The organism is Agarilytica rhodophyticola, from assembly GCF_002157225.2.
GTDB classification, from domain to species: Bacteria; Pseudomonadota; Gammaproteobacteria; order Pseudomonadales; family Cellvibrionaceae; genus Agarilytica; species Agarilytica rhodophyticola.
In genome coordinates this window covers 2,687,843-2,745,513 of record NZ_CP020038.1, presented here as the reverse complement: position 1 = coordinate 2,745,513, position 57,671 = coordinate 2,687,843, and the positions used below count along the sequence as shown (strand labels likewise).

Here is a 57,671-nt window from a genome sequence, read left to right as displayed (position 1 = left end):
TAGCATCATCGCTTATGCTGCCACATTAAAAGGTATTGGCAAGTTAGAGTTGAACCACCAAGTACTTGCTGAAGACCTAGACAATGCCTGGGAAGTATTAGCAGAGCCCATACAGACGGTGATGCGTCGTTACGGTGTAGACGAGCCTTATGAAAAGCTGAAAAACTTAACACGTGGCCAAGCAATAACTAAAGATGTGATGGTGAAGTTTATTGCCACTCTCGACATCCCTGCAGAAGCCAAAGAAGCGTTAACCGCGCTAACACCCTCTAATTATATCGGAAACGCCCAGCAACAAGCAGATGACATCGATAATGCTTTAAAATAGCAATAAAAATAAATACGAGGCCTAGATGAGTCCAACACATACACCCTGTTTTGCTCCATTGACTCATTTAGGCGATCTGCCTATTGAGATATTTTTAAAAGATTACTGGCAAAAAAAACCGCTGCTTGTGCGCCAAGCCTTTGCCAACTTCCAATCCATAGTCAGCGCCGATGAATTAGCCGGATTTGCGATTGATGATGATGTAGTTTCACGCTTAGTAGTAGAAAACACCTCTGATAGCTCTTGGTCGCTACAACATGGGCCTATTCCTGAAGAGGTATTTTCAGAACTCCCGGATAACAATTGGAGTCTATTAATCCAACATGCCGACAGTTTAGACCCTCACATAAATGCCTTATTAAATGCCTTTAGATTTATTCCCAATTGGCGCTTAGATGACATCATGGTGAGCTATGCTCCAGACGGTGGCGGCGTCGGTCCTCACTTTGACTTTTTCGACGTATTTCTGCTACAAGGAGAAGGTAAAAGGCGCTGGCGTGTTGGCCAAAAGTGCGATCATACTTCGCCCTTGATGCCCAATAACCCGATGAAGATTTTGCAAGAGTTTTACACCGAAGAAGAGTGGATTGTAGAACCTGGAGACCTGCTCTATATTCCGGCACAAGTAGCACACTGGGGAGAAGCCATAGAAGAATCTATTACCTACTCTATAGGCTTTCGTGCTCCAAGCTACGGCGATATTTTACTCGACTATTCCCAAGAAGTCGCCTCCCACTACGAGCAAAGTCAACGCTATCAAGATGCCGATCTTACCAAGCAAGAAAACCCGGGAGAAATCACACATCAGACTTTGGAGAAATTTAAAAACATTTTACTTGAGGCGAGCAACAACAAGGATTATCTAAGTCAGTGGCTGGGAGAATATACAACCCAGTTAAAACAAAATATCGATGGTATGTTTGAGCCTATACCAGAGACACAAATAGTCGATAATAAGCCGTATCAACTCAGTCGCTACTGTAGGGCAGCATTTCATACACAAGCAGATAAAACACTATGTTTCATTAACGGCAATACTGTGCAATGTTCCAGAGCGCTTGCAGTGGCATTAACAGAATATCGCGCCATACATTATGACCAATACGGCGCCCATGACCAGCAGGTTATTCTGCAGCTGGCGCATCATCAGTTAATGGAAGCTTACGAGGGTTAACACTATGAATGTCCATGGAGAGATAACGATACGAGAGGCGAGCTGGATAGCAGATCAACACGATATCATCGCCATACGCGATAGTGTTTTTATTAAAGAGCAAGGGGTTGACCCTGAAATAGAAATGGACGGTCTAGACACACTATCATCTACTCAACACTTTTTAGTGTTTGTGGAGCAACAAGCTATTGCCACCGCCAGGATGCTAGAAACCGGAAAGATTGGCAGAATTAGTGTGATGGCCGGATACCGTGGTCGAGGCATTGCTACGGCCCTACTGCGTTACATCCTTCGTCACTGTCTACAAAATACACCGCTCGATAATGTCTACTTGCATGCTCAAATCGGTGCTCTACCTCTTTATACAAAATGTGGCTTTAATAGTGAGGGCGAGGTATTTACTGAAGCAGATATAGAACATATTAAAATGAATATGGCCCTATCAACCCAAGACAGCTTGGCACATATTTACAGAGACAGTGTTATCCGACTTGAGAATGCAAAAGGTTTTGCCCGTCACATTGAGCTGATAACTCGAGCCGCTACTCGTCATGTTGATATATTGAGCCACCACTTATCGACTCAGCTTTATACGCCAGAGTTTGTCAGCGCCCTCTCCTATTTTGCGCGCACGTCTCGACAATCAGCTATTCGTATATTACTGCACGACAGTAAACCCCTAGCATCCAGTTCCGCTCCTATAGTCAGTTTGGCACAGCGCTTACCTTCATCAATCAAAATTAAAGTCCTCAACGAGCAACCTCAAAAAGCCAATCAAGGCTATACCATCGCCGATAGCAAGCAAATTGTATTTTTCAATAATGAAACACAGATGCAAGGCTTTGCTAATTATCGAGCGAAGCTGGAAGCAGAACATCAACTAGAAGAGTTTGAGCACTTGTGGCAACACTATAGTGAGGAAGATCCCAATTTGTCGCTTTTAACTTTATAGATGTGATGACAAAAAACTAGAGGTGATCCGTATCAACACCTATCTGAGTTCCTTCGTATACGGCGTGAATCTTTTTCAAACAAGGCAAGGTATCGGCAAGAGGGCCATCGGCCCTACCCGTATTCAAGTTGAACTCTATCCCATGCGCACGACAGCGCAGACGCTGATCTGGGAGCTGCACGGCATGAGTCAGAGGCACGTCCATATGTGGACAACGGTTTTCAACAATATAAACACTGCCATCAAGTTGGCATAGCAGCAAGTTGTTGCCAGCAATATTAAACTCACGCTGATAGCCATCATGCAGTCGGTTTAACTGTTCTAACGGGTAGAATGGCATTATGACACCTCTATTTAGAATGTAGATACGATCATAAATACAACACACGTAAATTTTGCTCTATATATTACTGTGACTAATCAGATAAGCAAGTCTGCGAATTTCAATGAAGCTCATAAAATGATAAGGGATAGTAAATGACGCCCCAAAACAGTACACTTAGTGCCTTTTCGCGAACTTCATATCGGTGTCGGAAACTTATCATATAAATAGTAATGTCTAGTATTGCTCTTATTACCCCTATTGATTATTTAGAAAATGCGGAATCTTACTTCTTGCGCATAATGCCTTTAGGTAAACGTGTTTGGTTAGACAGTGGCAAACCTGCTTGCCACTACGGCAATAGTGATATTCTATCAGCTGCCCCATTAAAAGAATTAATTAATCCAAGCACAGACGATATTGAATACGAGGTTGCACAATTGTGCGATCAACAAACACTGGCACAATTACAAAGACAAAACATTCCTTTTTGGGGGGGCGCCATAGGTTTTTTCAACTACGAACACAACGCCTTAGAATATAATATTTCACCTAGCGAAGAAGGCTTACGACCAAGTATCTTTGGTATATTTGATTGGGCGTTAATTCAGGATCACAACCAGCAACGCTCATTTGTCGTTTTTCTACCACAATGTAGCCAAGAAAAACGCGAGAGAATACTTACGCTAGTGAATACACCTTTGGATGTATCTCACCCTACATTTACAGTGTCTAACCTTGCCTCTAACCTGGACAAAACTAGTTACTGCAAAATATTAGAAAAAATCCAACACTATATTTTGGCGGGTGATACGTACCAGATAAATTTTTCCCAGCGATTTAGCGGTAATTTTAAAGGCGATGCCAGCGCTGCATACTTAGCATTAAGAAGAGCTTTGCCGAGCCCTTTTTCTGCCTACTTAGAGTTAGGCGATGACCAGATTCTAAGCTTTTCGCCAGAACGTTTTATCAGTATTGATAACAAGCTTGCCACTACCCAACCTATTAAGGGCACCGCACCACGCCATGAGAATAAACGTGAAGATAAAAATCTGGCAGAAAGCTTAATAAATAGCGAAAAAAATCGTGCTGAAAATCTTATGATTGTGGACCTACTGCGCAATGATTTCAGCAAGTCTTGCGAGCCCCACAGTGTAAAAGTCCCGTCGTTATTTGCACTGGAAAGCTACAAAAACGTCCATCACCTAGTCAGCACTGTGGTTGGCACTATAGAAAAAGAGACTTCGCCACTAACGTTCTTTCGCCGCTGTTTCCCTGGGGGCTCAATTACCGGAGCACCGAAAAAAAGAGCCATGGAAATTATCCGCGAGTTAGAAGAAACACCTCGTAATATTTATTGTGGCTCTATTTGTTATTTAAGTTGCTTCGGGAATTTCGACTCAAGTATTACTATAAGAACAGTGCTGGTAAGTGAAGAAAAAATTTATTGCTGGGGTGGAGGCGGCATCGTTGCCGACTCCGAACCCGAAGAAGAATATCAAGAATCTCTTCAGAAAATTGCAGTATTAATACAAACATTAAAAGAATACTCTGCAATATCTTAAGAGGCTTAAGCGAGAGATTTTTATAAGGTCAGCTCTCTCTCGCTAGCATTGATAAATGCCTGTTTTAAATCTTGATAACTATGCACAGCAGGAAACTGAGGGAATTCATCTATCACATTTTGTGGTGCACTAAATAATATACCTGCATCAGCTTCTGCCAACATGGTGGTATCATTGTATGAATCCCCAGCAGCAATAGTGCGATAGTACAGAGTTTTGAACGCGGCAATAGACTGACGTTTAGGGTTAGCTTGACGCAGATTATAATGAGTAACTTTGCCTGATCCATCAACGGTCAATTTATGACAAAAGAGTGTTGGATAACCTAACTGTTTCATCAATGGGCCTGCAAATTCATAAAAAGTGTCCGATAAAATAATTACCTGAAAACGCTCACGCAGCCAATCGAGAAACTCAGCAGCCCCCTCTAAAGGACTTAAAGTGGCAATGACTTCTTGGATTTCATTTAACCCCAAACCAGCTTTTGCCAATTCATTAAGACGCATCGTCATTAACTCATCGTAATCCGGAATATCTCGAGTTGTCGCTTGTAAAGCATCAATGCCAGTTTTTTCAGCAAATTTAATCCAAATTTCGGGGATTAAAACCCCTTCCAAATCTAAACAGGCTAACTCCACTCCTACCTCCTATCGTTTTACACTCATTACATTTTTAGGGTTGAACCTGAAGAACAACTATTTTAATTAATAATTCTCCAGTGGTTAAAAAGCAGGCGGCTATATCTATGGTTTAGATATATAACTATAAGCCTTGGCTATTTCTCATCCCTCCCGCGCTCTGGTATTCTTCGCCACCGAAATAACTTTGAGCCTGTTCACTCTAATTCGCAAGCAAAACAGATGCAACAGAGTGATATCATCCATATGCAGTTCTACGACTACAACTGTATAAGAATAGGAAACCTCTAACGATGAGTGAAATGATCAATTTTGTTGATATTGATAGCCAGTTACAGACCAGTACTCCACAAAAAATTTTGGCACATGCCATTGAAGAGTACGACAATATCGCGATCTCATTTTCTGGTGCAGAGGATGTCGTATTGGTTGATATGGCGAGTAAGATAAAACCCGGTATTTCAGTATTTAGTCTCGACACCGGTCGCCTACATACACAAACCTACGAATTTATAGAAACTGTACGCAAGCACTATGACATCACGCTTGAGCTACTTTTTCCCGAATCTAAAGCGGTACAAGAGTTAGTCGCAAACAAGGGTTTATTTAGTTTCTACGAGGATAACCATCAGGAATGCTGCGGGATAAGAAAAGTAGGACCGCTGCGCAATAAATTATTGACATTGGACGCGTGGGTTACCGGACAACGCAAAGATCAAAGTCCGGGAACTCGTGCACAGATACCGGTTCTACAAAATGACAAGGTATTTGCCAGACCACAGCAAACACTAGCCAAATACAATCCTCTAGTGAATTGGACCTCTGAGCAAGTATGGCGCTACATTCGTGAAAATGACGTTCCATATAACCCTTTGCATGATCAAGGTTTTGTTTCTATTGGCTGCGCGCCATGCACAAAGCCCATAGGCCCTGGACAACATGAGCGTGAAGGCCGATGGTGGTGGGAGGAAGCTACAAAGAAAGAATGTGGTTTACACGGCAGCAATATAAAAAAGTAGCCTAGGGTTACTAGACTAACTGAAGGCATAACTAAGTAAAGAATTGGACAAGCAGATGAAAATAACACTAGTTAAAAAGATATTAAAAAATGGAGAGCCTTGCAAAAAATGCGGCGATGTTCTCGATAAGTTAGAAAGCTCTGGCTATATGTCACACATTAATCATATTGCTGTGGCCGATGAGCGCGATCCAGAAAGTGAAGGTATCGCCTTGGCGAGAAAATACGAAGTCAATCGAGCACCGTTCTTCGTCGTCGAACGCGATGGCGAAGCGCCCGAAATTCATACCATCTATATGAAATTCGTCAAGGATGTGCTGGAACAGAAAACGAATGAAGCTGACGAACTCAAGGAAATTATGAACGATAACCAAGATCTAGACTTTTTGTAAAAGCCTAGATCTTAGGGCCTGTTGACACTAAAACTTATCAGTATTAACCACAACAAAGTGTCAAAGTGGGCAGCCTCCCACTTTGACACTTACGCTTTAATACACAAGAGTTCTGCCTAGTATTCAGGCAACTCTACATGAGCAAACAATTCATCTAGCTCAAGTTTAGAGTGACGATTAAACGCTTCGCTAACAATATCCTTATTTAGATGCGGCGCGAATTGCTCGATAAACTCATACATAAAGCCACGTAAGAACGTACCGCGCCTGAAGCCAATTTTTGTGGTACTCGCACCAAACAAATGACTAGCATCGAGCGCCACCAAATCTTCATCTTCCGTGGGGTCGTAGGCCATTTTGGCTACAATACCAATACCTAGCCCTAGGCGAACATAGGTTTTGATAACGTCAGCGTCAGCAGCAGTAAATACTACTTTCGGCGCCAGACCTCTTTCCATGAAAGCTTCATCCAGTTTAGAACGTCCCGTAAAGCCAAATACATAGGTCACGATAGCGTACTTAGCCACATCTTCTAAAGTCAAACTGGAAAGCTGACAAAGAGGATGGTTTTTGGGCACTAGCACACAGCGATTCCAGCGGTAACAGGGCAGCATAATCAAATCACTAAATAGCTCCAGAGCCTCTGTTGCTATTGCAAAGTCAACGCTGCCATCGGCCGCCATCTCAGAGATCTGCATAGGCGTACCTTGGTGCATATGCAGAGCAACATCAGGATACTTTTTAATGAAGTCCCCAATAATCCTCGGCAGAGCATAGCGTGCTTGCGTATGCGTAGTAGCAATCGACAAGCTGCCTTTTTTCTCGTTGCTAAATTCCTGTGCAACTTGTTTAATACTTTCCACCTTACGCAATATTTCACCGGCAGTGCGGAGAATCGCTTCCCCTGCCGGAGTAATTCGCGTGAGATGTTTCCCACTTCGCGAAAAAATTTCCACGCCTAACTCGTCTTCAAGTAAACGAATCTGTTTACTGATTCCTGGTTGTGACGTGTATAAACTTTGAGCAGTAGCTGACACATTCAGTTCATGATGTGCCACCTCCCAGATATAACGCAGTTGCTGCAGTTTCATATGCCCTCCAAGTGGCGGCAGTTCGTACAGAAGAGCCGAATACTGATTATTGCCATGAGTCTTAGTTTTTTCATTATAAAAATATAATCAAATATTCTTTTGAAGAATAGTTATAGATCGTTATATTTGCCAGTCGTTTTTGTCCTTTATGGCAATTTTCTACAAAAAGTTAGCAAAAAATGATGGATTTCCTCTTTTATATCCTCGCTGGAGCCGGTGTTGGGCTTGCGGTAGGACTCACAGGTGTCGGCGGCGGCTCATTAATGACGCCCCTACTTATCCTGTCTGGTATTCCTGAAAAGATCGCCATAGGCACTGATCTGCTTTACGCAGCTGTGACAAAAACAGGGGCAATGGCAACCCATAAACGGCAAGGTACTATACGATGGCAACTCGTATTTTGGTTAGCCGCCGGCAGCATACCCGCATCTATTGCAACCAATTATGTGCTCAGATACATCGTTCCCCCGGATATGGATTATACATCACAGTTAAGTCAAGCCTTAGGCTTCATGCTGATCCTCACAGCCTTAGTGGTATTTTTTAGAAAAAGGATCCAAGGAGAAATGGATCATCAGGAGTTAAAGATCTCATGGGTGCACCGTAATGCTAATATCATCACCTTATCCTCGGGTGTGTTTCTGGGAGTTTTTGTAACCCTATCGTCTGTTGGCGCAGGAGCATTTTGCGCTGCCTTACTAATGTGGCTATACCCCAGACTTCCCGCGTTGCATATCGTCGGCACAGATGTCGCTCATGCGGTGCCCCTTACTTTGATCGCCGGCCTCGGCCACCTATGGAACAGCAATGTGGATTTTTATCTACTCGCAGGTTTACTGTTGGGATCGCTGCCGGCCGTCCATTTCGGCTCGAAAGCTGCTGCTAAGGTGCCCAACACCATTTTACAGCCGGTACTCGCTGTTTTATTGCTGATTATAGGTATCAAGTTTGCTGTTTTTGGTGGCGGCTCACATTAAGCACCGAGTACCTTCACACATTGCGGATATCCATGGGGTTGGGATTAATCATAGGAACTAGTAAAACTGGAACACGAGACAATTGTAGAATTTTGGTAGCCACAGAACCCAAAACATTCCTCTGGGCACCATCCACACCATAACTACCAATAACGATAATGTCTGCCTCCAAGCGATCGGCTTCAAACAGAATAATAGGCACAGGCTTGCCTGGAACAATCACAATGTCTTTTAGGCGATTAAGAATGTTTTCTTCAACTTCGCTTTGAGAGGCTATCATCTCAAATACTTCGTCTTTAACAGATTCAATAATACCTTGGACATTACCCGCTTTTAGCACTTCACGCTTTATATCATCTGAGCAATAACTCTTAACTACTGCATTGGTAAATTCCGATAGCGGCGGTACTGCATGGACAAGGCTAATTTGTGCATCAAAGTGCTGAGCCAAAGATTCTACATAAGCGAGAGAAAGCGAAGTTAGTGGGCCTAAATCTGTGGCAAATAGGATCTTTCTGAACATCTAGCACTCTTTTTACAAAACTTAATACCATAGTGCCAAACTGTGAGATACAAGCTATTACACTATCTATATTAAGCCTAGCAGCGACAGACCTATATGTGTGGAGTGTTTGCTCTTAAAGCTAGAAGGAATATGTCTTAATTGTTACTTTCTTATATTGGGGCCTATTAAAAAGCCCTAACAAAAAAGAAGTTTTATTCTTTTTCAATATTTGCGACACCGTGAGGGACGTGTCCCGCCGTGGGTACATGTTCACGGGCCGATTCACAATGCACCTGTTGGTCATCAAAGAAAACATCCGCACCGTAAGCCTTGAGAAATTCACCCTTAGATAGACCACCGAGGAATAAGGACTCATCAATACGGATATCCCAAGACCGCAAAGTTCGTATCACACGTTCATGAGCGGGTGCTGAGCGTGCAGTTACCAGGGCAGTGCGTATAGGACAGTTGCCCTCACTAAACTCTGCCTGCAAGCGCTGCAAAGCGAAGAGAAAAGATTTAAAAGGACCGCCACTTAAAGGAGTTTTCGCAGCTTCAGTTTCGCTTTTTGCAAAAGCTGCGAGCCCTTGGGATTTATAAATTCGTTCAGCTTCGTCAGAAAATAATACAGCGTCACCATCGAAGGCGAAACGCAACTCCGGCGCGCGCTGCTTATCTTTGCTAGAGGCAATTAGGGTAGCGGCTGCAACACCGTATTCCAGAGCACCGCGCACATCCTCTGCGTCCATCGAGAGAAATAAGTGGGCATTAAATGGACTAATGTAGCGATAGGGACTTTCACCACCGCTGAAGGCCGCCCGCGTGATCTTTAAGCCATAGTGGTTGATGGAATTAAATACCCGCAAGCCAGTATCAGCACTATTGCGAGACAATAGAATAACTTCAACCCTTGGGGCTCCACCGAGAAGATCGTTAATCTGCAACAAACGCTCTACCATGTGAAAGGCATCACCGGGCTCTAAGATAGTATCTTCATGATCGATCTGATACTGAGAATAGGCTTTAAGCCCTTTCTCTTCATAAACCTGGTGACTTTCATCCAAATTGAATAATGCACGAGATGATATAGCGATAACTAAAGTATTTCCGAATGCTGCAGGCATAATTTAGAACCTATTATACAAAGCTGGCTTTATAGCACAATAAACCCTTAGGGCAAGTTATTGCACAAAACCTTTCAACTCCTCATTAAAGGGGAAGATACCGTAAATACCACCTGTATGAACGAACACAACATCACTTTGACCATCAAAGCGGCCACGTTTAATTTCTTGAGTAAGTCCGTAAAAGGCTTTACCAGTATATACGGGATCAAGCACCACACCTTCATTCTTAGCTAGCCAGCGGATACATTCAAATAGTTCTGGGTAACCCATCGCATAGCCTGGACCAATATAACGATCTAGCGTATGTATATTCATGGTTGCCGCCACATCCGGTTCGTTAGGCATATATAGCGTTTGCCATTCCTTCACATCTTCACGAATTTTACTATCAAAATACTCTACTGAATCACAAACGGCCATGCCAATTACATTCATCGGATGATCAAGCAACTGAAAGCCCAGACTTAAACCTCCTTGAGTACCGGCAGAACCAGTTGCGCACACCACAGAAGACGGTGATACCGCACTGCGAGAGAAATCATCTACAAGCTCCCTGGCTGCTTCAATATACCCCCATAATCCAACACCATTGCTACCACCTGTGGGAATCGTATAGCAGGTATGGCCAGAGGCCTGATAACGTTTCACATGCTCATCAAATATTTCGTTCATACGAGCAAAATAATATGTAGGCGGATAAACTGAAACTTCAGCCCCACACAAATCGTCGAGTAAAAGGTTTCCCTGATATTGCTTAGCAGTGCAACTTTGCACATCATGCACAGCTTGGCTGTCAGACTGGCTTTTAGGGCCACGCAAAATTAAATGGCATTTGAGCCCCAGACGCGCCGCTACCGCCGCCGTTGCTCGACAATGATTAGACTGCATACCGCCACAAGTAAGCACCGTATCGCAGCCTTTGGCTTTTGCATCAGCCATTAAAAATTCAAGTTTTCGAATTTTATTACCAGAAACGAGAGAACCGGTCTGGTCGTCACACTTGAGCCATATTCTCGGCCCCGCCAGTAGTTCAGAAACTCGATCGAGTGGGCGAAATTCAGTCGGCAGATTGGCGAGGCTTAGCTTAGGAGGATAATTGGGCAACATAGCAATAAGTTACTGTGTTAATTGAATGATTAAACAGCGGATACAAGTTGAGGTAAGGCCCCTAGTTAAAGGGACTTAAGCGTGCCTTTGAGTAACACTGCGTGAACAGCCTGCTTTTGAAACTTAAGCTCAACATTATCGCCAGCTTTAACCGTGATATATTTTTCATCAACATCAACGATTTTACCCAGCATACCACTACTGAGCACAACTTCATCGCCTTTAGATAGAGATTCGCATAATTCAGTGTGCTCCTTCTGACGCTTGCGCTGAGGTCTTATGATCATGAAATACATGAACAAAAAGAGACCGCCTAACAAAGCGAAGTTGAGAAAGCCCGCACCTTGTGGTGCTGCTGCAGGTTCAGCTTGTGCGACCGCTTCGGCAATAAAAAAACTCATTTACATACTCCCATAATTCTATATGTGAACTCGACCCGTCTGTTATTTAAGCAGCAGTTGCTCGGCCAAAAACTATTATAATAAGTGGCAGGAATCAGGCAGCTGGTGCAGCTACAAAAAGCAATGGCCGAACAAAAAACAGCCAAACAGACGAGTGCTAGCAAGGGTCGCTAACTTTACAAGAGTTGACTTATCGAAGCAACGGGGTAGCGCATTGAAGCGCTTATGGTTGAATAACCACACCCGTTATTTGATATTAAACGTAGTCGCGGAATAGCTTGCGGAAAGTACTAGGAGAAAGGTTCGTCCAACGCTTAAAGGCGTTAGTAAAACTCGTTCGATCAGAAAAATCTAAAGCAGCAGAGATATTATCAATACTCATATGCTGTCGAATCAAATAATCAATTGAGTAGTGGAACCGAACTTTATCCCTCAGCTCAGCAAAGCTTACGCTCTGCTTCTGCAAGCGACGTTGTAGCGTTCGTTTTGAAAAATTAAGCTCATCAGCAACATGACTAATACTCAAAGGAGCATGACCTATTCTACGAGTAAGAACCTCAACAACCCGAGATGGAACACCAACTACATCGGGTAATCTTGCTTTCTCAAGATAGGCATCAAGTGCTTCGGCACCGTGTAATACTTCTGGTTCGGCAACATTATGCTGCGCGTTTAACTTTGTTATCATCAGGTAGATTCCCTGCTAATAATTAATTAAAACGCTTATCTGATTTGCAGTTAAAAACCAGTGCAAAAAATTAAAGCGAAGTGTTAGGAGAAACCCATTATACGCCAATCGCTCTTTTTTAAAATACCCCAAGCGCAGGCAAACCCAACTTGATTCGCATTTTCTAAGAACAATCTGCCACATTCAGCGAAAAAATATCGCAAAAAAATATATGTCAATTTAAATACAGAGATGAACAGAAGTAATTCAGCTGATTAATATGTTAACAAAAACTTCGATCGATTGATCAGCAAATCAAAAAGCGTCGCGTTAAAAAGCAAATCATCATATAAACCGCACAAAAAAGATAATTTAAGCGCCCACCACTTACTTTTGACGCAACACTGTCGCCATTATCAATACCATTCATTAATAAATATAATCAGTTCTATAAATGTAATAGGTATTGAATAGATTTAGCGAAGAGAAATGAAAATTTTTCCCTAGAAATTAAATTCCTTTTTCTGATCTTTCGAATAATAGATATCGATTTTCTATTACTTATTTTTTTAAAATAAAAAAATATATTAATTATAAATACCATCTAAAAACCAATTTATTTTTTTATTTTGCAAGATCAAATGCAGTTACATTTTTTTACATTAAAGTAAGAATAATATGTAGTTTTATCAGAGGTAATATTTAAAAACGAGTTACCTGAACAATGAATAGAGTTATAGGCTTATTAATGCTCGATGCAAAAAAAGTGCTTAAGAAAAGAAGATGCAATGTATTTTTCTACTTTGCTTTATCGAGAAAGGCTAAATTGAGAATAACAAACACGTAATAGAATTAAGGCCCATAACACGCATAAAAACGCACTACGAGCCTACAGTTAAACGCAAGGATTAAAGCTAAACAAAATCTCTAAACAGCTTTCTAAAAGTACTGGGAGACATTCCCGTCCATCTTTTAAAAGCATTGGTAAAGCTTGTGCGGTCAGAAAAGTCTAACGCAGTAGAAATGCTATCAATACTTTTACGGTTTTTAACTAGATAGTCAATGGAGTAATGATATCGAACCTGATCACGCAACTCTGCAAAGTTAACATTTTGCTGTTGTAAACGTCGTTGCAATGTTCGCTTAGAAAGTGTGAGTTCATCGGAAATGTGACCGATACTAAGTGCAGATTCGCCTATACGTTTTTTAAGCACTTCAACAACACGTCCAGGGATACCATAAAGTTCAGGTAACTTAGCCTGTTCTAAATATTCATCCAACGTATTTAAAGAACCATTAGCGAACATGGTTGAGTCAATATTTTTTCGCTGGGCTTGTGTTTTTTGCTGATCTACCAAGTAGGCAACACCCTGAGCCAGCATTTCCAGTAGATTCTCGTCTTCTGCATCAATACTTTGCTGTTTTGGCGCGCTTGAGAAAAAGCATAGAATGCTGGAAGCAGCAAAATGCGTTTTAACTTGAGCGCCGACATAGGAGCCTACGTTTACACCAGCGTATGCCAATTGCGATATTGTTCCCTCTGTTTTAGCAACATCTGAAACAGAGCAGACGTCACCTGAGCCTCTAACCCTATGACACAGAGAACTTGCTGTAGAGATATGCTGCCCTACATAAAAGCGTCCATCTTCCTCGCACGAAAATGCTTGAACTTCATATACACTTTCAGACACAGGGCGAGTCACTAGCGCATAATCCATACCAAAACGTTGCTTACCAGCATCAAGCAATAAATTAATCGCTTGATTATATGATTCCATAGCGTGACTTTTGACAATAACATTATAAAAATATGCTAGGCACTGCTCCGCATCATCTATTTTCCAATTCCCTATGAGAGAGGCAACCGGGTTAGAGTCTGGATACCTATTGCTACTTTCGGTTAGTTCCAAAATAATCACCACCTTTGTTAATCATTTATGTTCTTAAATGCAGGGCATCGACCCCACATACTGCCACTCAGATTATGCGGCTTAATACCTACACGCCTAGGCTTTATCGCGCCAACAAGAAAAATAAGACGACAATAATTTAACTCCAAGTATAAGAATTGTCTTATTTTCGCCGTGACTTACACTTTGTCATCAAAGCCAACCTGAGCATTTTGAACCCATATAGAGCACAAAACCAACTAAAAATACGATTAAGTTATCGATTAGATCGTCTATGATGCGAGTTTACTCGGTGTTTGTCTATAGCGATTTGCGGCTTTCAAAGCTTGTGATAGGTTTGGGCGCCAGTAATACTCATCAAAGAGACCCCTACCTTTCGATCTATGGATATCGGCAAGGCAGAGAATGATGAATTTAACGTCACCGCCGGGGTCACCAATTCATTGAGAATAACGACTTAGGCTTCTGTTATTGTGATCATCTAGGGGAAATTGCCGGAACGTTTTTTTAGAAATATCACGCAAGAGCGTTCAAAAACTTCTTAGTCAAGCACAGAGGCTCTTCGATATCGATGGCAAAACGATTTTTACGCATCAGTGTCTTGCTTACGACACCTCTGCAAGTGCTAGAGGTGTTGATAACATTAAAAAGTACTTTATAACAGGGAATCTAGACGCCCAACTCGCCCAATGTGGCAAGCAGATCTTCATGATGGGTTTTGGTCTTAAATTTATCCATAACTTTTAGGAGGCGACCATCCTTACCTATAATGAAAGTGGTTCTGATCAACCCCATAAACTCCTTACCCATAAACTTTTTTAAGCCCCAGACGCCGTATTTGTCAGCAATAGCGTGTCCTTCATCGGACAGCAGATCAAAATTTAGCTCATGTTTATCGATAAAGCGCACCAGTTTATCTACCGGATCAGGGCTAACACCAAACACCACGGTATCCAGATCTTCTAATTCTTTCTTAGAGTCGCGAATTCCGCATGCTTGTGTAGTGCAGCCAGGTGTAAGAGCCTTAGGGTAAAAGTAAAGAACAACATTCTTCTTACCTGCAAAAGAAGACAGGGTTACTTTTTCGCCATGCTGATTAAGTAAAGTGAAAGCGGGCGCTTTATTGCCAATTTTTGGGAAGGACATAAGCTAGTTTTTCTCTAAATAATGGTTGCAAATATAAGGGTTGAATTTTATTGGCAATTACGTAATTAAGATAGTCAGCAGATTTCTTTAGCAAAAAAAAACGCCAAAATTATGAGTTTTGGCGTTTTTAGAAAAGCTACTTCAGCGCTTACTTATGAAGGTAATAAAGACTTCACCGCATCTCGCTCTTCTTTTAACTCTTGCTCAGTGGCAGTCATTTTTTCCTGAGAGAAGTCGTCAATGCTCAAACCTTGAACAATTTGCCAGTCGCCATCCTTACATATACATGGGAAAGAGTAGATAAGCCCTTCTTCAACACCATAGCTGCCATCGCTATATACGCCCATGCTTACCCAGTCGTTATCTGGTGAGCCAAGCGCCCAGTCACGCATATGGAAAATAGCAGCATTGGCAGCAGAGGCAGCACTCGATGCACCACGCGCTTTAATAATCGCCGCACCGCGTTGCTGGACATCTGGAATAAAAGTTTCCTTGTACCACTGCTGATCCACCTTCTCTACCGCCACGTCACCGTCGACAAAGGCATGAAATAGATCAGGGTATTGTGTGGAAGAATGGTTACCCCAGATTGTCATTTTATTTACATCATTGATTGACACATTAAGTTTCTGGGCCAATTGGGTCATCGCACGATTGTGATCAAGGCGTGTCATCGCAGTAAATTGACGAGGATCGATATCTGGTGCGTTACGCTGGGCAATTAGTGCATTAGTATTGGCTGGATTACCGACAACAAGCACTTTAATATCACGTGAAGCATGATCATTAATGGCTTTGCCTTGCACAGAGAAAATAGCCGCATTGGCTTCTAATAAATCTTTACGTTCCATGCCGGGGCCACGTGGTCGAGCACCAACTAGTAACGCGTAGTCAGCATCTTTGAAGGCCACATTGGCGTCATCAGTGCAAACCATTTCTTGCAAAAGAGGGAATGCACAGTCATCTAGTTCCATCGCAACGCCTTTTAAAGCGTCTAAAGCGGGGGTAATTTCCAGCAGCTGGAGAATGACGGGTTGATCTTTGCCCAACATTTCGCCTGCGGCGATTCTGAATAAAAGGGAATAGCTAATTTGGCCTGCAGCGCCTGTTACGGCAACACGAACGGGTGATTTCACGATATTTCTCCGTTTGCTTTCTTGAGTAAGGGTAGAGATCACAATGATCCTTAAAAACTAAGCGGCCGCAATTATAGAGAAATTGGAAAAAAAGTCATTAAATTACTCATTAATCCTTTGCATCAATACAAAGCGGGCTCGTCATTTATTTTAATTTAGAAGCCAATCTAGAGCTCCTTAATAGGCTCTAGAGGTTATTCTCGCTAGAATTCTTATATCTATCTGATAATGCAGTATAGAGCGTATCTTTAAATCCCTGTTGCGTTGTATCAAGTTGCTCGATTATCTCCACAAGGTGCTCATTATCCTCCTTGCCCTGCCAAGTCTTACGGTAAGTGCCTTCTTTGTAGCCATGGTCTTGTCGAAAGAAATTCAGCACATTTTTACCCACATAACGTCGGTACAGCTCATCAAAGCTTAGGCCAATGCCGCACATAAGACGAGAAAAACCTGTAACATCAAACGTTTTCGTCGTCAGAGTCGTCGCTGCGAATACTTCGACGTCGCTGGCAAAATCACACTCAACATCGGCAAAGTCCAGCTCCTCACAAAGTTTCGCCACTTTATCATCCACAGAACTTTCGTTGCTTAAAACAATACTGAGGCCAAAATGCCAAATATCAACCAGCTCCAGAATAACTTGATCTCTATCCGGTTGTTGTTTTTTCCACCACTTCCAACCGTAGTGATCTAAAAGTTCGGCACATTCAATCCAAATTGCGCGATACCATTCATGATTTCGCTGACGCCAGTCGGCATGTACCTTGGTATTCATAGCGTCCTGCATTTCCAGCATCGTGGTAAGTTGTTGCTTCATTATCTACCTTCAGAGTGTCATTTTTGCGTGCGATTCTATCATAGCTATTATCCTTAACTCATGGAGGTACAAATGTGGCGTATAAAAATGTAACATAACTGACATATATGTCTCATATTTTCGTCATCAAAGGACTTTAATGTGCAAGAAAGAGGAGGAAAATACATGCGCCTTTTACGAAGCATACATAATTACGACATTTTGACGTTTGATTGGTGTCTGCGATACAAGCACAGAGATATCGTTGTGCGCATTAGCCGTCTCATCTCTATGTCTGCTGATGGGCACTTGTATTTTCTTGTCGGTTTTATATTTCTTTACAACCAGCATTGGGCTATCGCGCAGTTGCTGGCAATAGGCTTTTTGATTGAGCGTATTGCATACAAGTCATTTAAGTCAATATTCCGCAGAAATCGACCTCCAGCGGCCATTCCCGGCTTTAAGAGTGAGGTTGAACCCCCCGACCAGTTCAGCTTTCCATCTGGCCATACATCCGCTGCTTTTTTCATGATTAGCAGTATATACTTCTTTTATCCATGGCTCGGCTTAATGCTCTATCCTTGGGCCTGCTGTGTAGGAGTTGCTAGAGTTATGCTGGGAGTCCACTTTCCAAGCGATATCTTAGCAGGAGCGCTTCTCGGTAGTTCGATCTGTTTCATTTTGGTAGGCATATTATTTTAAATGAAAATACTTTACGGGGTACAAGCTACAGGCAATGGCCACATCACTCGTGCGCGAGCGATGTGCAAACATTTTAAAGCGGCAGGCATTGAGGTAGATTATATTTTCTCAGGCCGAGATAGAGCTGATTTTTTCGATATGGATGAGTTTGGCGACTGGCAATGCTACCGTGGCCTAACCTTTATCCATGAAGCAGGAGACCTCAAAATCCTTCGCACTATAAAGCACAATAGTCTGCTTCAGTTTTGGAAGGACGTAAAAAGCCTCTCCCTTGATAGCTACGATGTCATCCTGACGGACTTCGAACCTATTGTGGCCTGGGCAGCTAAGCGAGCAGGGAAAACCTGCATTGGCGTCGGTCATCAATACGCTTTCGACTTTAGTGTACCCAAAAGAGGGGCATCACTCGTTCCGCGCCTTATCATGCAGAATTTTGCACCAGTTTCCATGGGGTTGGGCCTTCACTGGCATCATTTCAATCAGTCTATTCTACCTCCCATAGCGGAAACCCACGCCACCAGCGAGCTCAGTGATCCAAATAAAATCGTGGTATACCTGGGTTTTGAGTCAAGTCAGGAAGTGATTTCTTTATTGGAACCTTTCGACGATCATCTGTTTGTTTTTTACGGGCCCTTCCCTCAGTACGAAAGCCGTGGGCATATCCAGCTAAAACCCCTTTCTCGAGAAGGCTTCAAGCAGGATCTCGCCACAGCTGGCGGCGTCATCTGCAATGCCGGCTTTGAACTGTCAAGTGAGGCTATTCAGCTGGGTAAGAAATTATTGATTAAACCTCTCACAGGACAAATGGAACAGCTCTCCAACGCTCGCGCACTTGAGGAGTTAGGTTTGGGGATGTCTATGGATACCCTAGATCCGCTGCAGATTCGACGCTGGCTCGAAAGCTGGGAGGGCAAGCAAGTTGTCTACCCCAATGTTGCAGCCGCCATTGTTGACTGGATTAAAAATGCTAAGTGGAAAGAGTCTGGGTCGCGCGAGCAGCTGGTTGATGACCTGTGGGCACGCACCGAAGCACCGGATGTCGCCAGTTTCCGAGACTACCCTACTCCTAAACAAGGTGTCGCATTTAAGCCAAGTGATGCAGCGGCTTAAGCTTTAGCTTTATCAAATAATCGGAAAAAATTAGCCGTGGTCGATTCGGCCACTTGCTCAAGACTAATATTCAAAAGCTCAGCGATATATTCTGCCACTTCGCGCACATACTTAGGCTCGTTTGACTTACCTCGATATGGAACCGGTGCGAGATAGGGAGAATCGGTTTCTATGAGCAGGCGATCCAGCGGCATCTTTGTTACCACATCACGTATTTGATTGGCTGTTTTAAACGTCACAATGCCTGAGATAGAGATGTAGTAATTAAGATCTAGTGCTTTCTTCGCCATTTCCCAATCTTCGGTAAAACAATGCAGTACGCCTGCACTCTCACTATTACCTTCACCGCGAATAAGATCAATGGTGTCATCGCGCGCTTCCCTGGTGTGAACAATAACAGGTAAGCCAAGAGTACCCGCTGCAGACAAATGCCTAGCAAAACTCTCTTTTTGTTGCCGCTCAGATTCCTTGCTGTAGTAGTAGTCTAAGCCTGTCTCCCCTAGAGCAACAACCTTAGGCATTTGCGACCAAGCCAGCAAATCACTCTCGCCGACCACATTCTCCTTAACATCGCAAGGGTGAATGCCCACTGAAGCATATACCTGAGGAAATTGCCGTGCGATATCTACAACAACGTCTTTATTTTCTTCGCTAATGCATACGCATAACATGTGACTAACACCACGAGACTTGGCTTCGGCGATGGCGTCGTCCAAACCGTTATCGTATCCGTCGAGTTTGAGCCTATCTAAATGACAATGAGAATCTACAAGCATGATTAATCACGAAAATAAGAGGAGAAGTTGGAAAATAACAGATAAATAGCAGGTAAGATTTAAAGTACCAAAGTAATCTACATCGTATGAGTAGGACGATCTGATTCAAGGGAACCGGCTAAATAATTCTCAATTTTATTATTGGCAATATCATCATCACCACTAAATTGTACGCCTATGCCTGCCGCTCTATTACCTTGAGCCCCCTTTGGTGTAATCCAAACCACCTTACCGGCAACAGGTATCTTTTCAGGCTCATCCATTAAGCTCAATAGCATGAATACTTCATCACCAAGACTATAGGTTTTATTGGTGGGTATAAAAAGCCCACCATGTTGCACAAAAGGCATATAGGCCGCATATAACACAGCTTTGTCACGAATCGTGAGTGACAATATACCGTTTCGTGCTGAACCGCCTAAACCTTTCATTTTTTATTCCAGTATCTTTTTAATATTTGCCGATTTATATAACTACGCTCAATTTAGAGAAAAATCACCTAACTGTCTAGGGGCTGTTGCCGTCACTCTATGCAATTTTACATGATTGATGATGTTAGCAAACATATTAATCATTCATGTGCTCCCGCATGATAGGCATTCAACAGCGGTTGATGAACAAGTGATTAGTAAACGACAAAAACAAAGCTACATAGCTAAGGGTTTTAACATTATAGACTAAGTATTGAACAACAATGAGGTCAAGCAGCCTTCAATATTGCGCACCAATCAAGCACTAGCTCTTCAATAAAAAGTGCGGCATTTAGATTCGGTGAAGCTAGGAACTGTAATTTTTTTTCTGCCAGACGATCTCTCAGACGAAACAAAAATTCAGCTGGCCGGTGCGATATCGTTTTGATTAAAGCATCATAATTCTGCGGATAATTTTTCTCCGCTAAAACATGTGCCAGCACTAAATCAAGTCCTGTCATCATAGATTCTAAAAGTATCAATGGCTCATGCTTACTCCATTTTTTAGCAAAAGCCATAGGTTCGATATCGCGATTAAGAATTGCTGTTAAATCCTCCACTATCTGTAAACGCTCTTTATCGGTGCCTTCATCCGCCCATTGTTTAGCTAGAATCGGCGCACCTCTTACTTCCTGCAATAAATCTTCCGCGTTTTCAACGCCAACAGAATGCAACCAATCCAGAGCTTGTTTGGTGCTTGGAGGATATAGCATAAGTTTCGCACAACGACTACGAATAGTCGGCAGAACCTGATGCATTTCAGAAGTCGTTAATAAAAACATAGTTTTGCCTGCAGGCTCTTCCAAGTTTTTTAACAAGGCATTGGCTGCATTAATATTCATTGCTTCAGCAGGCCCAAGTACAATAACTTTATACCCTCCTTGTTGCGCGGTTTGATCCACGAAGCTAGCAAGCTCTCTGATTTGATCAATTTTTATTGGTTTTCCTTTACTCTCCGGCGCAATGTGCAAAAGATCGGGGTGAGTACCTGAGTTTAGTAACTGGCAACCTCGACAGCGGCCACACGCAATATTATTGAGCGGTGATAAGCACAATAAATACTGTCCCATTGCTACCGCAAGGTCTTCAACTCCAATACCCTGCTGTCCCGCAAGTATATAAGCATGGGGTAATTTATCTGCATTGATGCGCGAACAAAACTGTTCCCACTGTGCTTGTTGCCAATCGTAAGGCGGCATTGGCAATATGGCATCATTCATATATTCTCGCTAATATAGATTATCACTACACCACTCTATTATCGCGGTGATTGCTTAGAGCCGTCCAGCTTAAAACCGACAAAAGCGTGTGAATTTTAATTTGAACCAGCCAACCATCGATATTGTTTATCAAGATAACGACTTTATTGCCATCAATAAACCTGCGGAATTACTCTGCGTTCCAGGCCTTAGTGATCCTGACAACTTATTTGATAGGGTAAAAAAAAGCATGCCTAACGCTAGAGTCGTGCATCGGCTTGATATGTCCACATCTGGCTTAGTATTGTTCGCCCTCCACCACCAAGCTCAAAAGCAGCTGGGAAAAATATTCGAACATCGCCAAATCCAAAAGAGCTACGTCGCCTTGGTTTCAGGGATAGTAAGTTGCGACTACGGCGACATTGAATCGCCACTCATATGTGACTGGCCAAATCGACCCAAACAACACATTGACTGGCAGCAAGGTAAGGCAGCAAGCACATATTTTCGGGTAATTAAAAGAGACGAAGAAAGAGCTATCACTCGTATGCAACTAAAACCTTATACCGGTAGAACCCATCAACTTCGCGTTCACATGTTACAAATAGGCCATCCCATTATTGGCGATAGATTTTACAAAAACAATGAATCTGAAAACAAAGCAGATCGCATGTGCTTGCATGCCGAGCAACTTTTTTTTACTCATCCAATCACTAAAAAGCACATACATATCGCAGCAGAGGCAACGTTTTAGCAATTAAAAAACGTCGAGGACTATAAAGTTTTATTGATGGCTATCAATAAATTTATCTAACGCTAATGCAATATCTTTTTGCACGTTTACTAGGGTTTGTCCCGCATCAATGGTACAAAAGCGTTGCGGGAATTGTTTAATTCGCTGCTGGTATCCTTGACGAACATTATTAAAGAAGTAGGATTTTTCTTGCTCAAAACGATCAAGTTTTCCCCGGGCGTTGGCTCGCCTAAGTCCAAGCTCTACATCAATATCGAGAAAAAAAGTAAGATCTGGCTGTATGTTGCCTTGTACTAAATTTTCAAGGGTAGCAATACTCTCGAGAGAAAGGCCTCTACCGTAGCCTTGATAGGCAAAAGTAGCATCTGTAAAGCGATCGCATAGAACCCAGCTACCTTGTTCGATTGCAGGTAGTATCACATTATTAAAATGTTGAGCTCGAGCAGCAAACACAATTAATAACTCCGCTGTCGCATCGAAGCGTTCTTCTCTATTGGCTAATAATATTTCACGCAGTTCTTCAGCGACGGGCGTGCCTCCCGGTTCTCGAGTCACGACCACGTCCAGTCCTTTGGCTAACATTCTGTCTTTAATAAACGCTAAGTTGGTAGACTTACCAACACCTTCAGTGCCTTCGATCGTAATGAATTTTCCCGACATGATAATTTACCTTCTATCTTCCTGTTTATCCTGGCTCACCGCAGGTGCTGATCGATAATTCTTACGTCGCTTTTTTTGATACTTAGCAACCGCGCGATTATGTTCATCGAGGCTTTTTGAAAAGTGATGAGAACCATCGCCCTTAGCAACAAAATAAAGTGTCTCTCCTGGCTCGGGATGCAAACTTGCCACAATCGCAGCACGTCCCGGCATAGCAATAGGTGTTGGTGGCAAACCTTTTATCACATAAGTATTGTAAGGAGTGCGAGCTCGCAGATCACGACGCCGAATATTACCATCATAACGATCCCCCATACCGTAAATAACTGTAGGATCAGTTTGCAGACGCATACGTTTTTCTAAACGCCGGGTGAAAACGCCGGCAATTTGCGCTCGCTCGTGTTTGGCTCCAGTTTCTTTCTCAACAATGGAGGCCATGATTAATGCTTCATACGCACTTTTATAAGGTAAATCCTTATCCTTTTTTTGCCATTCTTGTAACAAAACGTGCTTCATTTTTTTATGAGCGCGTAACAGTAAGGAAATATCCGTATCACCGGCACTAAACTGAAAAGTATCGGGATAAAACCACCCTTCCACATGATCGATATCTATCCCTGCCGCATTCAATTGTTCGATGATATTGTCTTTATTTAAAGTGTTACGTATTTTTTCATGGGAATGTAGTTTCGCTAAAAAATCTTTAAAACGCGTTCCCTCGATAAAAGTAATCGAGTATTGAGTAACTTTGCCATCATTAATTTTTTTAAGAATAGAGACCGGGGATTCAATTCTTTCAAAAATATACTCACCTGCTTTTATATTGCTTTGATTAGTAAATTTTGCATATAAAAGCCAAATCTCAGGCCAATGGATAATACCTTTAGCTCTCATATCGCGAGCAACAAAATGTAAGGATGCCCCACTATTAACTTGGTAACTAGAATCATTAACAAACATGACTCTCTTCTCGTGCAACCACTGCCAACCATAGGCACATAAGGCTGCGGTAACAAGAAGCAGCCACAAACACATCGCCGTTAGCACTTTCAAAGCTTTATTGTTCATAAGTCAGATTTGATCTTTTCAAATACTATTGATAACTTTTTGCATAAAACATGACAATTAAATTGATGCTGCGCGATAGCGTCTACTGGTGTAAGACCTTTTACTGCGTTAGAAATAAAGACCTCATCAAAAATATTTACATCAGTAATGGGAATATTTTTCTCTTCAACAGATACATCAAGTTTATCAATTAAGTGCTCACATACCACTCTCTTCATCACACCCTCAACCCCACAACTTGCTAATTTTGGTGTGTAAAGGACGTCATTTTTGACAAAGAAAATATTGTGATGCATGGTTTCAATGATATTCTGGTTTGCATCTAAAAAAAGTACTTCTTGCTGGTCTGTTGGCGATAACTCAAGGCAGCCAAGGATATAAGGCAGCCGATTAAGATGCTTTAAACCAGCTAATTGAGGAGGACAGACTAATGGCTCTGGGGCAATACTTAGCTTAACTCTTCCATCATCTTGATCATCACTATTAGCAGTTCGGCTTATTGGTAAGATGTGTATGAATATATTGGGTGTCGCATTCTCAGGCGGGTAAGTGGCGCGCCCTCCTACACCACGAGTCACTGTCAATTTAACTTTAGCGTAATCGACATCTTCTCGGACGGCATATCTAAGTGCCAGCTCGACCTGCTCTATAATAAGCTCTCTTAAGAAGCCTATCTTTAACAGTTCACAGCCTTTTTTTAAACGCGCTAAGTGAAATTCCAGTAAAGCAATGCGAGAGCCTTCAAGCAGCATTGACTCAAAAAGACCATCACCATAAGCAAAACCGCGATCATCTAAACTGACAGTGGCTTTGGCTTGTCCGTTTACAAAATACAGGGGAGGTAAACTAGTTGTTTTGTTTAACTCAGTTATCCCCCTCTTATCGCCATTCACAATAGCTCTCGACGGCCCTTATTGCTAATTGAACTTTTTAAATACAAGTGTTCCGTTAGTACCACCAAAGCCAAAGGAATTGCTCATGGCTACACTAATCGGCATCTGCTGAGCCGTGTGCGGAACGAAATTTAAATCACAGCCTTCATCAGGATCATCGAGGTTAATGGTGGGAGGCGCAACTTGGTCGCTTATAGATAATACCGAAAAAATAGCTTCTACCGCACCTGCGGCACCGAGAAGATGACCAATCATAGATTTGGTTGAGCTTACTGCCATCTTATAAGCATGGTCACCAAAGACACCCTTGATAGCATTGCTTTCGGCAATATCTCCCGCCGGGGTCGATGTGCCATGTGCATTGATGTATTCCACATCAGAAGGTGAAATTTGCGCATCATTTAGAGCATTTTGCATCGAAAGCTCTGCGCCTGCGCCTGAAGGCATAGTAATGTGGTGTGCATCCCCACTCGCGCCAAAACCTGCTAGCTCGGCATAAATTTTAGCGCCTCTTTTCTGAGCATGCTCTAAGCTCTCTAAAACTAGCACGCCTGCACCATCACCAAGAACAAAACCATCACGACTTTTATCCCATGGACGGCTGGCACCAAGCGGGTTATCGTTATTTTTTGATAGCGCTCTGGCAGCACCAAAGCCGCCTATACCTACCGGGCTTGTGGCCATCTCAGCGCCACCGGCCACCATGACATCGGCAGCACCGTGGATAATTTCTCTTGCAGCAAGGCCAATACAATGTGTACCGGTGCTGCACGCAGTCGCAATCGCAAGATTGATACCTTTAAAACCATAGCGAATGGAGAGGTTGCCAGCAATCATATTGATAATTGAGCCTGGCACAAAAAAAGGAGACACCCTCCTGGGCCCCTTCTCGTTAATAGTCAAAGTAGTTTCTTCAATGGACTCCAAACCACCAATTCCAGACCCAATAATACATCCCATGCGGGCTGCATTTTCTTCATCAACTTCAAGGCCAGAGTCTTCGACGGCTTGAATGCCTGCCGCCATGCCATACTGCATGAAGACATCCATCTTCCTAGCTTCTTTTGCTTCTAAATAAGGTGAAACGTCAAAATCTTTCACTGAAGCACTTATTTGAGTACCAAATGCGGACGCGTCGAAGGAGCTTATCTTAGCTACACCACTCCTGCCATTAACAATACTATCCCAGCTCTGCTGCACGTTATGCCCAACAGAACTTACAATTCCAAGTCCGGTAACAACCACTCTTTTGCGACTCACAAAGGCCTCCCAACAAACTTACTTTTCTTCATAATATAGTATTCAAGTGACACCAAATGACAGATATTACACCCATCGCCTTGAGTTTACTGTAATAAAAAAGACGTTATACAGTGAAATATGAGACAACACCGGCTTTTCAATGGTTCGCTCAATAACCCAAGCTTCACTCCTATTAAATTCCACTGCAATAGGAACGCGCAGCAGCAAAATATCAAAGCAGCAACTGATTATGACGATAAAGTAAGGAAATACAAATAAAAATAAAAGCCGCACTATGCAACATAGATACGGCTTTTAAAAAAGACTTCAACAGTGAAATTAGAGCAAATTATGCTAAATTCGTGTTGATGTAATCGATAGCTAACTGAACAGTTGTAATCTTTTCGGCTTCTTCATCCGGAATTTCTGTCTCGAACTCTTCTTCTAGAGCCATAACCAATTCAACGGTATCCAAAGAGTCTGCTCCTAGGTCTTCAACAAAAGAGGCCTCATTTTTTACTTCTTCTTCTTTAACGCCTAGCTGCTCAGCGACAATCTTCTTAACACGTTCTTCAATGCTGCTCATAATCGTTCTTAACTCCTAAATAATAATCTGATGTCAAGCCGTACAATCAGTAGATCAAGTCAAGTCCACACGGAAAGCCACACCGAACGTTGCTCCGACTTGCACGTGCGCGCATTTTAACTCTATTTCTTGCTGTTGTAACGTCTCATTCTAAAAAAGTTTGTAATAATAAAAAATTCTTTTTAAGAATCAATAAGTTAACACATATACATTCCGCCATTCACATGGATAGTTTCACCAGTAATGTAGCTCGCTTCATCACAACTGAGAAATTTCACTACTTTTGCAATCTCTTCTGGTTCGCCTAAACGCTTCATAGGAATAGCGCTTAACATATGTGTTTTTTGATCGTCTGACAATGCATCTGTCATATCAGTGGCAATAAAACCGGGGGCCACAGCATTCACTGTCACGTTGCGAGAGCCGACTTCTTTAGCCAGGGAACGGGTAAACCCGGTCACCCCAGCCTTGGTGGAGGCATAGTTAGTTTGCCCAGCATTACCCATTTGCCCAACTACCGAGGATATATTGATAATCCTTCCCCACTTTGCCTTCATCATGCCTCGTAAGCATGCCTTACTTAATCGATAGACGGCACTTAAATTTGTGTTAATTACATCAAACCACTCGTCGTCGCTCATACGCGCTAGCAGGTTATCTTTGGTGATTCCCGCATTATTTACCAACACCTGAGGAGCACCATACTTTTCTTGTATTGACTTCATCATCGCCGCAACAGAATCTGCATCTGTTACGTCTAGTACCATCCCTTCACCGCTAATACCGCTTTCTTTCAGTGTTGCCGAGATCTTTTCCGCCCCATTCGATGACGTGGCAGTACCAATAACAATGGCTCCCGATGATCCGAGGTGCTGAGCTATGGACGCGCCGATTCCTCTACTTGCTCCGGTAACAAGCGCTACTTTATTTTCAAGTGACATAAGACCCCTTATTACATTATTTTTACTATGACTATTGCGCTGCTTCTATAGCCGACTGCAACGCATCGTTAGTTTCTGTAGCGAATGACTTAAGACTTTTGTCAATACGTCTGTTGAGGCCGCATAACACCTTGCCCGGACCACATTCAACAACAGCCTCTACCCCACTTTTAGCGAGATATTCAACACAAGATACCCAGCGCACGGGGCTGTATATCTGTTCGACCATGATATCTTTTATTTTCTGTGCATCATTCTGGATCTCACCATTGACATTGTGAACAACGGGAACTTTTGGTGCACTAAACTGAGTATTCTCTATATCTTTGGCAAGGCGATCGGCCGCAGGCTTCATCAAGGAGGTATGAAAAGGGGCACTAACAGGCAACAACATAGCTTTCCTTGCTCCTCTATCACTGCATAATGTTACCGCGCTATTAACAGCGCTGGCTTCACCTGCAATCACGAGCTGCCCGGGAGAATTATAGTTAACAGCAGACACGACGCCCTGAGCAGAAGCCTCTTCACAAGCAGCTTCAACAATTTCATCTTCCAACCCAATAATCGCAGCCATTGCGCCTTCGCCAGCGGGAACTGCCTCTTGCATATATTTGCCACGGGCACGAACAAGTTTAACAGCATCGCTAAATGCAATTACCTCAGCAGCCACTAAAGCTGACCACTCCCCCAAACTATGACCGGCTAAATATGCGGGCTGCCTACCATTACGTTCTTGCCAAATACGCCACAGCACCGTGCTGCACGTGAGCAATACTGGCTGAGTTATTTCAGTTAAAGTCAGTTTTTCTTGAGGGCCATTAACCACCATTTCCCACATGTCATAGCCCAATGCATCAGAAGCATCGGCAAAGGTAGTAGTTAAAATATCACTTTGTGCATAGTCGGCCAACATACCTACCTTTTGCGACCCTTGGCCGGGAAATACAATAGCGAGATTTTCTTTAATATCCATAATGTAACCCTTCACGTAACTCTTTAATTCTGACTAATTTAATTCTGACTAATTTAATTCTGGTTAATCGATTCCGAAGTTAACTCTGAAACTCTTGACTTAAGAGATTATTAATTTTTTTATTTTAAATATTTTCTTCAGTATTCTGTTTATGCTGTATTTAGGCTCAAGCACTTCTCAAGCTGAGCAGGAATATGAGCATTTACCTGCTGAGTTGCCGTTACCAACGCCTGATAAAAACCTTGGGTTGTGGCTCCACCATGACTTTTGACCACGATTTTCTTGAGCCCGAGCAGTGCAGCCCCATTGTATTTTGATGGATCAAACCTTTCTCGCCAACGCTTTAAAACATAGTGGTTAATAAGCCCCAAGGCTTTACGAAAAATACTCGAAGTAAACTCCTGCTTCAAACTATTAAGGATGAATGAGGCAGCCCCTTCACTTACTTTAAGCGCAACATTACCTACAAAACCATCACAAACAATGACATCCACAGCACCACTGTAAAGTTGATTACCTTCGATAAAACCCTGAAAGTCAATACCCGAATGCTCTTTCATAAGATTGTAGGTTTGTCGAATATCATTATTACCTTTTGTAGTTTCCGCACCGATATTCATCAAGGCAACCTTAGGTGATAGACAACCATTCACCTTTGCCAAAGCAGACCCCATAATAGCGAACTGTAGTAGTTGCTCTGGAGAACAATTCAAATTCGCCCCCATATCCAACAAGTAGCAGTCACCGGAGGCTGTGGGCATAGGTTTGCATATAGCAGGTCGACTCATCCCCTCAATGGTGCCAACGAGATGACGACTCATGGCCATAAGAGCGCCGGTGTTACCTGCACTAATACAGGCATCTGCCTGCCCTTCTGTCAGTAGTTCCAAAGCTTTCCACATAGAAGATTGACGCTTATGCCGATATGCAGAGCCAGGTCTTTCCGCCATATCAACCGTTTGCTGAGCATCGACAATAGATATGCGGGGCTTAAACGATGAATGCTCGATAAGGGGAAGTATCTGAGATCGATAACCGACCATGGAAACCGTATACTGAGGGAAGTACTGCAAGAATTTTAAAGTCGCAGGAACGCAAAGGCGGGGACCAAAATCCCCGCCCATGACATCAACAGATATGTTTTGACTCAGCGACAATCTTACTCGTCATCGCTGGCGACATTGATCACCTTACGACCACGATAAAAACCATCCGCAGTAACGTGGTGACGCAAGTGTTTTTCACCTGAAGTAGGATCGATCGAAAGAGTGCTTTTGCTCAAAGCATCATGCGAACGACGCATGCCACGTCTTGACCGAGTTTTCTTACTTTTTTGAACTGCCATAATATTGACTCCTAACGATAACGAAAACCAACAGCCTGGCTCACGCCAGTCTCGCTGACCTTATAAAACCTTAAATATCACTTGTTTTGCTTAAGAGAAGAAAGCACGCTAAAAGGATTATGCTTTTCTTCTTGCACATCTTCTTTTGCTGGCTCACCACTGGACATTAGAGATGAGTCTACACATTCGTAATCGTGATAAGACACCACCGGCGATGCTAGTAATAGCTCTTCTTCAATAAGCGCATATACATCTGCTTCTTCTTCCAGAACCACCCAGGGATCCAAAGCTCTTGGCAATTGCTTTGCCTCTTCCTCACTGCGAACAACTGCTATCGCCAAACTCACTTCTATAGGTTTGGCCGGCATTGTTTCAAGACAGCGCTGGCATTGATAAGCCAAGTTAGCAGAGATATTCCCACCCACTTGTCGCTTACCTTCTTCGCCAATAAAAAACCGAAGACTTACGCTAATCTCACCATCACACTGAGCCACTTCATTCAGAGCTTCTAAATTACTACTACTAAGCACTCCCTCGATTGAGGTGCCTGAATGAGCTAATTTCCGCGGACTAACGATACGCGGTATTTGTTGCAATGCTGAGCCGTCTGACATAAGCGCGCCATGATAGGCAGTTGTACTACTGCTGTCAAAGGAAAATGATACTCTATTGCCTAAGTTTAATTAATTTCACACAACAATAGAATATTTTCCATGCCACAACAGACTTTAGCCGCCAAGATTCTACTTGCATCCAGCTCACCCTACCGAAAACAGCAACTCAAGCAGCAATTGGGGCTGGATGTAAAAACCGTAGCACCTGACATAAATGAAAGCCCACTATCGGACGAAATACCCAAACAAACTGCACTCAGACTTTCACTACTGAAAGCTCAAGCCGTTGCCTCGGTTCTTGATGAGCCTCACCTCATTATCGCTGGTGACCAAACCGCTAGTTTTGAGGGTGAACTACTGAAAAAACCAATGACACAAGACATTGCCCACAAACAGCTGCAACGTTTTAGCGGTCGCCAACTGTCATTTTTTTCCGGGGTCTGTCTGCTTCACAGCAAATCAGGAGAGCATCTGGAAACAGTGGTCGAAACACACGTTCAATTTCGTCATCTAAGTGCCGATCAAATCACGTATTATTTAGAATATGACAAGCCGTTTGACTGTGTTGGCGCCTTTAAGAACGAAAGCCTAGGCATAACATTGCTTAAAAGTATAACAAGCAATGATCCTAGTGCCCTGACGGGGCTACCCCTTATCACCTTAACTCAGATGCTACTAGAGATGGGGATTGATGTATTACAGAAATAAAATACTTCCCCAAACATAACCCCATAACAGCAGGCTAATAAGCACGGCAGCCGAGCCCATATCTTTCGCGCGGCCTGCCAACTCATGCTTCTCATAGCCGATACGATCCACAACCGCTTCGATACTGGAGTTAAGCAGCTCAATGATGAGTACTAAAATAACCGAAGCAACTAAAGCGATACGTTCCATTTTAGACACTGGCAACCAAAAAGTTGCCGGTATCAAGACTAGAGCGAAACACATTTCCTGACGGAATGCCGCTTCATATACTAAGGCGGATCGAACACCTTTATATGAATAATACGCGGCCTTTGAAACCCTGGTAAATCCTGTATTTTTTTTAATCATAGAGGAGCAATGAATATATCTTAGTCATCCATTTCGGTAATAGAACTTGTCATACCGAATTGTTGATGAATTTGTTTACACCAAGCATTTAATCGCGATGATGTTAATTCTGGTTGCTGGTCTTCATCGATACCTAGACCAACAAACAGATCCTGTTCATTAACTTTAGCTTTTGATGCGTCAAACTCATATCCCTGTGTGGGCCAATGTCCAATTATTGTAGCACCACCAGCCACTATTACATCGTGTAACATCCCCATAGCATCGAGAAAGAAATCCCCATAGCCAAATTGATCGCCTAAACCAAACAATGCTATAGTTTTATCACTAAAATCAACATCAGATACATCGTCCCAAAAGTCTTCCCAATCGGACTGTATTTGGCCAAAATCCCATGTTGGTATGCCAAAAATAATATGTTGATACTCGGCAAAGTCCAGTTGTGTTGCATCCGCAATATCTTTCACATCACAGACATCAGCACCTAATCTCTGTTGAATACGATACGCTACGGCCTCTGTATTACCTTCGTCACTTCCGAAAAATAAACCTATCTTACTCACTATCGCCTCGTCAGTTCACTCGTCTTTATGGCAAGCTTAAAATTCGCGCGCATTCTCTCAACTTCACCTCATGAACTCAAGAGTCAGGTCTTAAAACAGCCGCATAACAAAGATACTTTATATTGCCGTTTTTACTTAAAAATTGTTATTGCCGGCAACAAATGGCCGGTGAATCAGCAAAATTCATAAAATTTGATGTCAATAATCCGTCATGCTCGGCAACTGCCTCATCCTACTTTTATAACACATTGAAATCTAACACTTTTTTTTAAGGTGTTTATTTGGCACACAATTCGCTTAACGAACTACCAGACAAATACTCGTGCTCTAACAGCACTCTCGGACAAAGTGTTAGGTGTATATTTATGGTGAGATTAGCCGCTTCAAGCTTAGAAATACCATTTAAAAATCCTTCAAATGCGTCAGTGCAGGAATTGGCAAATGACAATTACCTAAAGGAACTGCGTTTTAGCTTGGCTCATAACCTTCAGGCTAGTTTGGATTTGAAAACCACGCTAGAAATGTTTGTTACCAGTATTAAAGATTTAGTGAAGGTATCGAGCCTGACGTATAACGATGAGTCTCTCAATCAAGCAATTATCGTCGGTAAACCTTGTAAGCATACTGTGGCTTACAACCTAAGTTCCGATGAAGTCCAGCTTGGCAGCCTTGAGTTTTCTCGCGGTAAACACTTTTTAGAAACGGAACTGGCCGCATTAGAAATGCTGATAGGTGCACTATTTTTTCCTTTGCGCAATGCCCTTTTGTATAGACGAGCTATTGAGTCATCCATGCAAGATGCTCTTACCAAAATTGGCAATCGCGCGGCTTTAGACATGAGTTTTGAACGCGAATTAAAATTGGCCAAAAGGCATAATCATCCTTTTGCTGTATTGCTTATTGATGTGGACTACTTTAAGCAAATAAATGATAACCGCGGCCATCTCAATGGCGACAAGACACTGCAACAGATAGTGAATTCCATTAAAAACACCTTGCGTGAGACAGATCAGGTATTCCGCTATGGTGGAGAAGAATTTGTTGCCTTATTGCAAAATACAGATAGCAGAGATGCCAAACTCATCGCCGAACGTTTGAGGATTAATGTAGCCATGTCTCCTATATCTTTAGATAAACAGGATTTATTTTGCACCATAAGTGTCGGCGTTAGTATGTTCGAAGGGGACGACACACCCAAGAGCCTTTTAGAAAAAGCCGATAAGGCTATGTACGTGGCAAAAAACACCGGTAGAAATCGCGTACAACTATGGTCTGAAAATATGGTGCAAGTGAAAAACTGCAAGCCAGCGTCCTACCTTGCATCGAGTATAACAAAATAACGTGGGCGCTCTGGCTCTTTAGGCCCTACTTAACAGGGCCTAGGATTCAGAATGGGCATAAACCCAGAATTTGTTTAGGAAGAAAGATACAACAGGAACACTAGCAACAATGATAGCCAGAGATATTCGATGATTAATCTGCAAGGTTGATTGCAAAACAAACAGCAATATTTCGCTACACAACAATGTACTAACAGAGACAATGGCGAATCGCTGGGCAACAACAATATTGACCTTCTTCTTATAAGTAAAAATACTGTGCCCATATAACGACACCAATACCGCGGTTAGATAACCGCAGATATTGGCAAGGTAGACACTGGTCAATTGCGCTTCAGATAAAAATAAGGCGACACAATAATGCACAGCTGTGGCTAGTACGCCGACGCAACCAAAAGCAAATACCTGTTTAAGAGTATTGCGATTCATCATTTTATTATCGCCATGGGGATAGCAAGGACTATTTATTAGAGCGTGAACGAAGCTTGCGCTCGTGACGCTCACGCTTATGTTTGAGTTGCGCAGAAAATTTGGGCTTGGGCGGAATCGGAAATTCAGCCGTTTTACATAAATCGACAATTTCACGATAATTCAATTCTATCCACTGGCCGACTCGTACATGAGAAGGAATAAAAATATTACCATAACGCACACGCTTCAAGCGGCTCACTCTTACATCTTGTGATTCCCATAAGCGCCTTACTTCACGATTTTTCCCTTCCATGACCACACAGTAATACCACGAATTGCTGCCTTCATCGGAGCCGGCGACAACGTCGGTAAACTTAGCCACACCATCATCGAGCAAAACGCCTTCCTTTAGCCTCTCGATCATGTCATCATCGACTTCACCTTGGATACGCACCAGATATTCGCGATCGATATTGGAGGAAGGATGCATAAGTTTATTGGCAAGCTCACCATCATTAGTGAACAACAGCAAGCCACTGGTGTTGAAGTCTAATCGACCTACAGATATCCAACGACCATTCTTGAGCTTAGGCAAGTTTTCATAGACAGTTCGACGCCCTTCAGGATCTGAACGACTACAAATTTCCCCTTCAGGTTTATTATAAAGAATGACGCGCAATGGCTGTTTATTATCAGCCCCATGAGAAACATACTTGCCATCAAAAAGAATTTTATCTTCCCCGGTTACTCGATCACCTAGGGTCGCAGGTTTGCCATTTACCGTTACTTTACCATCGACAATGGCACGCTCCATTTCTCGTCTCGAACCAAAGCCGGAACGCGCTAATACTTTCTGCAACTTCTCATTTTGCGGCGGTGTTGCCTCTGTTTCTTTGCTATCACTCATCAAGCGGGTCTCTATCATTACCACGGTCATTTACTGCATCTTTTTCTTGTGAGACCGCTTCATCATCAAGATCACTTTCCTCTTCATTATCAAAGATACTGCTACCACCGGTTTGCACGATAGTCTCGTGTTCGTAGGCTTGTGGCTCAGTGTCAAGGGTATTGGCTTGAGCAGAAGCTTCAAGCTCGTCCTCTTCTTCGTCTTCATCACCGCTTTCCATGTCAGGCTCAGGATCTCCAGTATCAGCTTCGATTTCGACATCCGCATCATCACGCTCATCATCAGCGTCAATATTGCTCAGTTCTTCCTCGTCTTTGGTATTTTGCTCGCGCTCATCGTTTTCTTGTTCAGCAATAATATCTTGCGCAGCTATTTCTTCTTCTACTATCCCCTCTTCTGACTCCTCACCCTCGGCAGTATCTACATCTTCGTCAACCGGCGTCTGATCTTCTTGCTGATCCTGTTCACTCTGTTCCCCAATAGACGTGCTATCGTCTTGTTGGCTTTCAGATACAGCTTGCTCTCCGCCATTATTATCCTCTGCTTGACCTGCCTCTTGTGATGGCACTTCCGGCAGCGCGCCTTCACCAAATTCTAAGTTTTGATTAAGGCTTTCAATATCCTTCAGCTCACCCAAGGTAGGCAACTCATCCAAGCTTTTAAGATTAAAGTAGTCAAGGAACACTTTAGTTGTGGCATAAAGGGCCGGACGCCCTGGAACATCGCGATGGCCGATAACTTTTACCCAATCACGCTCGGTCAGGGTTTTAATAATATGGGAGCTAACAGCAACGCCGCGAACTTCTTCAATGTCGCCGCGCGTAATCGGTTGGCGGTAGGCGATGAGCGCTAAGGTCTCGATCAACGCTCTGGAGTATTTCTGAGGTTTTTCATCCCACAATCGATTGACCCAGGTAGCGACATTTTCGCGCACTTGAAAACGCCATCCAGTGGCCACTTCAATCAGGCCAACACCGCGGCCTTCATAACTGGTTTTGAGTTCATTCAGAGCTTCAAGCACCTGCTCTTTTTCCGGCATCTCACTTTTTTCAAACAGTGACTGCAATTTGTGCACGGTAAGAGGTTCTCCCGCTGCAAAAATAGCGCCTTCGATGATGCTCATTAAATGTTGGTTTTGTTCACTCATAAATATTTTCTGCACTCACCCCTGTATGTCTATAGATGGCTAAGTCTATGATGATGGGCGTGTCTTACTGTGTACGTGCCTTCACGTGTATAGGCCCGAAAATTTCGGTCTGGACAATTTCTACCAGCGATTCTTTGATCAATTCCATAACAGCTAGAAAAGTGACCACCACCCCTAATCGGCCTTCACTAACCGAGAACAAGCTGACAAAAGGCACAAATTGTTGATCTTTTAGTTTATCTAGTACTTGCGACATACGCTCACGCGTAGAGAGCTTCTCCTTCTCTACGTGGTGGCTCTCATACATATCTGAACGCCGCAATACCTCAGAAAGAGCAAGTAATAGCTCGCGCATATCCACGTCCGGATCTGGCCGGGTGAGATTTCTATCTGGACCTTCGGCCTTGGCAGTATAAGTATCACGATGCTGCCTTGGTAAGGCGTCGATATCTTCTGCTGCCTGTTTAAAACGCTCATACTCTTGTAAGCGCCTGATCAACATTGCCCGCGGATCTTCTTCCTCTTCTTCTAATTCTTCTGAACGAGGCAAAAGCATACGCGACTTGATTTCCGCTAACATGGCGGCCATTACGAGATACTCTGCGGCGAGCTCAAAATGCATTTCCTTCATGATTTCCACATAACCAATGTACTGTCGAGTAATCTCAGACACATCGATTTCGAGAATATCAATATTTTGCCGCCGTATTAGATATAGTAGTAAATCCAGAGGCCCTTCAAAAGCTTCAAGAATAACTTCAAGTGCATCAGGTGGAATGTACAAGTCTTTGGGCAATTCTGTGACCGCTTTACCCTGAACAATCGCAAATGGCATTTCTGACTGCTCAGGCGAGCTATGTTCAGAGGCACTGCTCTGTGCGTTAGCCTGTGTCTGTGCATCTGCTTCAGGTAAATCATGATTCTCTTCTGCAGTCTCTGCGCTTGACTCTTGCCCACCGTCTACTGCGTCGTCTCCAGATGTCGCCTTATTCTCGTCTACACTGGGCTCATCAATCTCTGGCTCGTCAATGTCAGGCAAAATGCCATCCTCATTCTTGATAGTGTTCACAACAAAAAGCCGCGCATTATAGCGACACTTGGCCGCACTAAGCTACGCTTCATTTTCCCTGCAGTAAGTAAAGGCGATTTAATTGACAAAATCACGAATATCACCGCAGCCCTCGCGCACAATAACAGGCTCCTCTCCTGTCAAGTCGATAACACTTGTAGGCTCCATACCACAGTAACCACCATCAATGACCAGCTCCAACTGATGCTCGAGGGTTTCGCGAATATCGTAAGGATCTGTCAGAGGCGTACTATCACCAGGAAGGATTAGTGAGCTTGACATCAAAGGTTCGCCTAGCTCTTCTAACAAAGCCAAAGCAATATGGTTTTGTGGTACACGCATTCCCAAGGTCTTGCGCTTTGGGTGCATAAGCCTACGAGGCACTTCCGAAGTAGCATTTAAGATGAAAGTGTAGGGACCAGGGGTATGGCTTTTAATCAATCTAAAGGCCGTATTATCGACGCGGGCATAATTGGCAAGCTCAGATAAGTCTCTGCACATTAGAGTAAAGTTATGATGCTTGTCTAATTGCCGAATAGCCCGAATACGATCAAGAGCCATTTTATCGCCGATGTGACAGCCGAGCGCATAGGCTGAGTCTGTCGGATAGGCCACCAGGCCTCCCCGTTTAATGATATCAACCGCTTGGCTAATAAGACGCGATTGAGGATTATCTGGGTGGATACTAAAAAACTGTGCCAAAGTTTTTTCCTTATATATTTATGACGTCCCAACTCAAGGAGAGTCTTTGGTACGCGGATGTTCTATAGAAAGGTGCGCTTTATTTAGAAAACTGTTGGGTTCGCACACTGTTAATTTGGGGAGCACTGCCTTTGTCATCTGGCCTATTCCCAATAAGCCCATACTGCTTCGACATTGTCCGGCATAGGTGAAAATTTACCCAATTCCTGCCATTGCTGATCGGGCGCATGAAAATCACTGCCACAGGAAGCGAAAAGATTATATTCATTGGCAATCTTAGCAAGATCTTGTGTCACAGACTGTTGTTGCATGCCGCTGACAACTTCAAGCGCAAGCCCCCCGCTTGCTTTAAAAGCGTCAACCATAGCGCATAGCTTGGTTCGTGTCATATTGTATTTACTTGGATGCGCCAAAACTGGCACTGCACCCGATTCCCGAACGCACGCAGCCACCGCTTCTAACTGCGGCCACGCCTGCTTTATATCGCCAACCTTACCGCTGCCAAGGTATTTCTTAAATGCTTGGCGAACATTCTTACAATAGCCTTTTTCTACCATAAATGCCGCAAAGTGGGGTCGCCCAATAACGCCATCACCTGCATATTTGCGGGCCCCTTGCAAGGCATCTGGCATATCAAGAGCCGCCAGCTTGTCGGCGATTGTTTGGGCACGCTCTTGTCTTACCGCAGACTGCTCGGCCACTAATTCGACCAGCGCAGGGTGATCAGGGTCGATATTAAGGGCAACTAAATGAATACCTCTACCCTGCCATAGGCATGAGAACTCTATCCCGTGAATAAATTCTAGGCCTTCAATTTCCGCTTGCTCTCTGGCACGCTGTAAACCGATGGTTGTATCGTGGTCGGTTAACGCTAAAACATCGACATCTTGACGTTTAGCTCTCGACACCAGCGCCTCAGGGCTTAAAATACCATCCGATTGGTCGCTGTGACAGTGCAGATCATAAATACGCGGCAATACACACTACTCGAATTAAAGAATTGGATACATGACTAATAAAACCGAAAAAAAAGAAAGCATGCTGCTTAATATACTTCTCAATATTATTATCCCTACTATTATATTAACAAAATTTAGTGGTGCAGATTCGCTTGGAGTAAAAAACGGTATTATTGTCGCTTTAGCCTTCCCAATTGGTTACGGCGTGTACGATTTCACACGCGTAAAACGGGTCAATTTCTTCTCTGCCCTAGGTGTCATCAGTATTATCCTCACAGGTGGCATTAGCCTATTGGAGCTAGACCCCAAATACATTGCCATTAAAGAAGCTGCTATCCCTGCATTATTTGGTATCGCCTCGGTGGTATCACTCTATACTCGCTACCCTCTTGTTAAAACTTTTTTGTTTAATGACAAGATTATTCAGGTAGAAAAAGTAGGAGAAGCCTTAAAAACTCACGATAACGAAGAAGCATTTAATAATAGTCTGCGCAACGCCTCCCTCATGATCGCCTGCTCTTTTTTTCTTTCTTCGGCCTTAAATTATGGCTTAGCTCGTTATTTATTGGTAAGTCCTCCTGGTACTGAAGAGTTTAACGCAGAGCTTGGTCGTATGACTTTCCTCAGTTTTCCTGTTATTACCGTACCGGCAATGTCCGTACTCTTTTTCACGCTCTTCTATTTATATAAAAGTATTACCAAACTAACACAACTTTCTTTAGAAGATATCTTTGTCGACCCAGATAGCCATAAATCTTAGGGTTAGACCTACCCAGAAGGTTTAAGCACAACAATATGGCTCGATAAACTTTTCAAAAACACCAAACAAATGAAAACTAAGGTGGTGACACTCCATGCTTTATGCCATTATCAGTCAAGACATTGACAACAGCCTCGAATTAAGAAAAAGTGCACGTCCTGCGCACATCGAACGCCTGCAGCAACTGCGTGATGAAGGTCGTTTAGTACTAGCAGGGCCACACCCTGCCATTGATCACACAGATCCCGGCGAGGCAGGTTTTACTGGCAGCCTTGTGGTCGCGGAGTTTGATTCACTTGAATTAGCCCAGCAATGGGCTGATGATGATCCTTATGTGGCTGGCGGTGTATATGAACGTGTTATCGTAAAACCTTTTAAAAAAGTATTACCCTAGGCGGATATTTTTTCCAACGTTAAGAAATACATCATGAACAATCGAGTTAACTTTGTAATTGCCTTACTTTTTTTATCCCTTACCTCTGCTGTATCGGCGCAACAAACAGTTTATGTTAGCGACGTTTTATATGTACCGCTGCGCAGCGGCGCTGGGGTTGAATATCGAATTATCAATGCGGCGATGAAAAGTGGTACAGCCTTAACACGTCTGGAAGAAAGTGGTGATAAAGTCTGGTTAAAGGTGAGAACCAGTGCCGGCGTAGAAGGCTGGATTCGCAATCAATACATTACTCAAAACACGACAGCACAAATAAAGCTCGACAGAGCCAATGCTCGCCTCGCTCGTCTTGAGAAAGAAAATCAAGAACTCAAAGCATCTAACACCGACCTTACTCAAAAAAATACAAACTTATCATCCACGGCGCAGTCTGAAACACAGTCGCGCACTGAAATGAGCCGAGAGCTGGAAAAAATTAAACAACTCTCCGCCGGAGCGATAGAGTTAGATCGACGTTATCAGGATCTTCTGCAAAAATATGAGATGACACAAACACAACGAGACTCATTATTGGCAGATAATGAAAATATGAAAGACGATCAACGCTTAAGCTTCTTAATGTATGGTGCGGGAATATTGATATTAGGCATGTTGCTTGCCGTTATTTTGCCCGCGTTAAAACCTAAAAAGCGCTATTCAGAATGGAGTTAGCGCTTAAGGGCACTTACCAACAAGTAGCACTGAATGAATACCATCTATAGGATATATACCTATGCATTTTATTTTTGGCTATAAACAGCTGTTAAACGCTTTATTTATTATTTTTGCACTAAGCTGTTCGTCTTTCTCAATTGCAGAGAAAATCACAGCAGAAAAAAAAGCCAGCAGTGCTGCGCCAAAGGTTCTGCTGGAAACCTCTTCGGGCAATATTCTTATTGAGCTATTTCCTAAGCAAGCACCTCTAACCGTTGCTAACTTTCTAAAATATGTCGACGACGGCTTTTATAGTGGCACGATCTTTCACCGTGTTGTGCCAGGCTTTGTGGTGCAAGCGGGTGGCTATACCTTTGATTTTAAGAAAAAAGAAACGCGAGAGCCCATTAAAAATGAATCGGATAACAAACTGAAAAATTTGGTAGGCACATTGTCAATGGCGAGAACAGGCGTCATCGACAGTGCAACCTCTCAGTTTTTCATCAATATTGCCGACAATGACGCACTAGATTTTAGCAGCGGTAGTCACGGTTATGCGGTGTTCGGTAAAGTTATTGAAGGCTTTGAGATTGTGAAGAAGATAGAAAAGGAACCCCGTGGTTTATATCGTCAATATCCTGAAGCCCCCAATTATCCTGTTATTATTGAAAAAGCATCACGGCAATAATAATCATTGCACTAGCTGGAGTTCGTCATAAAAAAACATCATCCAATTTCGTTGAGTATTAACCTGAATAAGATTGCACTTATTCGCAATTCTCGCGATGGCAATTATCCAGATATTGAAGCCTTTGCCAAAATGGCGATAGATGCAGGCGTTCAAGGTCTAACTGTTCACCCGCGCCCGGATCAGCGTCATATTCGCCCCGGTGATGTCGACCTTCTGTCTGCGCTAGCGTCCCCTTTGTCATCTGTAGAGTTCAATGTCGAAGGTAATCCTTTTGCCCAAGCGCAAGGGTCTTATCCTGGCTTTATGGATATTGTCATCCAAAACCAACCAGACCAATGTACACTAGTACCCGATAGCAATCAGCAAAAAACCTCTGATCATGGTTTTAACTTGCATCAAGACTTTGCCAGATTGCAACCCATTGTGGAAAAGCTGAAGTCTCACGGGATTCGTGTAAGCTTATTCATGGATCCTGACCCCGAGCAAATTACTCTCGTCCATAAACTCGGCGCAGATCGCATCGAACTTTACACCGGACCATTTGCCCAGGCATACCAGGAAGATAAAGCATTAGCAGAAGACATTTTTGCCGAGCACTGCCTGGCTGCCAATACAGCACTAGATCTAGGCCTTGGTATTAATGCCGGTCACGATCTCAACTTAGATAATATGCAATTGTATAAAACGCTTCCGGGGTTACAAGAAGTTTCGATTGGTCATGCTCTAACAGTTGATGCGCTATTAATAGGGTTTGATACTGCTGTTAAGGAATACTTGCGAGTATGTCACTGAGCCATACTGCTCTTTGATTTTCCAGCCTCTCTTCTCGGTTACCGTTTATCACTTATCCGATCATGCTAATATGTTATGCCTTCTTAAGGGAGGCAATTGATTTCCAGTCACACACTTTCTGAGGCAGAGTGTCTTTTGTCATCTCGTCGCCATAATCCTCTTTAAAATGTTTTCAAGGGCACGCAATATGGCTTATTTACAACTACAATAAATAGTACATTAAGAGTGATAAAACCTATCACATAACGATAGTGCAAATGAGATAAGGCGAAAAACTAATATTCTACCGGTGTCCTAAATTAGTAAGCTATGGCAGAATGAGAGATAAGGCGTTTATTTATACTGTTAATTTTTCGACAATATTTCAAAGCACAGCTCATAAGAATTTACTCGCTAATCTTGAGAGGTTAAATCTCAAGAGATTAAAAGTTAAATGATTATGAACAAACCCTAACCTCCTAGACGCAGAGGGGCATTATTTATGCATTCGATTCTTGTCAAAGATTATATGGACGAAAACCCCCATGCCATTATGAAAGATGCCACCGTGAGGGACGCTGTCACGGTGTTGATGAAGGAACAAATTTCTGGCGCACCGGTCATCGATACACAGAAAAACTTGGTTGGCTTTGTTTCCGAGCAGGACTGCATCCAAGAAATGTTAAATGACGCATTTTACTGTGAAGGCTCACCTGACGTTACTTCGGTGATGAGTAAAGACGTTCAAACAGTTTCACCCAATACATCGATCGTAGAGATAGCCGAGCAAATGGCCAAGCGTCCGCCAAAAAATTACCCGGTCTGTGCCGATGGCAAACTTATCGGTTTAATATCTCGACGTCTCATTCTCAAAGCCTTGTTGGAAAACGACGATGACTGCTATATCCATACGTAAACCCTGACGAAAGATTCATATAAATATAAATAGATAAGGACTCATAGTTCATCTAGCCCTTCCTTTGTACAGGGAATAGATAGGTGTTTTGATTAGTGTTATCAGGCCTTAAGATGTATTATCTATTGATGTACACTGTAGATAAGAATTAGCAAACAATGCCAAGCCATTCCGATAGCCCTGAGTACCTTAAAAAAAAGAAGTTTTTCTCTCAATTGCTTACCATTTATGGGCGTAAGCCTGTGCTCGAGGCTCTTACAACAGATGGTGTCGACGTATACCGTTTACACTTATCAGATTCCAATAAAAAAGCTGCGATTATTGATGAGATTATTGCTAACGCTAAACAAAAAGATGCTGAAATTCTTTTCCATAGTAAAGATAGTTTGGCCCGAATTTCGAAAAATAAAAAACAGGATCAAGGGGTAGCTATAGATTTAAAATTATCCGGTTTCCAAAGCTTAGAAAACTTTTGCCACGAGCATAAAAAACCTTTTGAATTAATCGCCTTAGATAATATTACCACGCCACAAAACCTAGGCATGATTATCCGTTCCGTATGCGCTTCCCCGTTAACCGGACTTTTACTGCCTCAAAAAGGCTGCGCGAAGCTTGACTCTTTAGTAATAAAAGCCAGTGCAGGAACCATTTTTAAAGCTAACATCATCCGCTGCGATAGCTTGCCCCAAGCTTTACAACAATTAACCACAGTTAAAAAGGCCAGTATCATTGGCTTGGACGTCAATACTGATACTCATCTAGCTCAATTAACAAGTGAAGAGAATAAAGTTTTTGTACTCGGTAATGAAAGTGAGGGCTTATCAAAAGAAGTTAGTGCCACTTGCCATAAAAGCGTCAAAATACCCATGTCACGGGGCGTGGAGTCACTCAATGTTGCTATTACAGCGGGCTTAATCGCATTTAGGAATGTTCTTTGATACTCCATTAGCTCTTGTATGGCCATCGCCATATCACAATATTTTATGATGAACTGGCGTCGCCCTCTTCCACGTGCTGCTTAATCGACCAAAGCGTACGAGAGAATAGGAAAACAACAAATAAAGCCGCACTGGACATACTCATAAAACTGAAGATATTTTTTATGGACATATAGTTGATCAAGTACCCAGTTACCAGAGCACCGAAGGGTGCTGCACCAAATAGCATCAATTGATACACCGCCATAATACGTCCTTTCATTTCAGGCACAACTAACGATTGCAACACTAAACGACAGCGACCGGCTGAATTGCCTGCGGTTAAGCCCCACAGAAAAACTAAACTGTAAAAGCCGAAAGGCGTAGGGCCTTTAGCCAAAGCAAAACCTATTAATGTTGTATACAGAAGGCTGAACAATGCGCCTTGCCCTGGATATTCAACTAATTTAGCGCGTAGTAAAAATGTATGCGCGCAAATCATGCCAAGCACAAATAACATTTGTAACCAAGCATACTCTGAAGAAGATAAACGATAGGTGCCGGTAGCCACAACAGGAATGGCCACTAAGAAAACGCCCATATGCATATAGCCATTAAATGCAATTAGGGCCATTAACTGGCGCAAACCTGAACTGTTGATAACGTAACGCACGGCACCTGCAATATCCTGAGCGGTTTTATGTCCAGAAGTCGTATTAGCAGTTCCATCACCAATAAACTTAACCAAAGATGCAAGCACAATACAAGAAGATAAAGAAGCCACTATCTGGATGACAAGAATCCCATTAAGCCCGACAGTATCAGTTAATGCAGCCAAGGCCATACCACAACTTTGTAAACTAAATTGCGTAATACTCAATAAAGAAATGCGCTTTTGCGCAGAACTTCCCTGAATTTGAGTCACGAGTTTCTCTCTAACAGGCTGAATAAACGCCTGCCCAATACCTACAGTGATGGCGTAGATCAACAAACTGACAAAATTAGCATAACCACCTGTAAGCAACAGCAATAAACTAACAAAGCTACATGAGAGCAATAATTGTGCAGCAACCATCACTTTCGCCGGGTTTACTCTATCGGCCCAAGCACCTGCAACAAGAATAAGAAGTAAATTGGGAAATAGCACGGCAGCCTGAATCCATCCAAGTTGGCTCGAGGATAAGCCAAGCTCAACGATAGAAATCCAGGCCATCAATACCAAATGAACGCCAGTAGCGAACGCACTGGCACCATGGGACACTAAGAATCGAGATATAGGTGAAAGCAAAATCAAACCACTGTAAATTGAGTGATTATACCCTTTTTATGTGATTGATTTCACTTATTCACACCCTCATGATTAAGCCGCCATAAATATCTGCCGGCTTTATACTATTTACATTACAGCGCGAGCAGCTTGCTTGCGGGGCTGTGCTTGAAGCGCCTTAACAGAAAGCTCTTCAACAACAATAGAACTCTTGTCACAGCCATAGTATTTAAGCTTTACGCTCATATCCTGCAACTCGCCACGACCAGAGAGATCCAAGCGTCCATTCATTAAAATACTATCAGAGGCCGACGACAAACAACGATCGATCGGTATCGCATGTTTACTGTCTTGATCACGGTATTCCAAAAATAAGTACATTCTTCCACCGCGTGCAATATTGGCGCGTAACCACGTCGAAACGTCTACTTTACCAGCCCAGGAGTTTTTAAAATTCCAACCACTTGTTTTCATAAAACGAGCGGAATCCAAAGAAGAAATAAGTTGTTCTTCCATCGTATCACCACTATCTATCCAAAGTTTAAGGAGTCATATTTGTTGTTATAAAAACGCTACAAAGGATATTTTTCCTTAGGCGTCAACGCAGAAAATTAACATGTTAATTTTCGCTTCTATTTTATGAGTATGAGGTAGCTCGAAGATCAACGGTTTTGCAAAGACTTTGTTTTAATCAGAATATGTCAGTGACAGCCCAAAATCGTCACATGCATTGTAGAACAAGTTAAGTGTGGAAATGCTTACATACTTAACAAGTTTAAGTAAAATGGGCTATTTTTTCTCAAGAATGAGATTTGCTTCAAAAATATGAAAAAAGTTAAGTATTGAAAGAAAATACAGATGACAAAGCGTCTCTATCGATTTTGTTTAATGGTGAGAAGAGTTAAAGAGAGGGAAATAAAACATGCTCTCGGGCCTGTCGACCCTAGTTAAGTTTCAGCGCTTTAATACTAGTCTTAAGCTCATCAATAAGTTCCTGACGGCTTTCAAAGGCGATACGATTATACAAACGTGCAATAGCGAGCAGCTGAGGTGCCCAAGCGGGTTTATCCAAAGCTACTTTGTTGGCAAATTCAACAGGGGTCTCGTTGGGCTCAGGAACAAACCCCTTTTTCTTCAAGCGTTTGAGAAATTCGAAGTAAACGGCTTGCTCGGGATAATCAAAGCCTCTTCGCCCTTGCCAAGTGAGTCGAATAAAATATCCGACCATAAAGATTCCAATCACGGAAATAAAAAATAAGCCTATTCTCCAGGCTTGGTCACCTCCGAGCATATTTTTAAATAGGCTTTTTTGTTGATCCGCGTCATAGCCAAGCACCCATGTATGCCAAGAATAGCTTAAGGCATCAAGGCGCAACTGAAGTTTGTAAAGCCAACTACCGGCAAATAATCCACTGACCAAAGGCTTTTCATCTTCGGTCAATGATTGCTCTAGGCCCTGCTCAATACGCAGTGGAGAAACGGCTGCCGTAGGATCAACACGAATCCAACCTGAGCCTTCAAGCCAAAGCTCCGCCCAAGCATGAGCATCTGACTGCCGAACAATAATATAGTTTTCAACAGGATTGTATTCGCCTCCTTGATAACCCAAAACTACCCGCGCTGGTATACCTGCTGCGCGCATTAGCACTGAGAAGCTGCTAGCAAAATGCTCACAAAAACCTCGCTTAGAGGTAAAAAGAAAGTCATCGACACTGTCTTGTCCCAATAGCGGCGGTTGTAAGGTATAGGTAAAAGACTCTCTGTACATACTCAAAGCTCGTTCGATAACTTCCCTATCGCTTAAGCCCTCGTCACGCCATTGCTTAGCTAATGCAAGTGACTTAGGATTACCTGTTTGAGGCAAACGTAAGTTCTGAGCTTTAACGTTCTTAAATATTTCCTTCGGTGCCGCCTGATAGTCAAGGTTAGAAATCACCCGATAATTTGACCGCGAAGATACGGGTTTCGCAAAGCGCGTCAAATAATTAGGCGTAAAATACATATGACCATAGTTAGATGAGGTAAATACCGGCGCCATCAAGGTAAATATCCATTGCTGCTGATGGGGCTCCATCAACACATTGTATTCTAATAACTTGTTGTCCTTATCTTGCTCTAGCTGCCAAGATTCAGGCACGCCCCGTTGGGTGTTTCGGCGACCAAACAATTGACGCTTAGAAAGCGACCAGCTGCGACCGTCAAATTCGTCCAGCACTAGTCCACGCCAATACCACAACGACCGGCTCGGCAAGGGTGCACGACTTTCATCACTTAAAAAAGATACTCGAAAGGCGACTTCACGCGACTTACTCAGGGAGCTGAAATCCCCTGGAGACATGGTGTCGCTAAAGCCAGTTTTGCCGGTGTTCTGGGGAATAGGTACATGCCACAAGGACCCTAAACGAGGTAGAGCAACAAACAAAACCAACATCAGAGGGATACTTTGCAATAACAAAGAACCACTGGCCGATAATTGCCCTCTTAGAGGAACCGAATGTGAGCGATAGGTACAATTCCAAGCACACAACAGTAACAAAATGGACAAGCATCCATAAATGGCGATAAACATTGTTTGGAAAAATAAGAATTGGGCGGAAACAGTAATAAAGCCAACATAAATGATCAATAAAACATCGCCACGCTTACGCGCTTCAACTAATTTAAGGACAAATGACACCACCAGAAAAGCCACCAAGGGCTCAACGCCAATCACTCCGGCATAAGACCAAATCAAACCACCAATGCTGAGCGCACTTAAAATCAACTTATTGGTATTAGATGGAAAGCGCCAAGCCCCTCGATATATTTGCACTCGCCATACTAAGGCCGCCAGCCATAATACGGGTATCCAAAAAGGCAGATAAATAAACAACGGTAAGATACAAAAGGCTTGGGCAACCAGTAACCATGCTAATGCGTAACGGCTTACCCAGCGATGCTGAGCATCGCTGGCATTAGGCGGCTTATTATGCGCCTTTTTAGACGCCCACTTAAATGATGATACGTCCACAGAGTCTAAGCCCCCTCAAAACGAGCAAGAATTTCTAACACTTGGGCTTTGTGGTTCTCGCCTTTATTGGGTGTCACTTTAGCGCCTGGCACCAAGAGACCATAATTTTCGTCCTCTAAGTGAAAACGCAAGGCCCAAAAACACAGGGCCGATAACCTTAATTCCGTGTCCGCTGCATTAATATGGAAAAAGTCGAGCCATATTTCACGCGACATATTCTGGCTAAATTCCTTAGTAAATAAACCTCGCTCTCTGGCGTAAAGTTTCCACGCCACATGTTTCGGCGGGTCCCCAGGTCGATAATCGCGAAAGGCACTGAAGTCTTCGCCACCGTGCACGGGATGCTCACCGTCACCCTCATCGTCTTCTACCGCACTACTTGCTAACGGAATTTCTATGGGTTTAGGATAGACCAAAGCTTGGGCATCAAAGTTCAACCAGGTCCAACAACGTAATAATCCAAGGGGAAACTCACTTTCAATCAACAATCGTTTAGGTCTTAAAACTCCACGTCTTTTTGATTTTAGCCCCACATGAACTTTAGTGGTAGCATGGCCAGCAAACGCTATTTTTGCGCCGTTGTTCTCGTCTTCTTGCCAACGCAGGCCTATACCATCGCCAGGCCGTGCTCGGTTATTTTTAATAAAAAAGAAAAACTCTGCATTTTCACCGGCAAAAGCATTGGATGCGCCTTTGAGTTCTAACTCCATCCCGGCAAGATTTGCATAAGTATGCAGTATACAGACAACAAAAATACTCATTAACAGAAATGTTAAACCAAGAATAAGATTGTTTTGATAATTTGTCCCGAGCAACCACAAAACGACAACGAAGATTAAAAAAATTAAACCTTGTTTAGTGGGGAAGATATAGAGATTCTTGCTGGTTAAACGATGGTGGTTTTTCGCTGGGTTACGGCGATCTAACCAACGAAAAAAACGGCTTTGCCAGTATGATTTTATCGATTCTACAGCGTTGTTTAGCATGTAAGTATTAACACTGTTCCAACATCAGTTTGACTCAATAACATTAACATTTTTCAGAATAAATTCAGCTACAGTATCACCCACAGAAGTGACTTCATTTTTAGTTTGGTTTTGCACCCCACTAACACGGTGTCCTACCACGGATGGAACAACCATCTGCAAGTCTTCAGGTAATACGTATTCGCGGTCGTGAATCAACGCCCAAGCCTTAGCCGCTTGCAATAAGCCAAGGGCCCCACGGGGAGATAAACCATAACTAAAGCTTTCATGAAAGCGTGTAAAATCAACAATACGTTGTAAATAGTCTAGCAACTGCTCACTGGCTTTAATTTGCTTAACATGTTGTTGAATTTCACTCAGTTGCTCAATACTTATAATGGGTTCTAGCTGCTGTAAACGCTCTCTTGGCACTACGCCTTGGTAGAGTTGACGTTCGGTTTGTGCCGAAGGATAGCCCAGGGAAATACGCATTAAGAAGCGATCAAGTTGCGACTCTGGCAATGGATAAGTTCCCGCTTGCGAAAGGGGGTTTTGTGTGGCGATAACAAAGAAAGGCTGGGGTAAAGGACGGGTCTCCCCCTCAATAGTCACCTGCCTCTCTTCCATCGCTTCTAATAACGCACTCTGTGTTTTCGGAGTGGAGCGATTAACTTCATCGGCCAACAACACTTGTGTGAAGATAGGCCCCGGCTGAAATTCAAAGCGCGACGCTTCTCGATTAAAAATGGCCGCTCCCAAAATATCTGCGGGCAATAAGTCGCTGGTAAATTGAACACGTTCATAGCTTAAACCTAAAGCACGGGCCAAACACTGAGCCAGAGTGGTTTTCCCCATTCCAGGCAAATCTTCTATTAGTAAATGTCCTTTGGCAAACAGACAGGCTAGCGCTAATTTAACATGTTGTTCTTTTCCAAGTAGTACCGTACCGACACCGTCGATAATCTCTTTAATCACCTGACTCATAGGGTTCCCACGATAAAATTACGACTTTACGTAATAATGATTTGTTATGCCTGCCCAAAAAACAGATCTAAGCCAATATCTTATGATAGACATACTTTAGACTAGATGTGTAACACAGATTTAACGACATGAATATGGAATATCAATATAGCCCTGAGGTACTTATATTATTAGCACGCTATTTAGGCCTTGATAACGTTACAATATCACCAAATGATGCATATTCATTTGCTCCCAAACGACTCAGAGGTTTAACCTTACTTGCATCAACTTTAATACGGTCTTTTTCATCCATAGAAACGACCTGTTCATCCACATGAACCTTTTCGATTTCACAGAAAATAAGACCTTGTCGATGGGGGCCAATCTCTTTTTCATCATAAAAACGGCAAAGCATTGCAATCTTGCAGCAAGTCAAACGAGGCAGCTGCCAGTTATCATTATAGCTCAGTTGCAAACCCGCACGTGCGACTTCCGAATCACCATGAGCTAAGGTCGCCGCTGTTTGTGACACCAAAGCAGCATCTTCATCGCTGGCGATATGAATCACAGCAGCACGCCCTTCCCGTAAGTTTGTGCGTGTATCTTTTAACTCTGCAGACGACTTATTGCCAATAGATAAAATCACTAGAGGCGGCTCACTGCTAATGGCATTAAAATAGGAGTATGGCGCTAAGTTATATGCTGATAGTGGCTTATCTTGCAATGACACATGTTCACTATCGAGACCATTGTCAGTTAATACCCATGCCACCGGACGTGGCACAATGACTTGGGTCATCACATGGTAACGCTGGCTGGCTGATAGTTCAGAGAAATTAATATCCATTATAAAAGTGCCAACCCCCGATCAATATCATCTTTAATATCATCAATATTTTCAATGCCGACAGCAATACGAATGAGATTATCGGTGATTTTTGCCGCCTTTTTATCGTCATCACTTAGCCTTCCATGGGTGGTAGTAGCAGGATGGATTATGGTGGTTTTAACATCGCCTAAATTGGCCGTTACCGATAATATCTTAGTGGAGTCGATTACCTTCCAAGCCGCTTCTTTACCACCTGTCACTTGAAATGATAGCACGCCGCCAAATGCCGTCTGCTGTTGTTTGGCCAGTTCATGGCCTGGATGGGAAGGCAGACCAGCATAGTAAACATGTTCAACTTTGGGGTGTTGTTCTAGCCACTGAGCTAAAGCCAAGGCATTGCTCGAGTGCGCTTCCATACGCAGACGTAAAGTCTCTAGCCCTTTTAAGAATACCCAGGCATTGAAGGGACTCATGGTAGGGCCACAGGTGCGGATAAAGCCCAAAACCTCATTTAGCGGCTCTTTTTTACCCACAACAGCGCCACCGAGACAACGCCCCTGCCCATCTAAATATTTGGTCGCTGAATGAATAACTATATCGGCTCCTAAAGCCAGCGGCTTTTGCAATGCAGGAGTACAAAAACAGTTGTCCACTACCAGCAAGCAATTGTGAGCTTGAGCTAATTCGGCTAATTTAGGAATATTGGCAACTTCGCAAATGGGGTTGGAAGGTGTTTCTAAAAACAATAGCTTAGTGGACGCTTGAATGTGAGCTTGCCACGCAGAAAGATCTGTCAGAGGCACCAAATCCACACTGACGCCAAATTTTTCTAGATATTTTGTGAACAACACTGTGGTCGTACCAAAGACACTGCGAGAACAGACAACATGATCGCCACTTTTCAGTAAAGCCATACAAGTGCTAAGTATGGCGGCCATACCAGAGGCAGTCCCTACCGCTGCCTCACCCCCTTCTAATGCGGCGATACGATCTTGGAATGTTCTTACCGTTGGGTTGGTATAGCGGGAGTACACATTACCATCTTCATCACCTGAAAAGCGCGCCGCCGCTTGTGCGGCAGAATCAAAGACATAACTTGAAGTGGTATAGATAGGTTCGCCATGCTCACCTTCGTGAGAGCGCACCTGGCCCGCTCTCACCGCTAAGGTATCGAGATGAGCCTTTGCTAAAGGGTCTAATTCGTCGTTCACAATAATCCTTAGGTCGTTAGTCGTCGTTTTGTATTCCCACCATGGCATTGGAGCTTTCAGCTAAAGCTTTTTCCATAGTTGTCTTCATATGATCAGAGCGTCTGTCTTCTAGTTTTTTAAGATAGTCTTCATTAACATCACCGGTAATATATTCGCCATCAAATACCGAACAGTCGAAGCTTGGAATATCAGGATTACCTTCCGAAGAAGCCGCCACCAAGTCCTCTAGGTCTTGGTAGACCAACCAATCTGCACCGATTTCTTGCCTAATTTCTTCCACTGTACGGCCGTGGCCCACCAGCTCCTGTCGCGAAGGCATATCAATGCCATAGACATGTTGAAATTTAACCATGGGAGAGGCTGAAGCAAAGTAGACTTTCGCTGCCCCCGCATCTCGTGCCATTTCGATAATTTGTTTACAGGTGGTGCCACGCACAATGGAGTCATCCACAAGTAACACGTTTTTACCACGAAACTCTAGGTCAATGGTATTAAGCTTTTGGCGTACAGATTTTCGTCGTTGCTGTTGCCCAGGCATAATAAAAGTGCGGCCAATATAGCGATTTTTAACAAGCCCCTCACGAAACTTTACCCCCAAGTCATAAGCTAAACTCTGCCCTGCCACTCGGCTGCTATCGGGAATGGGGATCACCACATCAATATCATTGTCCGGACGTTCTCTAAGTATTTTTTCAGCGAGTTTCTCACCTTGGCGCAGCCGCGCCTTATAGACAGAAACGCCATCCATAATACTGTCTGGACGAGCGAAATAGACATGCTCAAAAATACATGGGTGCAAGCTAGGTTTGTCAGCGCATTGGTGAGTGTGCAACTCACCGTCAACAGTAACATAAACACCTTCACCAGGAGCCACATCGCTGATCAACTTATAGCCTAAGACATTCAATGCCACACTTTCTGAGGCGACCATGTACTCCCTACCTTTTTCGGTCTCTCGTACACCGTAGACCAAGGGTCGAAGGCCATTGGGATCGCGAAATGCGACAATACCGTAGTTAGCAATCATAGCCACCGCAGCGTAACCGCCAGAAACACGCTTATGCACGCCTTCGATAGCTTTAAAAATATCTTTAGCACTGGGCTTTAATTGGCCTTGTTGCTGCAATTCGTGAGCAAAGACATTGAGTAACAACTCAGAATCAGAATCCGTATTAAGGTGGCGCAAATCCGCCTTAAACAAGTCCTCACTGAGCTGTTGCGTATTTGTGAGGTTACCATTATGGGCGAGCGCTATTCCGTAAGGTGAATTAACATAGAACGGCTGGGCAAGAGCAGGTCCGGAGCTACCGGCTGTGGGGTAGCGCACGTGGCCAATGCCAATATTGCCCACTAAGCGATGCATATGACGAGTGCGAAAAACATCTTTCACCAAGCCCACCGCTTTTTGCTGAGCAAGCTTGCCATTATGACATGTCATAATTCCTGCGGCGTCCTGCCCCCGGTGTTGTAATATCGTCAAGCCATCATATAGCGACGTATTAACATTACTTTTTCCAACAATACCGACTATTCCGCACATTTTAAAAAAAGCCTCAATAAAACTGCATCCGCAGGCAAAAAACCTCGTTGCGTAGTATGAAAATTACAATTAACTGCAGACTAAAGCCTAATACAACATCAGTTAAATAATCCGCCCACAAGACGAATAAATTCTTTTGCAGCTGCCCGGCTCCAGTCTTCAAATTCTAATAAGTGAGGGATGAGAACCGACTGCTGCCACCAATGGTCTTGATCGATGGCGACCATTCCCGGTACTAGTAACAAAATTGCCATCACTACAACGAAGCCTCGTATAAAACCAAACATCATGCCAAACAAGCGATCGGTACCTGACAAACCGGTCATACGAACCACTTCACCTATTAAATAATTGACCATTGCGCCAACAATAAGAGTCGCTGCAAATAATATAGCGAACGCCACCATATCACGTACGGAAGGTGTCGTTATTTGAGATTCAAGCATGGAGGATAATGCATCGCGAAAAGTCATCGCGACAAAGAAAGCAAGCACCCAGTTTGCCATTGAAAGGGCTTCTTTAACAAAGCCTCGTTTAAGGCTGATAAGGCTTGAAACCGTTAAAATACCAATGATTGCCCAGTCTGCCCAATTCATATTTTATGCAATTTTCATGTGCCATGGCGGAAGAAGACGCGATTCTACCAGAGCCTTCGTCGCTTTCGATACTCTTGTTACGAAATTTGTTACAACATTTTATTTTTTTGCTCGTGATTAGTGTGAATAAAACATCAGAGGTTCACAATAATGCACTTTTTTACATTAACAAAAGCCAAACTACTAGCTCAGTTCGATGTTTTTATGAGTCAAATTTACCAACCATTTTTTGCTGATAATCCTCATACGGGCGGGTATAAACTTAATCGCTTCTTCTAAAAACATCAGACTATAAATCCATAGAAAACTAAAATTGCCAAAGCTTACAGCTAAGGCAAAGATGGGCAAGCCAATCCCCCACATCACACTGACATCCAGCATCAGGCAAAACCTATTGTCGCCGCCGGCGCGCAAGATGCCAGCCAATCTCAGAAGGTTAAGTATTTTCAAACCAATACCAACGCAAAATATTGTCAATACGCCGCTGAGTAATTGTTGAGTACTGCTGTCCAAATTTGCATACATGGCAACCACATAATCAATAGACAGCCACAAAAGCAAACTCATGCCAAGCCCTAGGCCAATGGCAAGACGCTCAAAGAAGTGAAATAAATCCCAAGCATAATCCAAGCGATCAGCACCTAGTGACTGTCCAATCATGATGCTGGAGGCATTAGCAAGGCCGAGAAATACCGACAAAAAGCACAGCTCGATTGGCACCATCACCCCCATTACGGCCAGAGCATCGGTACCAGTAAAGCCTGTCAACACGTGATACACCGTGTTGCCAATTGCCCACAACATATGATTACCAATCACCGGCAAGGCAAACACCACAAAAACATGAAGTTGCGGCCAATCAAAGACTTGCTTGAACTTTGCCAATGAAATAGCGAAGTGATGTCGTGTGCGGTATATCCACACCACCATAATGGTAAATTGGATACTGCGAGAAATCAGGGTTCCCCAGGCTGCGCCACTCACTCCTAACTCAGGAAATCCCAGAGCGCCAAAAATAAGCAGGTAATTGAGGCAAACATTGATAGCAACTGCGATAGTTGCTGCAATAAGCGGAAAAGTAGTGTTACCCAGAGACCTTAACCCACTCTCATAAATCGATATGATTTGGGTAATAATAAGAATCGGCGCAGTTATTTTCATATATTGCGCGGCAATGACACTGACCTCTGGGTCAGCAGTAATCCAGCTCATCCACACATCGGCTGTTAATAAACACAAAAAGCTTAGAGGCAACATTACCCAACTACCTAATATCAGCGCCTTAGCGATTACTTTTTGGTATTCTTCGGTTTTATTGGCTCCGTAATACTGTGCCACTAAAACTGCGGCACTGGCGGACAAGCCCACCATGGACACATAGAGCAAGAAATGAATTTTGGTCGCTAAGCCTACCGCTGCAATAGCCGTATCGCCCAGTACACCTACCATCAGCACATCGGCCATTCCCAGCATCGACTGCAGCAGCGTCTGCAATGCAACAGGTAAAGCTAGCATCAATATGCGTTTTATGAATGTTCGATCTAAAATAACACGAGTATGCAAACTTTACCCATTTGTAGTTTCGCTAAGGATGGAGGGGTCGATTGAAGTGTCTAGCATTATAAGTAAAACCAAGGCCCCATTAATACTAATTTAATTATCCCTGTCAGCCAAAGAGTCGAGCACGTGATTTTATTAGTATTACCAGGCCCTAACTTTCTAGACTACACTTATTATTAATGTGGCCAGCACTTATGGCTTCGATAATATAGACCATATTTAGGGTCTGTTAACACTAAAGGGCCATTCATTTTATTGATGTTTTTATGAAACAAATAGACATCATCAAAACCTACAGTCAAAAGCGTTGTCTTATTGTCGATGACAACCCGGATGTTCGTACTTCCCTAAAACGTATTTTGGTGGATTTCGGTTGTAACGATGTCGATACTGCTGGACATGGCGATGAAGCCATAGAATTAAGCGAGCGCCACCACTATGACATAGTGCTTGCAGATTATAATCTTGGTAACGGTAAAAACGGACAGCAACTATTAGAAGAATTACGCTATCAAAGCCTTCTTAAAAACACCTCGATTTATATTATGATTACCGCAGAATCAGCGGTACAACACGTTATCCATGCACTGCAATTTCAACCAGACGATTACCTACATAAGCCTATTCAAAAGGAAAGTTTGCGACCGCGTCTAGACGCAATATTACTGAAGAACGAAGCGCTAATAGAAGTGAAAGAAGCACTCGACCAACGCCAGCTCAATAGTGCGGTCAAAGCCTGCCGTAAACTTCTAGAAAAGGATAGTAAACATCATAATGATGTTAATAAAATGCTGGGTGAGTTACTTTGTCAGCAGGGCTTATTTGAACAAGCATTAAAGATCTACAGCCATGCACCCACCAATAAAGTCGCCCTTTGGAAACAATTAGGCCAAGCCAAATCGTATATTGGATTAGAAAAGTATGATCAAGCAAAACAATTACTGCTGCAGATTATTGAAGATAACCAATATTGTGTTGATGCCTATGACTTACTCGCTCAGGTATACGAGGCCAACAAAAAATATGGCCAAGCGCAAGAAGCCTTAGCCACGGCAATAAAAATTTCTCCTATATCCGCCCCAAGACAAAGAGAAATGGGCCGCGTATGTCTGCATACAGGAGATAACAATGTGGCAGCTCACGCCTATCGCGCCGCTGTTAAATACAGCAAGAACTCGTGCCAAGAAATGCCTGAAGATTACACTAATCTTGCGCATGCACTGAGTATTACCTTACCCAAAGCAAGCGACCCTCAAGCAATGATTAGTGAAGCATTTGACACCCTGCGTCAGCTAGAAAAAAAATATGGTAAACAACTCATCGCTAAGGTTCGTCGATTGTTGATTGAGGCAGACCTGCATAGATTTACAGGTAAGCAACAACAAGCCGAACAAGCTGATGAAGCTGCATTGCAAGCATTTGAAAATATTAAATTCAGCGTTGTTGATAACACCTCAGCACAACTTTCCATCAACTGCGCTAAAGCTCTTATGGAACGGGGTAGATATGACGAAGGCGAGCGCTTATTGCAGGAGCTAGCCCAGCGCAATAATAACCCCAGGCTTGCGATTAATATAGATAAGCTGCTGCGTGAACCAATCACTAAAGAAGGCATTGCCTACGCTGCAAAACTAAATAAACAAGGCATCAACTTTCATAAGAAGAATCAATTTGATAAAGCAGTAGCATCATTTCAGCAAGTGCTAGACGAATTGCCTAATCACATTGGACTCAATTTAAATCTAATACAATCTTCTATTAGCAAAAGTAATGATGTGCCACTGAACTCCAAAGAACTATCTCTAATTGGCAGCAGTTTTCAACGTATAGGGGAAATACCAGAGGG

Annotated in this window: 63 protein-coding genes (2 of these 63 running past the window's edge); 20 read left to right on the top strand and 43 right to left on the bottom strand. The window is 43.1% G+C overall.

Going from position 1 to position 57,671, the window contains the following annotated elements:
* The 3 genes in view from purB to BVC89_RS11680 are tightly spaced (at most 25 nt apart) and all read left to right on the top strand, a layout consistent with a single transcriptional unit that may run on beyond the window.
* Window positions 1-328: the 3' portion of an adenylosuccinate lyase gene (gene purB, locus BVC89_RS11690; protein ID WP_086934595.1), read on the top strand. The gene continues 1,055 nt to the left of window position 1, outside the view; only the last 328 of its 1,383 coding nucleotides appear in the window; the start codon falls outside the window, past its left edge; its stop codon occupies window positions 326-328.
* Window positions 329-353: 25 nt separating this feature from the next.
* Window positions 354-1,502 carry a cupin domain-containing protein gene (locus tag BVC89_RS11685; protein WP_086931360.1) on the top strand — a complete coding sequence of 383 codons (1,149 nt, stop codon included), beginning with the start codon at window positions 354-356 and terminating at the stop codon, window positions 1,500-1,502.
* A 4-nt stretch (window positions 1,503-1,506) separates the two neighbouring features.
* Complete coding sequence (locus tag BVC89_RS11680; RefSeq protein ID WP_086931359.1) at window positions 1,507-2,454, top strand: GNAT family N-acetyltransferase; 948 nt, start codon at window positions 1,507-1,509, stop codon at window positions 2,452-2,454.
* 16 nt (window positions 2,455-2,470) lie between these two features.
* Here BVC89_RS11680 and BVC89_RS11675 read toward each other — a convergent pair whose 3' ends face one another.
* On the bottom strand, window positions 2,471-2,794 hold the full coding sequence (locus BVC89_RS11675; protein ID WP_086931358.1) for a Rieske (2Fe-2S) protein: 324 nt from the start codon (window positions 2,792-2,794) through the stop codon (window positions 2,471-2,473).
* A gap of 215 nt (window positions 2,795-3,009) precedes the next feature.
* On the opposite strand from BVC89_RS11675, the gene pabB reads away from it, so the two are divergent.
* Window positions 3,010-4,341: an aminodeoxychorismate synthase component I gene (gene pabB, locus BVC89_RS11670; RefSeq protein ID WP_086931357.1), complete on the top strand. Its 1,332-nt coding sequence runs from the start codon at window positions 3,010-3,012 to the stop codon at window positions 4,339-4,341.
* Between the two features lie 20 nt (window positions 4,342-4,361).
* On the opposite strand, the gene thrH is transcribed toward pabB, so the two are convergent.
* Entirely contained in the window at window positions 4,362-4,979 is a 618-nt protein-coding gene (thrH, locus tag BVC89_RS11665; protein ID WP_086931356.1) for a bifunctional phosphoserine phosphatase/homoserine phosphotransferase ThrH, read from the bottom strand.
* A 293-nt stretch (window positions 4,980-5,272) separates the two neighbouring features.
* On the opposite strand from thrH, the gene BVC89_RS11660 reads away from it, so the two are divergent.
* Together BVC89_RS11660 and BVC89_RS11655 are read left to right on the top strand one after the other, a co-directional pair.
* Window positions 5,273-5,998: a phosphoadenylyl-sulfate reductase gene (locus tag BVC89_RS11660; RefSeq protein ID WP_086931355.1), complete on the top strand. Its 726-nt coding sequence runs from the start codon at window positions 5,273-5,275 to the stop codon at window positions 5,996-5,998.
* 55 nt (window positions 5,999-6,053) lie between these two features.
* Window positions 6,054-6,389, top strand: coding sequence for a hypothetical protein (locus BVC89_RS11655; protein WP_086931354.1), 336 nt, complete (start codon window positions 6,054-6,056; stop codon window positions 6,387-6,389).
* A gap of 116 nt (window positions 6,390-6,505) precedes the next feature.
* Here BVC89_RS11655 and cysB read toward each other — a convergent pair whose 3' ends face one another.
* Window positions 6,506-7,480: an HTH-type transcriptional regulator CysB gene (gene cysB, locus BVC89_RS11650; protein WP_086931353.1), complete on the bottom strand. Its 975-nt coding sequence runs from the start codon at window positions 7,478-7,480 to the stop codon at window positions 6,506-6,508.
* 179 nt (window positions 7,481-7,659) lie between these two features.
* Here cysB and BVC89_RS11645 point away from each other — a divergent pair, with 179 nt between their 5' ends.
* Entirely contained in the window at window positions 7,660-8,457 is a 798-nt protein-coding gene (locus tag BVC89_RS11645) for a sulfite exporter TauE/SafE family protein (RefSeq protein WP_245929380.1), read from the top strand.
* A 13-nt stretch (window positions 8,458-8,470) separates the two neighbouring features.
* Here BVC89_RS11645 and BVC89_RS11640 read toward each other — a convergent pair whose 3' ends face one another.
* From BVC89_RS11640 to BVC89_RS11600, 9 genes are all read right to left on the bottom strand, one after another.
* A complete protein-coding gene (locus tag BVC89_RS11640) occupies window positions 8,471-8,980 on the bottom strand; it encodes a universal stress protein (protein WP_086931351.1) in 510 nt (169 codons plus the stop codon).
* Window positions 8,981-9,174: 194 nt separating this feature from the next.
* Window positions 9,175-10,086: a 5'-nucleotidase gene (locus BVC89_RS11635; protein WP_086931350.1), complete on the bottom strand. Its 912-nt coding sequence runs from the start codon at window positions 10,084-10,086 to the stop codon at window positions 9,175-9,177.
* Window positions 10,087-10,143: 57 nt separating this feature from the next.
* Window positions 10,144-11,196, bottom strand: a complete 1,053-nt coding sequence (locus tag BVC89_RS11630) for a D-cysteine desulfhydrase family protein (protein WP_342752227.1) — start codon at window positions 11,194-11,196, stop codon at window positions 10,144-10,146.
* Window positions 11,197-11,261: 65 nt separating this feature from the next.
* Complete coding sequence (gene yajC, locus BVC89_RS11625) at window positions 11,262-11,597, bottom strand: preprotein translocase subunit YajC (protein ID WP_086931348.1); 336 nt, start codon at window positions 11,595-11,597, stop codon at window positions 11,262-11,264.
* Between the two features lie 256 nt (window positions 11,598-11,853).
* A complete protein-coding gene (locus BVC89_RS11620; RefSeq protein WP_086931347.1) occupies window positions 11,854-12,285 on the bottom strand; it encodes a helix-turn-helix domain-containing protein in 432 nt (143 codons plus the stop codon).
* Between the two features lie 893 nt (window positions 12,286-13,178).
* Entirely contained in the window at window positions 13,179-14,183 is a 1,005-nt protein-coding gene (locus tag BVC89_RS11615; RefSeq protein ID WP_245929423.1) for a helix-turn-helix domain-containing protein, read from the bottom strand.
* 660 nt (window positions 14,184-14,843) lie between these two features.
* Window positions 14,844-15,320 (bottom strand): thioredoxin-dependent thiol peroxidase, encoded by a 477-nt coding sequence (gene bcp / locus BVC89_RS11610; RefSeq protein ID WP_086931346.1) that lies wholly within the window; start codon window positions 15,318-15,320, stop codon window positions 14,844-14,846.
* Window positions 15,321-15,472: 152 nt separating this feature from the next.
* Window positions 15,473-16,456 (bottom strand): malate dehydrogenase, encoded by a 984-nt coding sequence (locus tag BVC89_RS11605; protein WP_086931345.1) that lies wholly within the window; start codon window positions 16,454-16,456, stop codon window positions 15,473-15,475.
* A 187-nt stretch (window positions 16,457-16,643) separates the two neighbouring features.
* On the bottom strand, window positions 16,644-17,273 hold the full coding sequence (locus BVC89_RS11600) for a dUTP diphosphatase (RefSeq protein ID WP_086931344.1): 630 nt from the start codon (window positions 17,271-17,273) through the stop codon (window positions 16,644-16,646).
* Between the two features lie 165 nt (window positions 17,274-17,438).
* Between BVC89_RS11600 and BVC89_RS11595 the strand changes: the two genes are divergently transcribed.
* Entirely contained in the window at window positions 17,439-17,954 is a 516-nt protein-coding gene (locus tag BVC89_RS11595) for a phosphatase PAP2 family protein (protein WP_086931343.1), read from the top strand.
* Entirely contained in the window at window positions 17,955-19,064 is a 1,110-nt protein-coding gene (locus BVC89_RS11590; protein ID WP_086931342.1) for an MJ1255/VC2487 family glycosyltransferase, read from the top strand.
* On the opposite strand, the gene BVC89_RS11585 is transcribed toward BVC89_RS11590, so the two are convergent.
* From BVC89_RS11585 to BVC89_RS11575, 3 genes are all read right to left on the bottom strand, one after another.
* Window positions 19,061-19,840, bottom strand: coding sequence for a TatD family hydrolase (locus BVC89_RS11585; protein ID WP_086931341.1), 780 nt, complete (start codon window positions 19,838-19,840; stop codon window positions 19,061-19,063). The genes BVC89_RS11590 and BVC89_RS11585 overlap by 4 nt on opposite strands.
* A 77-nt stretch (window positions 19,841-19,917) precedes the next feature.
* Window positions 19,918-20,271, bottom strand: coding sequence for a PilZ domain-containing protein (locus BVC89_RS11580; RefSeq protein ID WP_086931340.1), 354 nt, complete (start codon window positions 20,269-20,271; stop codon window positions 19,918-19,920).
* Window positions 20,272-20,540: 269 nt separating this feature from the next.
* Window positions 20,541-21,530, bottom strand: coding sequence for a DNA polymerase III subunit delta' (locus BVC89_RS11575; RefSeq protein ID WP_086931339.1), 990 nt, complete (start codon window positions 21,528-21,530; stop codon window positions 20,541-20,543).
* An 88-nt stretch (window positions 21,531-21,618) separates the two neighbouring features.
* On the opposite strand from BVC89_RS11575, the gene BVC89_RS11570 reads away from it, so the two are divergent.
* Window positions 21,619-22,263 carry an RluA family pseudouridine synthase gene (locus tag BVC89_RS11570; RefSeq protein ID WP_086931338.1) on the top strand — a complete coding sequence of 215 codons (645 nt, stop codon included), beginning with the start codon at window positions 21,619-21,621 and terminating at the stop codon, window positions 22,261-22,263.
* Between the two features lie 30 nt (window positions 22,264-22,293).
* On the opposite strand, the gene tmk is transcribed toward BVC89_RS11570, so the two are convergent.
* From tmk to BVC89_RS11520, 10 genes are all read right to left on the bottom strand, one after another.
* Window positions 22,294-22,923: a dTMP kinase gene (tmk, locus tag BVC89_RS11565; protein WP_086931337.1), complete on the bottom strand. Its 630-nt coding sequence runs from the start codon at window positions 22,921-22,923 to the stop codon at window positions 22,294-22,296.
* Between the two features lie 6 nt (window positions 22,924-22,929).
* Window positions 22,930-23,991, bottom strand: a complete 1,062-nt coding sequence (gene mltG / locus BVC89_RS11560) for an endolytic transglycosylase MltG (protein WP_086931336.1) — start codon at window positions 23,989-23,991, stop codon at window positions 22,930-22,932.
* Window positions 23,988-24,884, bottom strand: a complete 897-nt coding sequence (pabC, locus tag BVC89_RS11555; RefSeq protein WP_158657886.1) for an aminodeoxychorismate lyase — start codon at window positions 24,882-24,884, stop codon at window positions 23,988-23,990. The genes mltG and pabC overlap by 4 nt, the downstream gene beginning before the upstream one ends.
* A gap of 24 nt (window positions 24,885-24,908) precedes the next feature.
* Entirely contained in the window at window positions 24,909-26,144 is a 1,236-nt protein-coding gene (gene fabF, locus BVC89_RS11550) for a beta-ketoacyl-ACP synthase II (RefSeq protein WP_086931334.1), read from the bottom strand.
* Window positions 26,145-26,475: 331 nt separating this feature from the next.
* The gene (gene acpP / locus BVC89_RS11545) at window positions 26,476-26,712 is read right to left on the bottom strand and encodes an acyl carrier protein (protein WP_086931333.1); all 237 of its coding nucleotides are present in this window, start codon (window positions 26,710-26,712) and stop codon (window positions 26,476-26,478) included.
* Between the two features lie 197 nt (window positions 26,713-26,909).
* Complete coding sequence (gene fabG, locus BVC89_RS11540; protein ID WP_086931332.1) at window positions 26,910-27,653, bottom strand: 3-oxoacyl-ACP reductase FabG; 744 nt, start codon at window positions 27,651-27,653, stop codon at window positions 26,910-26,912.
* A 31-nt stretch (window positions 27,654-27,684) separates the two neighbouring features.
* Window positions 27,685-28,626, bottom strand: a complete 942-nt coding sequence (fabD, locus tag BVC89_RS11535; RefSeq protein ID WP_086931331.1) for an ACP S-malonyltransferase — start codon at window positions 28,624-28,626, stop codon at window positions 27,685-27,687.
* A 149-nt stretch (window positions 28,627-28,775) separates the two neighbouring features.
* Complete coding sequence (plsX, locus tag BVC89_RS11530) at window positions 28,776-29,783, bottom strand: phosphate acyltransferase PlsX (protein WP_086931330.1); 1,008 nt, start codon at window positions 29,781-29,783, stop codon at window positions 28,776-28,778.
* Window positions 29,784-29,785: 2 nt separating this feature from the next.
* The gene (gene rpmF, locus BVC89_RS11525; RefSeq protein WP_086931329.1) at window positions 29,786-29,971 is read right to left on the bottom strand and encodes a 50S ribosomal protein L32; all 186 of its coding nucleotides are present in this window, start codon (window positions 29,969-29,971) and stop codon (window positions 29,786-29,788) included.
* 77 nt (window positions 29,972-30,048) lie between these two features.
* Window positions 30,049-30,585 carry a YceD family protein gene (locus BVC89_RS11520; RefSeq protein ID WP_086931328.1) on the bottom strand — a complete coding sequence of 179 codons (537 nt, stop codon included), beginning with the start codon at window positions 30,583-30,585 and terminating at the stop codon, window positions 30,049-30,051.
* 99 nt (window positions 30,586-30,684) lie between these two features.
* Between BVC89_RS11520 and BVC89_RS11515 the strand changes: the two genes are divergently transcribed.
* The gene (locus BVC89_RS11515; RefSeq protein ID WP_086931327.1) at window positions 30,685-31,293 is read left to right on the top strand and encodes a Maf family protein; all 609 of its coding nucleotides are present in this window, start codon (window positions 30,685-30,687) and stop codon (window positions 31,291-31,293) included.
* Here the strand turns inward: BVC89_RS11515 and BVC89_RS11510 are convergent.
* The gene (locus BVC89_RS11510) at window positions 31,282-31,641 is read right to left on the bottom strand and encodes a diacylglycerol kinase (RefSeq protein WP_086931326.1); all 360 of its coding nucleotides are present in this window, start codon (window positions 31,639-31,641) and stop codon (window positions 31,282-31,284) included. The genes BVC89_RS11515 and BVC89_RS11510 overlap by 12 nt on opposite strands.
* 20 nt (window positions 31,642-31,661) lie before the next feature.
* Window positions 31,662-32,204 carry a flavodoxin gene (locus BVC89_RS11505; protein ID WP_086931325.1) on the bottom strand — a complete coding sequence of 181 codons (543 nt, stop codon included), beginning with the start codon at window positions 32,202-32,204 and terminating at the stop codon, window positions 31,662-31,664.
* 365 nt (window positions 32,205-32,569) lie between these two features.
* Here BVC89_RS11505 and BVC89_RS11500 point away from each other — a divergent pair, with 365 nt between their 5' ends.
* Window positions 32,570-33,544 (top strand): GGDEF domain-containing protein, encoded by a 975-nt coding sequence (locus BVC89_RS11500; RefSeq protein WP_086931324.1) that lies wholly within the window; start codon window positions 32,570-32,572, stop codon window positions 33,542-33,544.
* 39 nt (window positions 33,545-33,583) lie between these two features.
* Here BVC89_RS11500 and BVC89_RS11495 read toward each other — a convergent pair whose 3' ends face one another.
* The 6 genes from BVC89_RS11495 to BVC89_RS11470 all read right to left on the bottom strand — a co-directional run bounded on the left by BVC89_RS11495 (window position 33,584) and on the right by BVC89_RS11470 (window position 38,757).
* Window positions 33,584-33,976 carry a GtrA family protein gene (locus tag BVC89_RS11495; RefSeq protein WP_086931323.1) on the bottom strand — a complete coding sequence of 131 codons (393 nt, stop codon included), beginning with the start codon at window positions 33,974-33,976 and terminating at the stop codon, window positions 33,584-33,586.
* A 28-nt stretch (window positions 33,977-34,004) separates the two neighbouring features.
* Window positions 34,005-34,862, bottom strand: a complete 858-nt coding sequence (gene rluB / locus BVC89_RS11490) for a 23S rRNA pseudouridine(2605) synthase RluB (protein WP_086931322.1) — start codon at window positions 34,860-34,862, stop codon at window positions 34,005-34,007.
* Window positions 34,855-36,009 (bottom strand): SMC-Scp complex subunit ScpB, encoded by a 1,155-nt coding sequence (gene scpB / locus BVC89_RS29680; protein WP_086931321.1) that lies wholly within the window; start codon window positions 36,007-36,009, stop codon window positions 34,855-34,857. Before scpB ends, rluB begins: the two co-directional genes overlap by 8 nt.
* A 64-nt stretch (window positions 36,010-36,073) precedes the next feature.
* Entirely contained in the window at window positions 36,074-37,069 is a 996-nt protein-coding gene (locus tag BVC89_RS11480) for a segregation and condensation protein A (protein ID WP_245929422.1), read from the bottom strand.
* A gap of 87 nt (window positions 37,070-37,156) precedes the next feature.
* Window positions 37,157-37,780, bottom strand: coding sequence for an L-threonylcarbamoyladenylate synthase (locus tag BVC89_RS11475; RefSeq protein ID WP_086931320.1), 624 nt, complete (start codon window positions 37,778-37,780; stop codon window positions 37,157-37,159).
* Window positions 37,781-37,923: 143 nt separating this feature from the next.
* Window positions 37,924-38,757, bottom strand: a complete 834-nt coding sequence (locus BVC89_RS11470; protein ID WP_086931319.1) for a PHP domain-containing protein — start codon at window positions 38,755-38,757, stop codon at window positions 37,924-37,926.
* Between the two features lie 31 nt (window positions 38,758-38,788).
* Between BVC89_RS11470 and BVC89_RS11465 the strand changes: the two genes are divergently transcribed.
* The 7 genes from BVC89_RS11465 (at window position 38,789) to BVC89_RS11435 (ending at window position 43,902) form a co-directional block, all read left to right on the top strand.
* Window positions 38,789-39,499 (top strand): VC0807 family protein, encoded by a 711-nt coding sequence (locus tag BVC89_RS11465; RefSeq protein WP_086931318.1) that lies wholly within the window; start codon window positions 38,789-38,791, stop codon window positions 39,497-39,499.
* Between the two features lie 94 nt (window positions 39,500-39,593).
* On the top strand, window positions 39,594-39,893 hold the full coding sequence (locus tag BVC89_RS11460; protein WP_086931317.1) for a YciI family protein: 300 nt from the start codon (window positions 39,594-39,596) through the stop codon (window positions 39,891-39,893).
* 33 nt (window positions 39,894-39,926) lie between these two features.
* Window positions 39,927-40,604, top strand: a complete 678-nt coding sequence (locus BVC89_RS11455) for a TIGR04211 family SH3 domain-containing protein (protein WP_086931316.1) — start codon at window positions 39,927-39,929, stop codon at window positions 40,602-40,604.
* Between the two features lie 61 nt (window positions 40,605-40,665).
* Window positions 40,666-41,274, top strand: coding sequence for a peptidylprolyl isomerase (locus tag BVC89_RS11450; protein ID WP_086931315.1), 609 nt, complete (start codon window positions 40,666-40,668; stop codon window positions 41,272-41,274).
* A 45-nt stretch (window positions 41,275-41,319) separates the two neighbouring features.
* The gene (locus BVC89_RS11445) at window positions 41,320-42,069 is read left to right on the top strand and encodes a pyridoxine 5'-phosphate synthase (protein WP_086931314.1); all 750 of its coding nucleotides are present in this window, start codon (window positions 41,320-41,322) and stop codon (window positions 42,067-42,069) included.
* Between the two features lie 481 nt (window positions 42,070-42,550).
* Window positions 42,551-42,964 carry a CBS domain-containing protein gene (locus tag BVC89_RS11440; protein WP_086931313.1) on the top strand — a complete coding sequence of 138 codons (414 nt, stop codon included), beginning with the start codon at window positions 42,551-42,553 and terminating at the stop codon, window positions 42,962-42,964.
* A gap of 158 nt (window positions 42,965-43,122) precedes the next feature.
* On the top strand, window positions 43,123-43,902 hold the full coding sequence (locus tag BVC89_RS11435; RefSeq protein WP_086931312.1) for a TrmH family RNA methyltransferase: 780 nt from the start codon (window positions 43,123-43,125) through the stop codon (window positions 43,900-43,902).
* 43 nt (window positions 43,903-43,945) lie between these two features.
* Here BVC89_RS11435 and BVC89_RS11430 read toward each other — a convergent pair whose 3' ends face one another.
* The 10 genes from BVC89_RS11430 to BVC89_RS11385 all read right to left on the bottom strand — a co-directional run bounded on the left by BVC89_RS11430 (window position 43,946) and on the right by BVC89_RS11385 (window position 55,828).
* The gene (locus tag BVC89_RS11430) at window positions 43,946-45,169 is read right to left on the bottom strand and encodes an MFS transporter (RefSeq protein ID WP_158657885.1); all 1,224 of its coding nucleotides are present in this window, start codon (window positions 45,167-45,169) and stop codon (window positions 43,946-43,948) included.
* Between the two features lie 108 nt (window positions 45,170-45,277).
* Window positions 45,278-45,664, bottom strand: coding sequence for a hypothetical protein (locus tag BVC89_RS11425; protein WP_086931310.1), 387 nt, complete (start codon window positions 45,662-45,664; stop codon window positions 45,278-45,280).
* A 427-nt stretch (window positions 45,665-46,091) separates the two neighbouring features.
* Window positions 46,092-48,158 (bottom strand): transglutaminase TgpA family protein, encoded by a 2,067-nt coding sequence (locus BVC89_RS11420; protein WP_086931309.1) that lies wholly within the window; start codon window positions 48,156-48,158, stop codon window positions 46,092-46,094.
* A gap of 5 nt (window positions 48,159-48,163) precedes the next feature.
* Window positions 48,164-49,144, bottom strand: a complete 981-nt coding sequence (locus BVC89_RS11415; RefSeq protein ID WP_086931308.1) for a DUF58 domain-containing protein — start codon at window positions 49,142-49,144, stop codon at window positions 48,164-48,166.
* 24 nt (window positions 49,145-49,168) lie between these two features.
* Complete coding sequence (locus BVC89_RS11410; RefSeq protein ID WP_086931307.1) at window positions 49,169-50,107, bottom strand: AAA family ATPase; 939 nt, start codon at window positions 50,105-50,107, stop codon at window positions 49,169-49,171.
* A gap of 178 nt (window positions 50,108-50,285) precedes the next feature.
* Window positions 50,286-50,936, bottom strand: coding sequence for a flavin reductase family protein (locus BVC89_RS11405; RefSeq protein ID WP_086931306.1), 651 nt, complete (start codon window positions 50,934-50,936; stop codon window positions 50,286-50,288).
* Window positions 50,936-52,129: an O-succinylhomoserine sulfhydrylase gene (locus tag BVC89_RS11400; RefSeq protein ID WP_425428376.1), complete on the bottom strand. Its 1,194-nt coding sequence runs from the start codon at window positions 52,127-52,129 to the stop codon at window positions 50,936-50,938. The genes BVC89_RS11405 and BVC89_RS11400 overlap by 1 nt, the downstream gene beginning before the upstream one ends.
* Window positions 52,130-52,145: 16 nt before the next feature.
* Window positions 52,146-53,669 (bottom strand): amidophosphoribosyltransferase, encoded by a 1,524-nt coding sequence (gene purF / locus BVC89_RS11395; protein WP_086931304.1) that lies wholly within the window; start codon window positions 53,667-53,669, stop codon window positions 52,146-52,148.
* 98 nt (window positions 53,670-53,767) lie between these two features.
* Complete coding sequence (locus tag BVC89_RS11390; protein WP_086931303.1) at window positions 53,768-54,265, bottom strand: CvpA family protein; 498 nt, start codon at window positions 54,263-54,265, stop codon at window positions 53,768-53,770.
* A 183-nt stretch (window positions 54,266-54,448) separates the two neighbouring features.
* Entirely contained in the window at window positions 54,449-55,828 is a 1,380-nt protein-coding gene (locus BVC89_RS11385; protein WP_245929379.1) for an MATE family efflux transporter, read from the bottom strand.
* Window positions 55,829-56,091: 263 nt separating this feature from the next.
* Here BVC89_RS11385 and BVC89_RS11380 point away from each other — a divergent pair, with 263 nt between their 5' ends.
* Window positions 56,092-57,671, top strand: partial view of a tetratricopeptide repeat-containing response regulator gene (locus tag BVC89_RS11380; RefSeq protein ID WP_086931301.1) — the 5' portion only. Its footprint extends 70 nt past the window's final position; the window shows 1,580 of its 1,650 coding nt (coding positions 1-1,580); the start codon lies at window positions 56,092-56,094; the stop codon falls past the right edge of the window.

Bases quoted from the DNA above. Each gene is read 5' to 3' on its own strand.
- BVC89_RS11455 (WP_086931316.1), top strand. From the start codon at position 39,927: ATGAACAATCGAGTTAACTTTGTAATTGCCTTACTTTTTTTATCCCTT.
- BVC89_RS11675 (WP_086931358.1), bottom strand. From the start codon at position 2,794: ATGCCATTCTACCCGTTAGAACAGTTAAACCGACTGCATGATGGCTAT.
- BVC89_RS11590 (WP_086931342.1), top strand. From the start codon at position 17,955: ATGAAAATACTTTACGGGGTACAAGCTACAGGCAATGGCCACATCACT.
- pabB (WP_086931357.1), top strand. From the start codon at position 3,010: ATGTCTAGTATTGCTCTTATTACCCCTATTGATTATTTAGAAAATGCG.
- cysB (WP_086931353.1), bottom strand. From the start codon at position 7,480: ATGAAACTGCAGCAACTGCGTTATATCTGGGAGGTGGCACATCATGAA.
- BVC89_RS11440 (WP_086931313.1), top strand. From the start codon at position 42,551: ATGCATTCGATTCTTGTCAAAGATTATATGGACGAAAACCCCCATGCC.
- BVC89_RS11595 (WP_086931343.1), top strand. From the start codon at position 17,439: ATGCGCCTTTTACGAAGCATACATAATTACGACATTTTGACGTTTGAT.
- BVC89_RS11620 (WP_086931347.1), bottom strand. From the start codon at position 12,285: ATGATAACAAAGTTAAACGCGCAGCATAATGTTGCCGAACCAGAAGTA.
- mltG (WP_086931336.1), bottom strand. From the start codon at position 23,991: ATGAACAATAAAGCTTTGAAAGTGCTAACGGCGATGTGTTTGTGGCTG.
- acpP (WP_086931333.1), bottom strand. From the start codon at position 26,712: ATGAGCAGCATTGAAGAACGTGTTAAGAAGATTGTCGCTGAGCAGCTA.
- tmk (WP_086931337.1), bottom strand. From the start codon at position 22,923: ATGTCGGGAAAATTCATTACGATCGAAGGCACTGAAGGTGTTGGTAAG.
- BVC89_RS11575 (WP_086931339.1), bottom strand. From the start codon at position 21,530: ATGAATGATGCCATATTGCCAATGCCGCCTTACGATTGGCAACAAGCA.
- BVC89_RS11510 (WP_086931326.1), bottom strand. From the start codon at position 31,641: ATGATTAAAAAAAATACAGGATTTACCAGGGTTTCAAAGGCCGCGTAT.
- rpmF (WP_086931329.1), bottom strand. From the start codon at position 29,971: ATGGCAGTTCAAAAAAGTAAGAAAACTCGGTCAAGACGTGGCATGCGT.
- rluB (WP_086931322.1), bottom strand. From the start codon at position 34,862: ATGAGTGATAGCAAAGAAACAGAGGCAACACCGCCGCAAAATGAGAAG.
- BVC89_RS11425 (WP_086931310.1), bottom strand. From the start codon at position 45,664: ATGGAAGAACAACTTATTTCTTCTTTGGATTCCGCTCGTTTTATGAAA.
- BVC89_RS11435 (WP_086931312.1), top strand. From the start codon at position 43,123: ATGCCAAGCCATTCCGATAGCCCTGAGTACCTTAAAAAAAAGAAGTTT.
- BVC89_RS11410 (WP_086931307.1), bottom strand. From the start codon at position 50,107: ATGAGTCAGGTGATTAAAGAGATTATCGACGGTGTCGGTACGGTACTA.
- BVC89_RS11660 (WP_086931355.1), top strand. From the start codon at position 5,273: ATGAGTGAAATGATCAATTTTGTTGATATTGATAGCCAGTTACAGACC.
- scpB (WP_086931321.1), bottom strand. From the start codon at position 36,009: ATGAGTGAACAAAACCAACATTTAATGAGCATCATCGAAGGCGCTATT.
- BVC89_RS11655 (WP_086931354.1), top strand. From the start codon at position 6,054: ATGAAAATAACACTAGTTAAAAAGATATTAAAAAATGGAGAGCCTTGC.
- BVC89_RS11520 (WP_086931328.1), bottom strand. From the start codon at position 30,585: ATGTCAGACGGCTCAGCATTGCAACAAATACCGCGTATCGTTAGTCCG.
- fabD (WP_086931331.1), bottom strand. From the start codon at position 28,626: ATGGATATTAAAGAAAATCTCGCTATTGTATTTCCCGGCCAAGGGTCG.
- yajC (WP_086931348.1), bottom strand. From the start codon at position 11,597: ATGAGTTTTTTTATTGCCGAAGCGGTCGCACAAGCTGAACCTGCAGCA.
- BVC89_RS11495 (WP_086931323.1), bottom strand. From the start codon at position 33,976: ATGATGAATCGCAATACTCTTAAACAGGTATTTGCTTTTGGTTGCGTC.
- BVC89_RS11680 (WP_086931359.1), top strand. From the start codon at position 1,507: ATGAATGTCCATGGAGAGATAACGATACGAGAGGCGAGCTGGATAGCA.
- purF (WP_086931304.1), bottom strand. From the start codon at position 53,669: ATGTGCGGAATAGTCGGTATTGTTGGAAAAAGTAATGTTAATACGTCG.
- BVC89_RS11640 (WP_086931351.1), bottom strand. From the start codon at position 8,980: ATGTTCAGAAAGATCCTATTTGCCACAGATTTAGGCCCACTAACTTCG.
- BVC89_RS11645 (WP_245929380.1), top strand. From the start codon at position 7,660: ATGATGGATTTCCTCTTTTATATCCTCGCTGGAGCCGGTGTTGGGCTT.
- BVC89_RS11585 (WP_086931341.1), bottom strand. From the start codon at position 19,840: ATGCTTGTAGATTCTCATTGTCATTTAGATAGGCTCAAACTCGACGGA.
- BVC89_RS11405 (WP_086931306.1), bottom strand. From the start codon at position 50,936: ATGGATATTAATTTCTCTGAACTATCAGCCAGCCAGCGTTACCATGTG.
- BVC89_RS11465 (WP_086931318.1), top strand. From the start codon at position 38,789: ATGACTAATAAAACCGAAAAAAAAGAAAGCATGCTGCTTAATATACTT.
- BVC89_RS11600 (WP_086931344.1), bottom strand. From the start codon at position 17,273: ATGAAGCAACAACTTACCACGATGCTGGAAATGCAGGACGCTATGAAT.
- bcp (WP_086931346.1), bottom strand. From the start codon at position 15,320: ATGTCCTTCCCAAAAATTGGCAATAAAGCGCCCGCTTTCACTTTACTT.
- BVC89_RS11630 (WP_342752227.1), bottom strand. From the start codon at position 11,196: ATGTTGCCCAATTATCCTCCTAAGCTAAGCCTCGCCAATCTGCCGACT.
- BVC89_RS11415 (WP_086931308.1), bottom strand. From the start codon at position 49,144: ATGCTAAACAACGCTGTAGAATCGATAAAATCATACTGGCAAAGCCGT.
- BVC89_RS11635 (WP_086931350.1), bottom strand. From the start codon at position 10,086: ATGCCTGCAGCATTCGGAAATACTTTAGTTATCGCTATATCATCTCGT.
- fabG (WP_086931332.1), bottom strand. From the start codon at position 27,653: ATGTCACTTGAAAATAAAGTAGCGCTTGTTACCGGAGCAAGTAGAGGA.
- BVC89_RS11460 (WP_086931317.1), top strand. From the start codon at position 39,594: ATGCTTTATGCCATTATCAGTCAAGACATTGACAACAGCCTCGAATTA.
- BVC89_RS11515 (WP_086931327.1), top strand. From the start codon at position 30,685: ATGCCACAACAGACTTTAGCCGCCAAGATTCTACTTGCATCCAGCTCA.
- BVC89_RS11685 (WP_086931360.1), top strand. From the start codon at position 354: ATGAGTCCAACACATACACCCTGTTTTGCTCCATTGACTCATTTAGGC.
- BVC89_RS11450 (WP_086931315.1), top strand. From the start codon at position 40,666: ATGCATTTTATTTTTGGCTATAAACAGCTGTTAAACGCTTTATTTATT.
- BVC89_RS11390 (WP_086931303.1), bottom strand. From the start codon at position 54,265: ATGAATTGGGCAGACTGGGCAATCATTGGTATTTTAACGGTTTCAAGC.
- BVC89_RS11580 (WP_086931340.1), bottom strand. From the start codon at position 20,271: ATGAAAGGTTTAGGCGGTTCAGCACGAAACGGTATATTGTCACTCACG.
- BVC89_RS11500 (WP_086931324.1), top strand. From the start codon at position 32,570: ATGGTGAGATTAGCCGCTTCAAGCTTAGAAATACCATTTAAAAATCCT.